This is a genomic window from Bradyrhizobium sp. I1.14.4 (assembly GCF_050435825.1).
In the GTDB taxonomy this organism is placed as follows: domain Bacteria; phylum Pseudomonadota; class Alphaproteobacteria; order Rhizobiales; family Xanthobacteraceae; genus Bradyrhizobium.
The window spans coordinates 57119-113766 of the sequence record NZ_JBNDLA010000002.1 but is presented as its reverse complement, the minus strand read 5'-3'; the positions used below and the strand labels follow the sequence as shown (position 1 = coordinate 113766).

Below are 56648 nucleotides of genomic sequence, written 5' to 3'. Positions count from 1 at the left end.
GGCAATCTCGGCGCCTACATCACCGGCGTTGCGCCCGGCCCGCTGTCGCTCAATACCGGCAAGAACCTCGCCAGCGTCTACCGTACGCCGCTGCTCGGCGTCGACATCAAGACGGTTTTGACCAACACCACGCTGATGGGCGCCTATCGCGGCGCCGGCCGGCCCGAGGCCAACTACTACATGGAACGGCTGATCGATGCCGCTGCCGACGAGATGGGCATCAACCGCTTCACCTTGCGCAAGCGCAATTTCATCAAGCCGTCGCAGCTGCCGTTTCCGGCCGCCTCCGGCGTCACCTATGACAGCGGCGACTTCGCCGGCGTGTTCCAGAAGGCGCTGGAGATCTCCGACTACGAGAACTTCGCCAAGCGCAAGAAGGAGAGCAGGAAGAGCGGCAAGCTGCGCGGCATCGCCGTCGGCTCCTATCTCGAGGTCACCGCGCCGCCGAGCGGCGAGCTCGGCAAGATCACCTTCGAGCCCGACGGCTCGGTGAAGCTCACCACCGGCACGCTGGATTACGGCCAGGGCCACGCCACGCCCTTCGCGCAGGTGCTGTCCGACCAGCTCGGCGTTCCCTTCGAGAAGATCACGCTCGAACAGGGCGACAGCGATCTGGTGCGCCTCGGCAACGGCACCGGCGGATCGCGCTCGATCACCGCGACGGGGCAAGCGATTGTCGAGGCCTCGGAACTGGTGGTCGAGAAGGGCAAGAAGGCCGCCGCGCACATGCTCGAGGCCTCCGAGGCCGACATCGAGTTCGGCCAGGGCCGCTTCACCATCGCCGGCACCGACCGCTCGATCGGCATCATGGAGCTCGCGGAGCGGATGCGCGACAGCAAGATGCCCGAGGGCACGCCGGAGACGCTCGACGTCGATCACGCCACAAAGGAGACCGCGTCGACCTTCCCGAACGGCTGCCATGTCGCCGAAGTCGAGATCGATCCCGACACCGGCGTGACGCGGATCGTGCGCTACTCGGCGGTCAACGATTTCGGCACCGTGGTCAATCCGATGATCGTCGCCGGCCAGCTGCACGGCGGCGTGGCACAGGGCATCGGCCAGGCGCTAATGGAGGAAGTCAGCTACGACGGCTCGGGCCAGCCGATCACCGGCTCGTTCATGGACTACGCGCTGCCGCGCGCCGGCGACGTGCCGTCGATGCAGGTCGGCGATCATCCCTCGCCGGCGAAATCCAATCCGCTCGGCACCAAGGGCTGCGGCGAAGCCGGCTGCGCCGGCAGCCTCGTCTGCATCGTCAATGCCGTGATCGACGCGCTGTCGGAGTACGGCATCAAGCACATCAACATGCCGCTGACGTCAGAACGCGTCTGGCGCGCGATCCAGGATGCCAAGGCGAAGGTGGCGTAAGGGCGCGCGCTATTACCGCCAACACCACTGTCATCACCCGCGAAAGCGGGTGACCCAGTACTCCAGAGACGTCAGCGATAGGACCGAGAAGCCGCGGCGTACTGGATACCCCGCATCCGCGGGGTATCCAGTTGCGGGTGTGGACGGGTTTTTTGCACCTTCCCTACGCCGCGGCCTGCTCGCGCGGCTGGGTGATCGCGATGTGCCAGCAATGCGCCAGCGGTGTGCCATTGCCGAGCACCAGCGCATCGAGCTCGACGAAACGGTGGCCCTTCTTGTCGTAACTGCCGGTCACCTTGGCGCGCGCCACGAGCTCGTCGCCGATCTTGCCGGCCGACAAGAGCTGCATGCGGGTGCCGACATGGATCCAGGGCCCGAGGATCGCATTGTCGACCAGGACCTTGTTCATCACCCGCGGCAGCAGGCCGGGATGGCCGAGACCTTCGCGCAAGTAGATCGGGTCGGTCTCCCTGATATCGGCGAGATAGTCCTTCGCGGCATCGCCGGACCAATCGCGCGGAATGGTGCCGAGCCACTTGCCCTCTTCGTAGGACGACGCGCTGACCGGCTTGCGCTCGGCAACCGCCGCGACCTGCTTGTAATCGTCGAGCATAAATTTCGGCACTGAAGCCGGCAGCGATGCGGTGCCGGTGGCGCAGAGCTCGCCGCGGCTATGCAGCTCGATCGACAGCCCGTTGCCGGTCTCCTGCCCGGTCAATTCCGCGATCTCGCCGTCATAGACCGGCTTGACGAAGCGCGCCTCGATCAGGCCACGCTCGAGGAAATCGCGGCCCCATTTCTCGACCGGCAGATGCATCATGTAGGCCATCACATCGACGCCGGGCACCAGCCCGCCGGAAAAGCCGAACTTCCGCGCCACCGCGTCGTCGTGAATCTTGTTCTCCGAGAGCTTCGAGGTGTTGTAGGCCGAGACGCGGTAGGTCAGCGAATCCATGGGGTTTTCCCTTATTTCCGTTGTTTTTCCGGTGACAATGGTAGTCGAACAAGGGGGCATGGCAAGCTTCTCGTTCTGCTCGCAATTTTCCGCATCATGGAGTACACGCAGGCCGCGCCTGCCAACCTTGGAATCGATGACTGAAACCCCCGCCCCCACCCGCATTTATGTCGACGCCGACGCCTGCCCGGTGAAGGACGAAATCTATCGCGTCGCGATCCGGCTCGGCGTGCCCGTCAGCGTGGTCGCAGGCAATTTCATCCGCGTGCCGCAAGATCCCTTGATCGAGCGCATCGCCGCCGGTTCCGGCATGGACGCGGCCGACGACTGGATCGCGGAACGCGCGCATGAGGGCGATGTCGTGATCACCGCGGACATTCCGCTGGCGAGCCGCTGCGTCAAGGCCGGCGCCGATGTGATCGCGCCGAACGGCAAGCCGTTCACGGAACAATCGATCGGCATGACGCTCGCGGTCCGCAACCTGATGACCGATCTGCGCTCGTCGGGTGAAATCACCGGTGGGCCGAAATCATACTCTCCGCGCGACCGCTCGACCTTCCTGTCGACGCTCGACCAGACCATCCGCCGCATCCAGCGCCGCCGCGCCGAGCAGGCGGCGACGAACGGGGATTAGCGCGATGGCCCCACCGCTCATCCAGCTCAAGGACATCAGCCTGACGTTCGGCGGCACGCCGCTGTTGACCGGCGTCGAACTGTCGGTCTCCGCAGGCGAACGGGTCTGCCTGATCGGCCGCAACGGCTCCGGCAAGTCGACGCTGCTGCGCATTGCGGCCGGCCTGGTCGAGCCCGACTCCGGCAGCCGTTTCGTGCAGCCCGGCGCCACCATCCGCTATCTGCCGCAGGAGCCGGATTTCGGCGACCACAAGACGACGCTGGCCTATGTCGAGGCCGGCCTTGGCCCCGGTGACGACCATTATCAGGCGCACTATCTGCTCGAACAGCTCGGCCTCACCGGCGAGGAAGATCCGGCGCATGTCTCCGGCGGCGAGGCGCGCCGCGCAGCACTGGTACGCGTGTTGGCGCCCTCGCCCGATATCCTGCTGCTGGACGAGCCGACCAACCATCTCGACCTGCCGACTATCGAATGGCTGGAGGGCGAATTGGAAAGCCGGCGCTGCGCGCTGGTCCTGATCAGCCATGACCGCCGCTTCCTCACGAACTTGTCGCGCGCCACGGCCTGGCTCGACCGCGGCCGGATCCGGCAGATCGAGCGCGGCTTCGGTGCGTTCGAGGCGTGGCGCGACGAGGTGCTGGCCGAGGAAGAGCGTGAGCAGCACAAGCTCGACCGCAAGATCGTCAACGAGGAACATTGGCTGCGCTACGGCGTCTCCGGCCGCCGCAAGCGCAATGTCAAACGGCTCGGCAATCTCTTTGCACTGCGCGACCAGCGCCGCGACTATCGCGGTGCCACCGGCAATGCCACACTCGCCGCCGCCGAGGCCGACAAATCCGGCCGCCTGGTGATCGAGGCCAAGAACATCGCGAAGGCCTTTGGCGAGCGCACGATCGTCGACGGCTTCTCGACGCGGATCCAGCGCGGCGATCGCGTCGGCATCGTCGGCCCGAACGGCGCCGGCAAGACCACGCTGGTGCATCTGCTGATCGGCAACGATCCGCCCGATTCCGGCTCGGTGCGGCTGGGCGCCAATATCGAGATGGCGACGCTCGACCAGCATCGCGAGAGCCTCGATCCGAAGCTGACGCTGGCCGAAGCCCTGACCGGCGGCCGCGGCGATCACGTCATGGTCGGCGACAAGTCGAAGCACGTCATCGGCTACATGAAGGATTTTCTGTTCGCGCAGGAGCAGCGGGGCACGCCGCTCGAAGCGCTATCCGGCGGCGAGCGTGGCCGGCTGATGCTGGCGCGCGCGCTGGCCAAGCCATCGAACCTGCTCATTCTGGACGAACCGACCAACGACCTCGATCTCGAAACCCTCGACGTGCTCGAGGACATGCTCGGCGACTACGACGGCACCGTGATCCTGATCAGCCACGACCGCGACTTCCTCGACCGCGTGGTGACGTCCGTGATCGTGCCCGAAGGCCAGGGACGCTGGATCGAATATGCCGGCGGCTATTCCGACATGCTGGCGCAGCGCGGCGCCGACGTGAAGCGCGAGACGGTGAAGGCGGACGCCGCGATCGAGGAGAAAAAGGAAGCCAGGGCCGCGGCGCCCGAAGCGGCACCCAGGCGCCGGCTGAGCTTCAACGAGAAGCACGCGCTGGAGACGCTGCCGAAGACGATCGACAGACTGCACGCCGAAATTGCCAGGCAGCAGAAGGTGCTCGACGATCCCGACCTCTACAGCAAGGATCGCAAGACATTCGACGCCGCCTCGGCCGCGATCGCAAAGGCGCAAGACGAGCTCGCCGCCGCCGAGGACCGCTGGCTTGAGCTCGAAGTGCTCCGCGAAGAGATCGAACAGGCATGATGATGATTCCTGCCGTCATTGCGGGCGAAGCGAAGCAATCCATTTCGTCGCTTGCCGAGAGATGGATTGCTTCGTCGCTGCGCTCGTCGCAATGACGACAATTGAACTGGAGTTGACCCGATGACCACGCCCCTCGCCGCCAAGATCGCCAAGGAATACGGCACGCCCTGCGCCGTGATCGACATGGACCGGGTCGAGCGCAACATCGCGCGCATCCAGAAAGCCTGCGATGAGGCCGGTGTCGCCAACCGGCCGCACATCAAGACGCACAAGAATCCGATGCTGGCGCAGCTGCAGATCAAGGCCGGCGCCAAGGGCATCACCTGCCAGAAGCTCGGCGAGGCCGAGATCTTCGCGGACGCCGGCATTGACAACATCCTGATCAGCTACAATCTGCTCGGCGACGAGAAGATGGCGCGGCTCGGCGCCCTGCAAGGGGAGGCCAACGTCACCGTCGCGGCCGACAATTCGGTCGTGGTCGGCGACCTGCCGAAGGCCGCGGCCGCCTCCGGCCGCCCGCTGTCGGTGGTGGTCGAATGCGATACCGGGCGCAAGCGCGCCGGCGTCGAGACCCCGGCTGAGGCGATCGCGCTGGCACGCGAGATCGCAGCCTCGAAGGGCCTGAGCTTCGCGGGCTTCATGCTGTACCCGACCGAGACCGGCTGGGCGGATGCGCAGAAATTCTACGACGAGGCGCTGGCCGGCGTGCGCGCCCACGGCCTCGACGCGACAATCGTCTCCACCGGCGGCACGCCGAACCTGAAGAACATCGGCAAGCTGAAGGGCGGCACCGAGCACCGCTTCGGCACCTACATCTACAACGACCGCATGCAGGTCGCGGCCGACGTCGCGACCTGGGACGATTGCGCGCTGCACATCTATTCCACCGTCGTCAGCCGCGCCGGCCCCGAGCGCGGCATCCTCGATGCCGGCTCCAAGACGCTGACCTCGGACACCGGCGGGCTCGAGGGCCACGGCCTGATCCTCGAACATCCCGAGGCCAAGATCGCGCGCTTTGCCGAGGAGCACGGTTTCCTCGACCTCTCCCGCAGCAACACGCGGCCCAATGTCGGCGACGTCGTGCGGATCGTGCCCAATCACGTCTGCGTCGTCGTCAACATGATGGACGAGGTCGTGATGGTGCGCGGCGACGAGATCATCGGTGCGTTGCCGGTCGCCGCGCGCGGGAAGCTGCGGTAGGCGAATAGCGAATAGCGAGCGGAACCATTCGGCATTCCCTATTCGCCACTCGCCGCTTAGGCGCGGATCAGCGCCTGCAGTTCGCGGTCGAGCGCTGAGCGAAACACCTCGATCGGCCGCGCCAGGCGGCCGGCGGGCGGGCGATGCACGATCCAGGCGCGCACCGCCGGATTGAAATCCGCGATCTTCACGGATTTGAGCCGGCTGCGGATCGGGCTTCGTTTCAGCGCCACGGGCGTGACGAGGCCGATGCCGAGGCCGCGCGCCACCAGCGACAGGCGCAGCTCACTGTCCAGCGCCTCGACCGCGATATTGAACGGCAGATGCGCCGCATCGAAATGGCGCTTCAGCGTCTGGCGAAAGCCGCAGCCGTCCTGGTTGATCACCCAGCCGGTCCGCGACAGCCATTCGAGATCGACGAATTTCGGCGTCTTCATGTCGCGCGCGACGACGAACACCACCGGCTGCGCGCCGAGATCGTCGGCGGCCAGATCGTCAGGCGGTGCGGTGCCGTCCGGCAGGCAGATCGCGGCGGCGTCGAGCTCGTTGCGGCTGACGCGCTCCATGTTGTTGGGCGACCAGCCCGAGACGACGCGCACCGCGAGCGCGGGAAATTCGCCGCGCACCGCATCGAGCGGACCGGTGAGGCCCGCCTCCGACAGGAATGGCGTCAGCCCGAGCCTGAACTCGCCGCGCACCACGCCGTCATTGGCGACGCCTGACTTGAGGTCGTCGAGCATGCGCAGCAGGCGGCGGCCCTGCTCATAGGCTTCGATCCCTGCGGCCGTCGGTTTCAGCGGCTTCGACAGCCGGTCGAGCAGCTGCGCGCCGAGCATCTCCTCGAGATTCTGGATCCGCCGCGTCACGCCGGGCTGGGTCAGGTTCAGCCGCGCCGACGCCGCGACGATCGATCCGGTCTCCACCACGGCGACGAACGCCACGAGGTCATGTGTGTTCATAACAATCTCGCATATACTTCATTATCTTATTTGAATTGTAGCATATTAGGCCAATCCCCTAAAGGGGGCCTTGCCACTTCATCGCGAGGTCCCATGACCATTTCCGAAGCCACCAAGCTCCCCTCATCGCGCGCCGTTTCCGTGCGGCCCCTGATCTGGATCGGCGCCGTCACGACCGGCACCGTCGTCACCAATCTGTTCGCCCCGCAGATCCTTGTTGGCCTGATCGGCCGCTCGCTCGAGATGACCGCGCTGCAGGCTGGGCTGATCTCGACGCTGACCCTGCTCGGCTACGCGCTCGGGCTGCTGCTGCTGGTGCCGCTGGTCGATCTGGTCGAAAACAAGCGGCTGATCCTGCGTACGCTGGTCTGCGCTATCGTCGCCGCGATCGGCACCGCGCTGGCGCCGACGCCGCTGATCCTGCTCGCCGCTACCTTCATTCTCGGCGCGTCCTGCGCCGCGATCCAGATGGTGGTGCCGCTGGTTGCGTCGATGGTGCCGCCGGAGCGCCGCGGCCAGGCGATCGGCGACGTCATGAGCGGCCTGATGATCGGCATCCTGCTGTCGCGGCCGATGGCGAGCCTGATCGCGGACGGCTGGAACTGGCGCGGCTACTATGTCACCTCGGCCGTCCTGATGACCGTGCTCGCCGGCGCGCTGGCGCGCTATTTGCCGACGTTGCAGCCGGCGGCGAAAGTCAGCTACGGCGCGCTGCTGCGTTCATTCCCAAGACTGCTGCGCGAGGAGCCGGTGCTGCGCGTTCGTGCCTGGACCGCGGCGTTGGTGATGGCCTCCTTCACCGCATTCTGGGCCGCGGTCGCGCTACGCCTGCCGGATGCGCCGTTCAGACTCGATGCCAAGGGGATCGCGCTGTTCGCGCTGATCGGCGTCGCGGGCGCGGCAGCGACGCCGATCGCCGGACGATGGGGCGATCGTGGCTTTGCGCGGCCGATGCTGATCGGCTCGCACCTCCTGATCATTGCTTCGCTCGCACTGTGCGCGTGGGCCGGCGTACTGGAGTCGCGGATCGCAGCGCTCGTCGTGCTGAGCTTGGGCACGATCCTGCTCGATCTCGGCATCACCACAGATCAGACGCTCGGCCGCCGCGCCGTCAACCTGCTGCGGCCGGAGGCGCGCGGCCGGATCAACGGCCTGTTCGTGGCGCTGTTCTTCATCGGCGGCGCGGTTGGCGCCGCGGCAGCCTCCGCGGCATGGAGCTTTGGTGGGTGGACAGCGGTCTGCGCAGTTGCCGCAGCCTTTGGTGTGCTTGGTTTGATCACCGACTTCGCCACGAAGACCGGTTCGGGCTGACCGGCGTCACCAGGCGCGTTGCGAGAGCCACCTCAACGCGCCCTTGCCGGCTGCGGCACCGGTTGCGAACGACGCCTGCAACAGATAGCCGCCGGTCGGCGCTTCCCAGTCGATCATCTCGCCGGCGGCGAAGACGCCGGGCAGCCGGCGCAGCATAAAATCCCCATCGAGTTCGTCGAACCTGATCCCGCCGGCAATCGAGATCGCGCGCCCGATCGGCGCCACGCCGGTGACCTTTATCGGTACGGCATTGATCAGCTCGGCCAATTCGGCCGGCGGCAACGCGCCCAGCGACCGGCCGGACGCGACTGCCGCCTCCTGTAACAGTCCGATGCCGACGGGCGCGAGCTGCACGGCCTTGCGCAGAAAATTGGAAAAGGACTGCTTGCCCTTTGGCGCCGACAGGCGTGCAGCCAGCTCGTTGCGCGCAGCGTCAGGCCGCAGCGCCACGCTGAGCATCGCCGTTCCCTTTGCGAGCACCGCCTCGCGCAACTCCGCCGACAGCGCATAGATGGCGCCGCCTTCGATCCCCGCACGCGTCACGATGGCCTCGCCGCGCACCGTATGCGGACCGATCGTCAGTGCGACGCCCTTCAGCGGCTGCCCCTCAAACCGATCGCGGAAGATATCTGACCACGCGACCGTGAAGCCGGAATTGGCTGATTTCATCGGCGCCACAGCAATCCCCTTCGCGTCGAGGATGTCCGCCCAGGCGCCATCCGAGCCGAGCCGCGGCCAGCTCGCGCCACCGAGCGCGAGCACGGTCGCATCAGCAATGACGACGCGCGGGCCGTCGGGCGTCTCGAACAGCAGCCCTCCGCTCGCATCCCATCCGGTCCAGCGATGCCGGAATGCGAACGCAACACCGGCGGCATCGAGCCGCCGCAGCCAGGCACGCAGCAGGGGCGATGCCTTGAACGCCTCCGGGAATACGCGGCCGCTGGTGCCGACAAATGTCGGCTGTCCCAGCGCCTCGCTCCAGGCGCGCAAGGCATCCGGCGGAAACGCCTCGACCGCGGCCTTCAGATGCGGCATCGCCTCGCGATAGCGCGCAAGGAAATCGGCCAGCGGTTCACTATGGGTAAGATTGAGCCCGCCGCGGCCGGCCATCAGGAATTTGCGGCCGGCCGACGGCATCGCGTCGTAGACGGTGACCCGTGTGCCGCCCTGCGCGAGCACGTCCGCCGCCATCAGGCCGGCAGGTCCGGCTCCGATGACGGCGACGTGTTGTAAGGGCGAAGACATGGCAGGAGTGTATTCCACGTTCGCCACGATAACAGTTGTCATGCCCGGGCTTGACCCGGCCATGACGAAGGAGAGATTCGCGAGGCGATTACAACTTGATCCCGGCCCGCGCGGCGGCCTGGGCGACGTATTTCTGTGTCTGCTCGAACGCGCCCTGCAGCGCCTTCGCGGTCGACATGTCGCTGATCGCGTTGAAGTGCGCGGCGACGCCGTCGGGCGTCCACTCGGACTGCGGCAGGTTGACGCCTTCGGTCTCCAGCACCTTGATGACCGCGAATGAGCCGGCACCGGCGCCCATGATGGTACGGGTCGGCGCGTCCTCGCTCAGCAGGAATTCAACCGCCGGCGTGATCGCTTCCGGCTTCATCAGCTGGAGTGCCTGCGGCGGCAACAGCTCCTCGGTCATGCGGGTCGCAGCCGTCGGCGAGATGGTGTTGACCTTGATGTTGTTCTTGCGGCCCTCTTCTGCGAGCACGTTCATCAGGCCGACCATGCCGGCCTTCGCCGCGCCGTAATTGGCCTGACCGAAATTGCCAAACAGGCCGGACGACGAGGTCGTCAGCACGATGCGGCCGTAGTTGCGCTCGCGCATGCCGGCCCATACCGCCCTGCAACAGTAGAAGGTGCCGGTGAGATGCACGTCGAGCACCTTGGCCCAGTCGGCGACCTCGAGCTTCGTGAACGACTTGTCGCGCAGGATGCCGGCATTGGCGCACAGCAGATCGACGCTGCCCCACTCCTTGGTGGCGCGATCGACCATCGCGGTGACCTGCTCGAAGTTCGAGACGTCGGCGGCGTCGGCCATCGCGGTGCCGCCCGCCTTGCGGATCTCCTCGACCACGGTCTCGGCCGGCGACAGCGAGCCGCCGGTGCCGTCGCGCGCGCCGCCGAAATCGTTGACCACGACCTTGGCGCCGCGGCTCGCGAGCCCCAGCGCATGCGCCCGCCCAAGACCATTGCCCGCGCCGGTGACGATAGCGACGCGTCCGTCAAACCTGATTGCCATATGCACGTCCTGTTTTCTTCCCTTCTCCCCTTGTCGGAGAAGGTGGCGCGCGCAGCGCGCCGGATGAGGGGTCTGTCTCCGCGAGCTCAAATGAGAGTCTTTGCGTGGAGACAGACCCCTCACCCGGCTTCGCGTGCCGCGAAGCCGCCCTCTCCCACAGGGGGAAAGGGTGGAAACGCTCGCGATTGGCAGCTTTTGAGCAGCGATGGATGGCCGGGTCAAGCCCGGCCGTGGCGGCCGCGGGGGCGCTATACTGAAGGGGTCATCGATCCGCAGGGCTTCAGGCTTTTGAGCAGATGCCCGCTCCAGCACTCGTGATGCTCTTGGGCGTAGCTGATCGAGCCAATCACAATCAAAGCGACTACGACAAGTCCGGCGACGATGTTCTGCACCATGGCTGCCACTCCGCGCGACCGCACGCCCAAACGGGAGCATGATGGACATCAGGGATCAAAGCCGTCAATGCACTACTTGCACCGGGCGGGCTCGCTCCACCGCTCCGCTTACGGAGAAAGGTGGAGCTACTCAACCATCCCTCAGCTGAAATAGATCAGGCCGAGCCAGTCGGCGACCAGCGCGGGCTTGTCCTCGCCCTCGATCTCGACCGTGACATTGGTGCGCGACAGCAGTTCCTTCGGCTTGCGCAGCGTGGCTTCCGCCAGCACGAAACGGCCGCGCACGCGTTTTCCCGAGCGTACCGGCGAGATGAAGCGCAGCTTGTCGAAGCCGTAATTGACGCCCATCGCGGTGCCCTCGAGCACCGGCATCACCTCGTAGGACATGATGCTCAAGAGCGACATCGTGAGGAAGCCGTGCGCGATCGTGGTGCCGAAGGCGGTCTCCTTCTTGGCACGCTCGGGATCGACGTGGATGAACTGGTGATCCTCGATCACGTCGGCATAGGTGTCGATGCGGCCCTGATCGAGCAGGTGCCAAGAGGACACGCCGATCTCCTTGCCGACCATGCCCTGGTAGGTTTCCAGCGACACCGGCGGCTTCTTCCAGACTTCGTTCATTGATGGCTCCTGGCGCCCCGTCTTCGAAGTTCGCAAATCGTTGCGGGGTCCCCTGCGCGAACTTCGGAAACAAGAGGGGCACTAGCAAATAAACGACTCTGGTGCCGTTTGTCGATTTGAAGTTCCTGAGACGGACTCGCGGCACCGACGCAGGAACCTCAAATCGGCGGCATTGGAGCGGTTTCGAACGAAGTGGTACCGGTTCGCGTGATCGGAACGGAAAAAGCTCTAGGTACCGGACGCCCGCACCTTCAGCAGCTCCGGAAATTCTTCCTCGCGGAACTCTAGTCCGCGCAACGCATCGCTTCTGACATCGTCATGTTCGAACCTGCGCAACTGCACCCGGCGGATTTTTCCGGAGATCGTCTTGGGCAGTTCGGTCACCAGCTCGATCTTGCGGATGCGCTTGAACGGAGCAAGCCGGGTATGCAGGTGCTGGAAGATCGACAGCGCCGTCTCCGGCGTGCGCTCGACACCGGACACCAGCAGCACATAGGCCTTGGGGACCGCGAGCCGGATCGGGTCCGGGCTCGGCACCACCGCGGCCTCGGCCACCGCATCATGCTCGAGCAGCACGCTCTCCAGCTCGAACGGCGAGATGCGATAGTCGGATGATTTGAACACGTCGTCGGTGCGGCCGACGAAGGTCAGATAGCCCTCGCCATCGGTGAACACGACATCGCCGCTGCGATAGATCTCGCCATCGGCGCCGATCAGCCTGCCGTCGTCGCCCTGATAGCCCTGCATCAGGCCCGCCGGCCGGTTGGCGCCGAGCAGGAGCGTCACCTCGCCCTCCTTCGCGGCATGGCCGTCATTGTCGGTGACCTGGACGCGATAACCCGGCAGCGGCCGGCCCATCGAGCCGACCTTCACCTTCTGCCCCGGCGAATTGCCGGCGAGCGCGGCGGTCTCGGTCTGGCCGTAGCCGTCGCGGATGGTGAGGCCCCAGGCCGATTTCACCTGGTCGATGATTTCAGGGTTGAGCGGCTCGCCGGCGCCGCAGACTTCGCGCAGCGAGACTTTGAAGCTCGCGAGCTGCTCCTGGATGAACATCCGCCACACCGTCGGCGGCGCGCACAGCGTGGTGACGCCGCAGCGGCCGATGGTGGCGAGCAATCCCTTTGCGTCGAAGCGCGGCTGGTTGACCACGAACACGGTGGCGCCGGCATTCCACGGCGCGAACAAGCAGCTCCAGGCATGCTTGGCCCAGCCGGGCGACGAGATGTTGAGATGGATGTCGCCGGACTGCAAGCCGATCCAGTACATGGTCGAGAGATGTCCGACCGGATAGCTGCGCTGGCTGTGCCGCACCAGCTTCGGCTTTGCCGTGGTGCCCGAGGTGAAATAGAGCAGCATCGGATCGTCGGCATTGGTCGGCCCATCTGGTGTGAAGGCCTCGGGCGCCTTCGCCGCATCCTCGAACGCCAGCCAACCGTCTTGCGTCTGCGCCGCCGCGCCGACCACGATGCGCGCAAGCTTGTCGCTGCCGAGGCCTGCGAACTTCGCGACCTGGTCCTGCGTGGCGACGACCGCCTTCGCTTTGCCGCGATCCAGCCGGTCGCGCAATTCTTCAGCGGTCAAGAGCGTAGTCGCGGGGATCACGACGACGCCGAGCTTCATCGCCGCCAGCATGGTCTCCCATAGCGGCACGACATTGCCGAGCAGCAGCAACAGATGATCGCCGCGCTTCAGCCCCTGCGCGCGCAGGAAATTCGCGACCTGGTTGGAGCGGCGCGACAGCTCGGCGAAGCTCAGCTTGGTCTCGTTGCCGCTGGCGGCATCGACGATCCACAGCGCCGGCCTGTCGCGGCTGTCGGGATTTTTCGCGAGCCCTGCATCGAACCAGTCGAGCGCCCAGTTGAACGGCACCGGATCCGGCCAGCGGAAATCTCTCACCGCCGTGTCGTAGTCGGTGCGGTGCTTGAGTAGAAAGGCGCGTGCGTCCTGAAATGTGGTCATCGGATATTGGTCTCACCACGTTGATCGCCGTCATCCTCAGGAGCCGCGCGGAGCGCGGCGTCTCCAAGGATGGGCCACAAGCAGCCGACCATCATCCTTCGAGGCTCGCAAGCGCTCGCACCTCAGGACGACGGTCTTATTTCGCTGCAAGTCCCCTAACGTGCTGGATAATTCCGGAAAAGTCGACCCCGCCGTGCCCCGACGCATCGAAGGTCTTATAGATCTCCTGCGCGTGCTTGCCGAGCGGCGTCACCGCGCCGGCGGCATTGGCGGCGTCCTGCGCCAGCGTCAGGTCCTTGACCATCAGGTTGGAGGCGAAACCCGGCTTGTAGCCGTTGTTGGCCGGCGAGGTCGGCACAGGACCGGGAACCGGGCAATAGGTCGTGAGCGACCAGCACTGGCCCGACGAGGTCGAGGCGACGTCGAACAGCGCCTGGTGCGACAGGCCGAGCTTTTCGGCCAGCACAAAGGCTTCGCCGACCGCGATCATGGAAATGCCCAATATCATGTTGTTGCAGATCTTGGCCGCCTGCCCTGCCCCGCCGCCGCCGCAATGCACGATCTTCTTGCCCATGTTGACCAAGACCGGTTGGGCCGCCGCAAACGCCTTGTCCTCACCGCCGCACATGAAGGTCAGTGTCGCACCCTTGGCGCCGCCGGTGCCGCCGGAGACCGGCGCATCGACCGAGGCCATGCCGTGCGTGGCCGCGAGCGCATGCGCCTGCTTGGCGCTTTCGACGTCGATGGTCGAGCAGTCGATGATTAGCGCGCCCTTGGCCATCGCCGGGAGCACCTCGTTCCAGACGCCGAGCACATGCTTGCCGGCCGGCAGCATGGTGATGACGACATCGGCGCCCTTCACCGCGCCGACACCGCTCTCGGCGATCGCAGCACCATCGCTCTTTGCCTGATCGCGGGAGGCTGCGACCAGATCGAACGCGGTGACCTTGTGGCCGGCCTTGACCAGATTGGCCGCCATCGGCCCACCCATATTGCCGAGACCGATGAATGCGATGTTTGCCATGGGAAGTCCTCCGCTTGCGACGTTTCTATTTGCTGTCAGGAAATTTCAACTCGTCGGCGCCGATCTCGGCGAAGTAAGGCGCGAGCATCTCCGACGTCACGTCCTCGACGCGAACGGGCGACCATTTCGGATTGCGGTCCTTGTCGATGACAGCGGCGCGCACGCCCTCGCGGAAATCGTCGCTGGCGAACACCTCGAGCGCGGCGCGATATTCCCGCACCAGACACTCCTCCAGCGTCTCGGTCGCCCGCGCCAGCCGCAGCAGCTTCAGCGTCACCACCATGCCGCGCGGCGACTTCTCGCCGAGCGTCTTCAGCGTGGCCTGCGCCAGCTCCGATCCGTCCGCCTCGATCGCAGCAACGATGTCCTGCATCCGTCCGCGCGCGAACCAGCCGTCGATCCTGGCCTGCATCGCGGCGACGGGACCCGACGTCTCGCCGGTGGCAAAGCCGCGGATCAGCCTGTCGATCGCGGCCGAGTTCGTGCCCGGCGCAACCTTGGTCAGCGCCTCGCGCAATGCGGGCAGCTTTGCGCTCGGCACCACGGCGTCGGCGAACTTGGCGTAGATCGCATCCGGGCCGTTCATGGTGGTGCCGGTCAAGCCAAAATAGGTGCCGATCTCGCCGGGCGAGCGCGACAGCAGGTAGGTGCCGCCGACGTCGGGGAAGAAGCCCAGGCCGACCTCGGGCATCGCGAGTTTGGTCCGCTCGGTCACCACGCGGTGGCGGCTGTGCGCCGACAGTCCGACGCCGCCGCCCATCACGATGCCGTCCATGAAGGCGATATAGGGTTTTGGGAATTTCTTGATCCGCGCGTTGAGGATGTACTCGTCCCGCCACAGGATCTTGCCGAGGTCGCCCTTGACCTTCGAGCTTTCCCAGAGCGCGCGGATATCACCGCCAGCGCACAGGCCGCGCTCGCCGGCGCCTTCCAGCACGATGACGGCGACGTCGGGATCGGCCTCGAACAGGTCGAGCGCCTTGTCGATGTCGTGGAACATCTCCAGCGTCACGGCATTGATCGCCTTCGGCCGGTTGAGCCGGATGATGCCGGCCGATCCCTCCTTGCGCGCGATCAGATCGCCCTCTGCCGCAGCCGCATCATTCATCACGCGCCCTCGATCAACTTGCGCGACACGATCAGCCGCATGATTTCATTGGTGCCTTCGAGAATCTGGTGCACTCGCAGATCGCGCACGATCTTCTCGACGCCATATTCGCTGAGGTAGCCGTAGCCACCATGCAGCTGCAGCGCCTGGTTGGCGACCTCGAAGCCCACATCGGTGCCGAACCGCTTGGCCATCGCGCACAGCATGGACGCGTCCGGGTCCTTGCGATCGAGCGCGGCGGCCGCGCGCCACAGGAAGGTGCGCGCCGCCTCCAGCTCGGTCGCCATGTCGGCGATCTTGAATTGCAGCGCCTGGAATTCGTCGAGGCGCTTGCCGAACGCCTTGCGGTCCTTCATGTAGGCTAGCGCCTTGTCGAGCGCCGTCTGCGCACCGCCGAGCGAGCACGCCGCGATGTTGAGCCGGCCGCCGTCGAGGCCGGCCATCGCGATCTTGAAACCGATGCCCTCCTCGCCGAGCCGGTTTTCGACCGGCACGCGTGCGTTCTCGAACATCACCGCGCGGGTCGGCTGGGCATTCCAGCCCATCTTGCGCTCATTGGCGCCGAACGACACGCCCGGCGTCTTGCCGTCGATCACAATCGTCGAGACGCCGCCGGGACCGTCGCCGCCGGCGCGCACCATCGTGACCAAGAGATCGGTGCTGCCGGCGCCGGAGATGAACTGCTTCTGGCCGTTGAGCACGTAATGATCGCCGTCGCGCACCGCGCGGGTGCGCAGCGCGGCGGCATCGGAGCCGGCGCCCGGCTCGGTCAGGCAGTAGCTGGCGATGAGCTCCATGGTGCAGAGCTTCGGCAGCCATTTATGGCGCTGGGTGTCGTTGCCATAGGCATCGATCATCCAGGACGCCATGTTGTGGATCGAGATGAATGCCGACGTCGTGGGACAGCCCGTCGCCAGGGCCTCGAAGATCAGCGCCGCGTCGAAGCGTGTCATCGCCGAGCCGCCGACATCGTCCTTGATATAGATGCCGCCGATGCCGAGGCTTGCCGCCTCGCGCATCACGTCGACCGGAAAATGCTTCTTCTCGTCCCATTCGAGCGCGTGCGGCGCGATCTTCTCCGCCGCAAACGCCCGCGCCATGTCGCGAACCGCGATCTGGTCCTCGTTGAGAGCGAACTGCATCATTGCCTCGCTCTAAGCGGACTTACTTCATCGTCGGGATCGAGAACTCCGCACCGTCCTTGACGCCGGACGGCCAACGCGAGGTCACCGTCTTGGTCTTGGTATAGAAGCGGACCGAATCCGGACCGTGCTGGTTGAGATCGCCGAAGCCGGACTTCTTCCAGCCGCCGAAGGTGTAGTAGGCGATCGGCACCGGGATCGGCACGTTGATGCCGACCATGCCGACATTGACCTTGGCCGCGAAGTCGCGCGCGGCGTCGCCGTCGCGGGTGAAGATCGCAACGCCGTTGCCGTAGTCGTGGTCGGACGGCAGCGCCAGCGCCTCATGATAGTCGTTGGCGCGCACCACCGAGAGCACCGGGCCAAAGATCTCTTCCTTGTAGATCCGCATGTCCTTGGTGACGTTGTCGAACAGCGAACCACCGAGATAGAAGCCGTTCTCGTAGCCCTGCATCTTGAAGCCGCGGCCGTCGACCGCGAGCGTGGCGCCTTCCTTGACGCCGATGTCGATGTAGTTCTTGACCTTCTCGACCGCCTCGCGGGTCACCAGCGGGCCGTAATCGGCCGACGGATCGACCGAGGTGCCGATCTTGAGCGACTCGACGCGCGGGATCAGCTTGTCCATCAGACGGTCAGCCGTGGTCTTGCCGACCGGCACCGCGACGGACACCGCCATGCAGCGTTCGCCGGCCGAGCCGTAGCCCGCGCCGATCAGCGCGTCGACGGTCTGGTCCATGTCGGCGTCAGGCATGATGATGGCGTGGTTCTTGGCGCCGCCGAAGCACTGGCAGCGCTTGCCGGTCTGCGCCGCGCGCTCGTAGATATATTGCGCGATCGGGGTCGAGCCGACGAAACCGATGGCCTTGACATCGGGATCGTCGAGGATAGCGTCGACCGCCTCCTTGTCGCCGTTGACGACGTTGAGGACGCCGGCCGGCAGCCCCGCTTCGATCATCAGCTGGGCAAGCGCCATCGGCACGCCGGGATCGCGCTCCGACGGCTTGAGGATGAAGGCGTTGCCGCAGGCGATCGCGGGGGCGAACTTCCACATCGGGATCATCGCCGGGAAGTTGAACGGCGTGATGCCGGCGACCACTCCCAGGGGCTGCCGCATCGAATAGATGTCGATGCCGGGACCGGCGCCCTCGGTGTACTCGCCCTTCATCAGGTGCGGGATGCCGCAGGCGAACTCGGCGACTTCGAGGCCGCGCTGGATGTCGCCCTTGGCGTCGGGAACGGTCTTGCCGTGCTCGCGCGCCAAAAGTTCGGCGAGCTTGTCGTAATCGCGCTGCACCAGCTCGACGAACTTCATCATGACGCGGGCGCGGCGCTGCGGATTGGTAGCGGCCCATTCGCCCTGTGCCGCCTTGGCGTTCTCGACCGCGGCGCGGACTTCGGCCTTCGAGGCCAGCGCGACCTTGGCCTGGACGTCGCCGGTCATCGGCTCGAAGACGTCGGCCGTACGGCCCGAGGTGCCCTTGACCTCCTTGCCACCGATGAAATGTCCGATAGAGCGCATGAATATCCTCCCTTGGAGACCTGAATCGCCGCGTCTCGCGGGCGAGATCGCTTTACAAACCGTATTGACCCTGCATTTTATAGGATTCAAGTCCGATAAATTGCACCATAGATGTGCGGAAATGCTGGATCAAGGCGGCGGCACCATCGACTGGGACGACTTCCGCTTCGTGCTTGCCATCGTGCGCGGCGGCTCGGTGTCGGCTGCCGCCAAGCAGCTCGGCGTCGATCATGCCACAGTGATCCGCCGTGTCGACCGGCTGGAGCGCCACCTCTCCGCAAAACTGTTTGATCGGCGGAAGACCGGCTATCTGCTGACCGAGGCCGGCCAGCGGGTCGCCGACAGCGCGGAGGCGATGGAATCCACCATCGTCGCCAACCAGGAGGCGGTCGGCGGCTCGCGGGCCCATCTCACCGGCACGGTACGGATCGGCGCGCCCGACGGTTTCGGCAGCCATTTCCTGGCCTCGCGGCTGGTCAAGTTCACCGAGCGGTATCCCGATCTCGATCTGCAGCTCGTCGCCACCGCACGGCTGTTCTCGCTCTCCAAGCGCGAGGCCGACATCGCGATCAGCCTGACCATGCCGAAGGAAGGCCGGATCGTCGGCCGCAAGCTGCTCGACTACACGCTCGGGCTTTATGCCGCACCCGGCTATCTCGCGCAGGCACCAAGCATTGCCGCGCGCGCCGACCTGCCGCGGCATCGCTTCGTCGGCTACATCGAGGAGCTCTTGTTCACGCCGGAGCTGGACTATCTGCCGCAAGTCTCGCCGAAGATCTCCGCCAAATTCCGCAGCGCCAATCTGATCGCGCAGCTCAACGCCACCATCGCCGGCTTCGGCATCGCCGTGCTGCCGCACTTCATGGCCACCGCCCACCCCGAATTGCAGCCGGTGCTGCCGGACGAGGTGCGGATCTCCCGCACCTTCTGGCTCCTGATGCATGCCGACAGCAAGGACCTCGCCCGTATCCGCGCCGTGGCGGACTACATCTACGAGACGGTAGAAGCCGAGCGGGCGCTGTTCGGCGGGCCGTAGGGCCCGCCGACGTCATCCGCCGGACCGGATGCCTCGCGGGTCGGCATCACGGCTCGCGGCGACGTGGTCGATCTCGCCACGGGAGATCCCGATATCGATCAGCTCCCGGTCACTTAAACTGCCGAGATCGGCGCGCAGCCGCTCCCATTTGCGCCATTCTTGGATTGCATCCCAGAAGCTCCTGAAGGCGCTGGAGACTGGCGGCGTCGATGCGGTCGTCCGGGCTGAACGCGTTGGACTGTAGGTCGTGCTCATTGCAGCGCCTCCGGGATACGTTCTTTCCATCCGGACAAGGTGCCGCGGCATGAGCGCGCGCGCTTCACAGGCGGCTTACATTTTCCTCACCGGAGGCTTATTCTTGCTGCTCCAAGCGGTGCCAAGGCGCCTCATGACGATCTCGGAGGCACACCCAAGGGATTCGCAGCTTGCGCTATCTCTTCGAGGAGTACGCACTCGACACGGACCGGCGCGAGTTGCATCGCGGGGCGGAGGTCGTTTCCGTCACCCCACAGGCATTCGACCTGCTCGACTTTCTGATCCGCAACAGGGAACGCGTCGTCAGTAAGGACGACGTCATCGACGCCATCTGGAATGGGCGCAGCGTGTCCGATGCAGCGCTGACCACACGCCTCAACGTCGCGCGCAGCGCCATCGGCGATTCCGGCGAAGAGCAGCGCCTGATCAAGACACTGCCACGCAAGGGCTTCCGCTTCATCGGCGCGGTCCGGGAAGAGCGTGCGCCGGCAAGCGCGACAACAGCTGGCGATCAACTGGAACGGCCGCAGCCAACCGTCGCGCACGCGGACAAACCCTCGATTGCCGTGCTGCCCTTCCAGAACCTGAGTGCCGACCCGGAGCAAGAGTATTTCGCCGATGGCGTGGTGGAAGATATCACGATGGCGCTGTCGCGGTTTCGCTGGCTGCTCGTGATCGCGCGCAATTCGAGTTTCACCTACAAGGGCCGGCCCGTGGACATCAAGCAGGTCGGCCGCGAACTCGCGGTGCGCTATGTCCTCGAAGGTAGCGTACGTAAGGCTGGAAATCGTGTTCGGATCGCCGGTCAGCTGATCGATGCTGAAACCGGCGCGCATCTCTGGGCTGACCGCTTTGATGGTGCGCTCGAAGATATCTTCGATCTACAGGACCAGGTGACCTCGACCGTCGTGGGCGCCATCGCGCCTATGCTGCAGCGCGAGGAAATCAGGCGAGCCCGGCGCAAGCCGACCGAGAACCTGGATGCATACGACTACTACCTGCGTGGGTTGGCGAGCGTTCGCCGGTGGACCAGGGATACGAACGTTGAGGCGCTCCAGCTCTTTAACAAGGCGATCCAGCTCGACCCTGGTCTGGCGTGCGCCTATGGCATGGCCGGGTGGTGCTACGTCCAACGCAAAGCGCGTCGCTGGATGATCAATCGTGAGCAGGAAAGTGCCGAAGCTACGCGGCTAGGCTGGAAAGCAGTGCATCTGGGAACAGATGACCCGGCAGCGATGTGTATGGGCGCATATGTGCTCGCCTTCATCGCCCATCAGTTCGATGATGCGATTGCTTTCGTGGATCGCGGACTGGCGATTAATCCGAACCTGGCGCAAGCTTGGAATCTTGGTGCCTGGGTGAGAGCTTTTAGAGGTGAGCCCGACCTCGCACTCGACTACGCTGCGCGTGCCATGCGGCTGAGCCCACTCGATCCGGCCATGTACACAATAAACGCAGCCGTCTCGTATGCTCATTTTCTCTCCGGCCGCCATGATATGGCGTTGTCATGGGCCGAGAAAGCATTGCGCGACAATCCGGATTTCCTGCTGGCAATCTGCATGTTCGCAGCCAGCAATGCGCTCACCGGACGCTTTGAACCGGCACACAAGGGCATCGCGCGTGTCCGCGAATGCAATCCCGATTTGCGCATCTCCAACCTGGAAGATCTGGCACCATTTCGCCGGGCGGAGGATCTTGCCCTTTTTGCCAAGGGTCTCCGCGAAGCTGGGCTTCCGGACTGATCTGAATCCGAGGCCCGCCCTTACGCGCTAATTCACCTTCTTCTTCGCCGGCGCCTTCGCCGCAGCGGCGCGGCCCATCACCGCCTCGCGGCCGGCGGCCAATATCTCGTCGGACATTTCGCCGCTGCCTGATATCCGCGACATCACGATGGTGCCCATCATGGTCGCGAGTGCCGCCATCGCCTGCTTGCGCGCGGCCTTGCGCGGCACGTCCTGGATCTGGTCGGCCATCATGTCGATCATCTGGTCGAGCTTGAGGGCGAATGCCTTGCGGGTCTTCGGACTCTCGCGGGCGATCTCGGCACCGAGCGCCGGGACCGCGCAGCCCTGACCGGGATCGTCACGATGGGTCGCCGAAAGATAGCCGTCGACGATAGTCGCAAGCCGCTTCTCCGGCGGCACCTCCGCCGTGACCTTGCGCCAGCGCTCGGTGGCGCGGTCCATGGCGTAGTTGAAGGCCTCGATCACCAGCGCCTCGCGCGAGTCGAAATGCGCGTAGAAGCCGCCATGGGTCAGGCCGGCGTCCTTCATCAGGTCCGCGACGCCGATGCCGTGGGCACCCTTCTCGCGCAGCCGCGTCGCGGCTTTCTTGACGATTCGCGCGTGGGTCTCCTGCTTGTGTTCTTTCGAATAGCGCATGCCGCTCTCATGGAATGTTTCTAATCATATAATAGCAGATTTGCGGCCGCGATGCTCGGATTATTTCGCCTTGTTCACTCCTTGGGGTTCCCCGCCGAGCATGGAAAACGTCGCGGTCGCGTGCACCGCAAGATTACCCCTGCGGTCGCGGACGAAGCCTTCGGCGTAACTGGTCTGGCGGCCGAGCTTGATCACCTTGCCCTCGGCCGAGATGGTTCCCGAGCGCGCCGAGAGCGGGCGCAGATAGGTCAGTTTGAGGTCCAGCGTGACCGAGGTCTGCCCCGCCGGCAGCATGGTCGAGATCGCGCAGCCCATCGCAGTATCGAGCAGCGCGGCGGCGGTCGCGCCGTGCAACAGGCCGATGGTGTTCTCGAGGCTCTCATGCGGCTCTAGTTCCATCACGATGCGCCCCTCGTCGACCACGGCCATGCGGATGCCGATCAGCTTTGCCATCGGCGGCGGCGGCAAGCGGCCGTCGCGGATCGCGCGCATCGCCTCGATGCCGGACATCGGCATCGCCGCCTTCGCCACCGGCCCGGGGGCCTGCCATTCCACGACGCGGACGCGCAGCAGGTCGGGCGAATGAAGATCTGATGTCTCGGCGGCGGTCATGACGGCTCCATAGATATGATGATCATAATTCTACATATCCGCGCCGCGCGGCGCAACCGCCGGACTGGTGCCTTGACAGCGGCCTGCTTTGTCCGGGACATGGCGCCATCAAATCCTGCGCCGGGACCATTCCATGGACATGCTCAATCCCCACTGCGGCATCGACCGCGACAACAGAGACGTCGTCCGCCTCACGATTTGCAACGCCGGCAAGCTGAACATCGTGAGTTCAGCCGTGACCAACGGCGTGCGCGAGGGCTTTGAGCATCTGGCTGCCGACCGCGGCATCCGCACGGTGATCCTGGCCGGCGAAAGCGAGCGGAGCATGATCGGCGGCGCCGACATCAAGGAGATGGCGACGCTCGACCAGGCATCCGCGGAAGCGTTCATCAGCCGCCTGCGCGATCTCTGCGAGGCCGTGCGCAAATTCCCCGCGCCGGTCATCGCCCGCCTGCCCGGCTGGTGCCTCGGTGGCGGCCTCGAAGTCGCGGCCGCCTGCGATGTGCGCATCGCGGCGCATGACGCGATGTTCGGCATGCCCGAGGTGCGCGTCGGCATCCCCTCGGTGATCCACGCAGCACTGCTGCCGCGGCTGATCGGCTGGGGCCGCGCGCGCTGGCTGATGATGACGGCGGAGAACATCGACGCCCCCACCGCGCTGGCCTGGGGCCTGGTCGACACCGTGGCAAAACCCGGCAGCCTCGACGAGGCCGTCGAGCACACCGTGAAGGCGCTGCTGGAATGCGGCCCCGAGGCGCTGCGCATCCAGAAGGACCTGCTGCGGCAATGGGAAGAATTGCCGCTGACCGAATCGGTCAACCTCAGCGTCGGCGTGTTCGGCAAATCCTTCCAGACCGGCGAGCCGCAACGGCTGCTGCAGGGATTTCTGGATCGGAAGCGCTAGATCCCGCACGAGCGCAGCGACATGCGGGATTGGCAGTCCCGGATATCGCTGCGTTCATCCGGGCTGCGTCGGGCGACGCATCGTAGCCCCTCACCGCGCATTCGCCGGCGCGTGGGTCGGCCACAGATCGGCGCGCCAGTGCAGCGCGATTGCGAGCATCGCGATGAAGCCGGCGGCGGCGAGCAGCGTGCCGGTTGCGGTGTAGCCGATCAGGTCGATCAGGCCGCCGGCCGCGAGCAGGCCGAGCGGCAGGCCGTAGATCACCATCATGCGCACGCCCATCACGCGGCCGCGCAGATGCGCGCTGGCGTTGCGCATCAGCATCACGGCGGCCGAGATCATCGACATGCTTTGCGCGATGCCGGCCAGCAGCAGGCAGGCCATCGCCACCGGCATGGTCCTGAGCTCGACGAATACCAACAGCATCGCGTACCAGGCGAGCGTCGCGCCGATCAGGAGCCGCGCGATACGGACGCCGCCGGCCATGCTGAGTGTGATCGAGCCGATCAGCGAGCCGACCGCAAAGCTCGCGGAGAGATAGCCGAGGCCGGTCTGGTCGGTATGGAAGATGTCGCGCGCGACATAGGGCAATAGACCGTTGGTCAGCGGAAACGCGGTGAGATTGGCGAGGAACGCGACGCAGAGCGCCGCGCGCATGCCCGGGCCGCTCCACGCATAGACGATGCCCTCCTTGAGGTCGCGCAGCAGTTTCGAGCCGGGCACATCGATGTCCGATTGACCGGCTGCGCTGTGCGACTTCGGACGGCTCATGCAGAGCATCAGGATGGCGGCGACGAAATAGAAGCCGGCGATCCCGATATAGACGTAGCCGATGCCGAGCGCCGCGAACAATCCGGCTCCGGTCAGCGCGCCTGCGATGCGCGCCGAGTCCTGCGTGGTGCGTGCCAGGCTGATGGCGCCGACCAGCTGCTCCGGCGGCATGATGTCGGCGAGCAGCGCGCCGCGCACGCCGAGGTCCGACGGGCGGATCACGCCCATGATCGCGACGATGATCATGACATTCAGCGGGGCGAGGTGCCCGGTCAGCGCCAGCGTCATGATGGTCCCGGCGAGCGCCGTATAGGCAAAGCGCATCACGGCCAAGAGATCGCGATGCCCCATGCGATCGCCGATCATGCCGACAACAGGCGCGACCAGCGTGCCGACATATTGCAGCGAGGCGAGCACGGTCAGCAGCAGCACCGAGCCGGTCTCGACCATGATGTACCAGCCGAGCACCAGCGTCTCGACCTCGAACGCCCAGGAGGTGAGCAGGTCGGACGGCCATTGAAAGCGATAGCTGCGGATGCGAAATGGCGCGAGCGCGGAGGTCCGCGTGGTCCCACTCAAGACGCGATGACGCGTGTCACGGCGTGTCCTGCCCTTTTCTTGGTTTTTCTGGGTCGTGCTTCCGGGTCTTGATCCGGATCTTGGTCCCGGTGTCTGATTCTCTTGGGAAAATCCCTGCTCCGGCAAGCCTAGCGCCGAGCCTGTCGGTGTCAATCGAAGCCGCCGCATGCCGCCATGCACGACGGCATCAGCGGCGGCGTACTGCACCGCCGTCGCGGTTTCGTCGCGGCCGGATCGGCAACCTGCTCCGCTCCGCAAGATGATCGTGCTAGCGTGCCTGCTCCGAAACCGCGGAGGACGACATGACGGCCTTCGAAGTTTTCGCGATCTACGTCACGCCCTTTGTGATCATCGGGATCGCCATCAAGCTATTGATGAAGCGTTACGCCGTCGACCTGCCCGATGTGCAGAAGCAGGCAGGCGCCGCGCCGAAGCGACGGTTCTTGCTCGGGGCCTGGCGGACGGACTAGATGACGTTGCAGGCAACCTCGGAAATTCTCAATCACTGATTTGCCCGACGGCGCAAGCCCCCGCAGCAAAAATATTTCGGTTTATCGGAACGGCAACTCAGTATATGGTTTGGCCGTCTCACCCGATCGAGGGGCGTATCGCGATCGTCACGAACGCGGCGTGGGATGCGGTGGACGCCGGGCGTGCAACTGACGAGTGCGTGCAAGGCGGACGGCGAAGTCGTGTGGTCCTGACGCCCTAGGTGGTGTGGACTCTAGGGATTCCCTTTTAGGAGCAAATCAGATTCAAGGCTGCTTTTGGGAGGCAGTCTTGGGTGTGATGGACCGTTTGGTGTTGAGCGACGCGGCCTGGGAACGGATGGCGCCGCTGATCATAGGTCGCCCCGACCAGAAGGGCTCCACCGGGCGCGACAACCGGATGTTTGTAGAGGGCGTGCTGTGGATTGTACGTACGGGCTCGCCCTGGCGCGATCTCCCGGAGGTCTTTGGCGATTGGAACAGCGTGTTTCGGCGCTTCAGCCGATGGAGCATCAAGGGTGTCTGGTTGCGGATCTTCGAGGCGATGTCCGATGATCCGGACTTCGAATATCTGATCGTTGATTCCACCATCGTCCGGGCGCATCAGCACGCCGCCGGGGCCAAAAAAGGGGGTCTGAAGATCAGGCGATTGGCCGTTCGCGCGGCGGCCTGAGCACCAAGATACATATGGCCGTTCGCGGCCTGGGATGTCCGGTACGGTTCACGCTCACCGCAGGCCAGAAGGGCGATGCACCGCAAGCCGCCGAACTGATCGAGGGATTGCCTGCCGAGGTCGTCATGGCCGATACAGCCTATGACGCCGATCATTTGCGCCAAGCCATCGCCGCCAAGGGCGCGCTCGCCGTCATCCCCAACAACCCGTCACGGGCGCTCAAATACCCGCTGGACAAGCATCTCTATGCCCAGCGTCATCTGGTCGAATGCTGCTTCTCAAAGCTCAAGCAGTTCCGCCGCGTCGCAACCCGCTTCGAAAAGACCGCCCGAAATTATCTTGCCGTCGTCACTCTCGCAGCCATCGTCTTATGGCTGCGATAAGTGTCCACACCACCTAGTGGTAGGTGTCTTTTCGCATTGCGCGATGCGCGTTGTGAAGACGGTGACAAGCAAGCCCAGTCTCGCCGGGGAGAGCACGAAGTAAGCCGTAGCCCATCGCGCAGGGAAAGCCGGATTGCTCCGGTTACACCTGTGGTCCTACCCCCCGAGCTTTCTACCCTTTGCTCGGGGCCCACGGGTGCGATCGGCACCCGGCTTTCCCTGCGCCCTCTGCTCAAGAGAGGGCGAAACGAAATGCAAAACTCGGGCAATTCATGTCGCGAGAATGTCAAACTGTATCCCAAATCACACTGTCATCGCCCGGCTTGCCGCCTTCGCTAAAGCTCCGGCGTGCCAGGGATTCGTGGCCTCGTCGAAGCCTTGGCGTAGACGGGATCGGGCGACCCAGCACGCCGAGGCCTATCAGATTGAACTCGAGCGTCTCTGGAATACGGGATCACCCGTATGCGCGGGTGATGACACCGAACAAGCTATTCGACAGCTTGAACCGAGAACCATCCTCATCGTCGTCCTGGCAAAAGCCAGGACCCATAGCCACCGGCTTTGGTTGTCGGAAGGATCATTGCCCCGGCGTCGCGCAACAATTCGCACTTGGGGTAATGGGTCCTGGCCTTCGCCAGGACGGCGGGTGGTGATTGCGGAGCTATCCCGGCCTCTCATTCATGCGAACACGACATTTTGTCATAGCACGCAGAGTTGCATTTTTTGCATCGCATCATATGATGAGAATAATTCAATCAAATCCCGGTATTGAAGGGAATCCTGTCATGTCATCCAGCGCCGATCCCGTCGTCATCCTCTCCGCCGCCCGTACCCCGCTCGGCCGCTTCATGGGCGAACTCACGCCGCTCCCGGCTCACAAGCTCGGCTCGCATGTGATCGGCGCGGTGCACGAACGCGCCAGGCTCGCGCCGGAACGGATCGACGAGGTGTTCATGGGCAACGTGCTGCCCGCCGGCCAGGGCCAGGCCCCTGCCCGCCAGGCCGCGCGCGGCGCCAAGCTGCCGGATGCCGTCGGCGCCACCACCGTCAACAAGGTCTGCGGTTCCGGCATGAAGGCGACCATGCTGGCCCACGACATCATCAAGGCCGGCTCGGCCGAGATCGTGCTGTCCGGCGGTATGGAGAGCATGAGCAACGCGCCCTATCTGCTGCAGAAGGCGCGTGGCGGCTATCGCGCCGGCCATGACCGCATCATCGACCACATGATGATGGACGGGCTCGAGGACGATGAGACCGGCCGCTCGATGGGCGATTTCGGCGAGGCGACCGCGGAGGCCTATCAGTTCACCCGCGCCGACCAGGACACCTATGCGATGGAGACGCTGAGCCGTGCCCGCAGGGCGGTCGAGGGCGGCGCCTTCAAGGCCGAGATCGCGCCGATCACGCTCGCCGAGAAGGCCGGTCCGCGCATCATCGCCAATGACGAGCACCCGCTGAAGGTCGATCCGGCAAAGATCCCCGGCCTGAAGCCGGCGTTCCGCGCGGGCGGCACCATCACGCCGGCCGCCTCCTCGGCCAATGCCGACGGCGCCGCGGCACTGATCCTGGCGAAGCGTTCGCTTGCCGATCGCGACGGACTGCCTGTTCTGGCCGAGATCAAGGGCCACGCCACCCACAGCCAGGAGCCGCAGTGGTTCACCACAGCGCCGATCCCGGCAATCCGCAAGCTGCTGGACAAGGTCGGCTGGAGCGTCGGCGATGTCGACCTGTTCGAGATCAACGAGGCGTTCGCGGTGGTCGCGATGGCGGCGCAGCGTGATCTCGGAATTCCGCGCGACCGGCTCAACATCAACGGCGGCGCCTGCGCGCTCGGCCATCCGATCGGCGCCACCGGCGCGCGGCTGATCGTGACGCTGCTGCACGCGCTGGAGGCGCAGAATCTGAAGCGCGGCGTCGCCGCCCTGTGCATCGGCGGCGGCGAAGCCACCGCCATCGCGGTCGAGCGCATCACGCAGTAACCGGCTATCTCACCCTCATGGTGAGGAGCGCGAAGCGCGTCTCGAACCATGAGGCCCGCCTGTGGCGTACATCCTTCGAGACGCCCGCTATTCGCGGGCTCCTCCAGGATGAGGGTCAAGACAGGACGCTGGACGCTAAAAGGCCAGAGTACGGCATGAGTCCGAAAACGAGGGAACTATGTCATTTTAGACATGGCTCCCTCGTGCCATATTGCGCATCGCGCAAAACTTTCACCGCAACTCATCTGGACCCAATGATCTCGAACTGGCTTGCTTCCGCCCTCGCCCGCCGCAACATCCACTACGGCTGGGCGATGGTCGCCGTCACCTTCCTTGCCGCACTGATCTCGGCCGGCACCGTCGGCGCGCCCGGCGTCTTCATCGTGCCCCTGCAGAAGGAGTTCGGCTGGTCCACCGCCGAGATTTCCTCGGCGCTGTCGATCCGCTTCATCCTGTTCGGGCTGATGGCGCCGTTCGCCGCCGCGCTGATGAACCGCTACGGCCTGCGCAACGTGACGCTGGCGGCGCAATTGATCGTGGTTTCCGGACTATTGGCCTCGCTCGCGATGACGCAGGTCTGGCAGCTGGTTCTGCTGTGGGGCGTTGTGATCGGGATCGGCACCGGCATGACCGCGCTGGTGCTTGGCGCGACCATTGCCACGCGCTGGTTCGTGGCGCGGCGCGGCCTCGTGATCGGCATGCTCACCGCGAGCGTCGCAACCGGGCAGCTTGCCTTCCTGCCGCTGCTTGCAACCCTCACCGAGCGTTACGGCTGGCGCGTCGCGCTTGGACTGGTCTGTGTGATGCTCGGCGTCGCGGCCTTTGCCGTTCTGATGGTGATGCGCGACCGGCCGAGCGACGTCGGCCTGCGTCCGTTCGGCGACGAGGGCACCGCGCCGCTTCCCGCGCCACCGCCGGCCAATGCGCCGATCATGGCGGCCGCGCTCGGCACGCTGCGCGACTCCTCGAAATCGTCGGTATTCTGGATCCTGTTCGCGACCTTCTTCGTCTGCGGCGCCTCGACCAACGGCCTCGTCCAGGTCCACCTGATTCCGATGTGCCTCGACTACGGCATCCCGCAGGTGCAGGCCGCGAGCCTGCTCGCCGCGATGGGCATCTTCGACTTTTTCGGCACCATCATTTCGGGCTGGCTGTCCGACCGTTACGACAACCGCTATCTGCTGTTCTGGTATTACGGCCTGCGCGGCCTGTCGCTGCTGTTCCTGCCGTTCTCCGACTTCACCTTCTACGGGCTGTCGCTGTTTGCGATGTTCTATGGGCTCGACTGGATCGCGACCGTGCCGCCGACGGTGCGCCTCACCGCACAGCGCTTCGGCGCCGAACGCGCCAATCTGGTGTTCGGCTGGATCTTTGCCGGCCATCAGCTCGGCGCCGGCACCGCCGCGTTCGGCGCCGGCCTTTCGCGCACCATCTATCAGAGCTATCTGCCGGCGTTCTTCATTGCCGGCGCGCTCTGCGTCTTCGCCGCGCTGATCACGCTCGCAATCACGCGGCCGCAGCCGAAGCCGGTGGCGGAGCCGAAACCTGCCGCGGCTTGAGGCGGGTCAGTACGAGAGGATCGTGCGCATGCCGAACACGATACTGTCCTTGATTCGATGCGTCTGCGTCGGATCATTGGGATCGACGGCGCCGCCGGCTGGATGGGCGATGTATTGAAACATCGGCTGCAGCGTGAAATTGGGGTTCACCACGTGCTGGTAGGTGATCTCGAGGATCGCCTCATAGTCGCGGATCGGATACGGCATGCCCGTGAAGATCTGGGTGTCACGGTCGAGCGCGCGCGCGGCGTCGGAAATCCTGGCATAGATCGCTGCGATGCCGAGCCGGTCATCCGGATATTTGTCGCTGAAGCCGGTGAACAGGAAGCCACCGTCGACATAGGTGCTGATGAGATTGCGGTCCGACGGACTGACGGAGGCGCGCATGAAGAATGCGACGCCCTTGTCGGCGTCCGGCGCGACGCGCGCAAGTAGCTGCTCATAGACCATGAAGATGCCGTTGTCCCGCCGCAGCCACCGCGTGTCGCCGGAGCTGTTGGGATCGGCAAACGACAGGCCGTCGGCCGAGAAGCGCTGATCGGCGAACGAGCCCAGGTGGTACCAGGCGCCGCCGGTGATGGTCGCCGGCAGTTTGCTCTCGCCGATCTCGAGCTTGTATTTGAGCTGACCGATCCACCATGGCGGATCGTTGACGCGGAACTGAATCCCGTGGGCGTTCAATATCTGCGGGTCGTCCGTCCCCTGCGGCGGCGAGGCCGAGCCGTCGAACAGTGCCAGATAGGCGGTGATGCGGTCGGACAGATTGGCCTTGATCCGGATGCCGGGCACGGCAAGCGGCGGCGACGGTCCGCCGGCCGGCAGAATTGTGCCGACAATGCCGGGCCAGCCCAGCGCGGAATTGATGAAGATGTCGTCGTACTGGCTGTCGATGAACTCGACGTCCGAGCCCTGCTGGCCGACGCGGATCGCGAGCTTGCCGCCGAGCAGCTTCTGCTCGATCCAGAATTCATAGAGCCGCGTCGCCGGCAGCGACTCGACACCGGACACCAGGAACAGGTTGCCGACATAGCTCCGCGACAGTCCGTCGCCGTGGATCTGGTACATGTTGGCGTGGAAGGTCGCGCCGGTCCAGCCCATCACCTTCTCGAGGTCGATGGTGGTGCCGAGATCGAGACGGCCGGTATAGGCCGCGCCGTTGCTCACGCCGCCCGAGACGTTGGCAAAGCTCTCGCCGATATAGATCAGGCTGAACTGGTAGCCGGCATCTTCCAGCGCAGCGCGTGTGTCGGCGATCCGGTCCGCGACCGGCTTGTCTTCCGCGCGCGCTGGCGGCGCCGACGTGCAGAGCGCGAGAGCCGCGGCCACCAACGTCGCGCGGGAAAGACCTCTGCCCATGGGAAATGCCGCGGTGCGAGCGCGCTATTTGACGATGCCGAGCCGCCGCATCAGCAGATAGGCCAGCAGCGCCGATCCGATCAGCAGGCCCGCCGCGACCAGAAACCCGCTGTCGACGTCGGTCAGCGGCAATCCCTTGGTGTTCATGCCGAAGATGCCGCTGACGAGCGTCGGCGGCAGCAGCATCATGGTGACGACGGAAAGCGCGTGGAGATGCTTGTTGCTCTCCTCTTCCAGCTTGAAACGCAGCTCTTCCTCGAGCAGGCGGCTGCGCTCACGCAGCTCGACGATGTCGTGGTCGAGGCCGTCAAGACGCTGCGCCAGCTTGCCGGCCTGCAGCCGCAACGCCGGACTGAGATTGTCCATGTTCTTGAGCTCAAGCCGGTGGAACAGCACGCGCAGGCCCGCAAGCTGGCGATGCAGCCGCACGCAGGTGCGGCGCAGCTGGCCAAGTCGGCCGCGCATTTCGGAACCGGTTTCGCCGGCAACCACCCGATCCTCGATCGCATCGATCTCGGTGCCGATCTTGTCGGCCATGCGATCCATGGTGTCGGCGACCTCGTGAATGATCTTCTCCAGCAGTGCCGCAACGGTCTCGACGCGATAACCGCTCTCGAGCACGCGACGCGTCGCATCGACTGCGCAGAGCGCCTGATGGCGGCCGCTGATCAACAGACGCTCGGTCATCGCGAAACGAAGGAAGTCGGTTTCCTCGGTGGGAGCGTCGATGCTGCGCACCAGATCGGAGAACACGCCATAGACGCAATTGTCGATGGTGTGGATCTGCTGGAATTTGTCGTTCGACAGCAACAGATCCCGCGCGAGCTGCGGGATGTGGATGGCGGCAAGCCATGCCCGGGTGCGCACGTCGCTCAGGTTGAGGTGCAGCCAGAGCCGGCCGTCGCGGCTCGGCTCGATCGGCGTATCGATGGGAAGCGGCTCGGCGCTGCCGTCCTGGTGCAGGCGGAACGCCCAGACCAGTCCGGGAATGGTTTCCGGACGCAGCACCGCGCCGGCAACACCTGCAGGAGGCGGATCAGCCAGCATGGTCCTCCTCCAAGGCAACCGCGGGAAATGACATGCTCGAACCCTCGCCCACGCGACAAGCGCGTCCTCCGTCACAACATTGGAGGACGCGCCTGTTACAGTTTTATGTCAGCGACCGCCCTACTCGGCGGCGAGGCCGGTCGGCGCGGCCACCTCCGCGGCTTCTTTGTTGTAGTCGTGCACGATGCGGCCGAACGGCAGCGTCAGATCAGCGATGTAATGATGCGCGCCGACGACGCGCTTGACCGGGAAATCGGCGACCGGTGCATTGACATGCGGCACCAGATGCAGCCGGCCCGGCCCGATCCACGATCCCTTGACGACGATGTCGGTCAGGTTGATCGCGACCAGCTGGCAGATCTCGAGATGGCCGTCGACGCCGGGGATCATCTTCAGATTGATCTGCGTCTTCGACAGTGTCGCGCGGGTGATATCGCCATTGCCCGCCATGCTTTCGTGCTTGTAGCCCATCGTGCCCATCGCAACGAGCTGGCCGGCATATTCCAGCGTGCCGGTCAGCGTGTCCTTGACGATCTCGAGCTTGGGATGGGCGTACTTCTTCGGGAAGCCCCAGATCTCGCGGCCGGCGGCGATCGGCGGATCATCGTCGAGATACATCTGGCAGACGAAGTTGACCTCTTCGCCATGCAGGCACGCCGGAATCACCAGGCCGGACTCGGTGTAGCTGCCGAAGCCGGAGCTGTCGGGCATCTTGATCCATTCATAATGCACGATCGCCTGCTCGATCGGCTCCAGCGGCTCAGGCAGGCCGGCGCGGATCAGTTCCGGATCGGTCTCATAGGTGATGACGAGGAATTCGCGATCGATGAAGCGGTACGGACCGGCGGGATAGCTCGGGCCGGCAGCCGGCATGGACGGAAGCTTGAGCAGATCTTCCCTGCGCATCGCAATAACCCCCTATTTGAAAAATGTCGCGCGGAAGCTAACGGCCGAGATTGACAGCGATGTGAGGGATTTCCGTCAGGTGCGTGACCTACGTTTCGCAGTGGAGGCCAATGCTAACCATGCAAGCCGGCATGCCGGATGCGCCGTGCGCGGGGGCGGCACTTGTCATCACGGCGTCATCGGCGCCCTGAATTCTCGCCGCGAATTTTGGAGTGTCTGATATGGATGCGCGAGCCCCTCATTTCGACGATGTCGATCACACGACGCCCGGCTGGCGCCCCGAGGGATGCGATCGCGTCGCCCTGGTTCTGCAGGGCGGCGGCGCGCTCGGCGCCTATCAGGCCGGTGTCTATCAGGCGCTGCACGAATCCAATATCGAACCCGACTGGGTCTGCGGCGTCTCGATCGGCGCGATCAACTCCGCGATCATCGCCGGTAATCCGCCTTCGAGGCGGCTGGAGCGGCTGCACACGTTCTGGGATCGCATCACCGGCCGCAAGATCTGGCACTACACGCCGGACGGCGACATCTTCCGCAAGGCGCGCAATTTCACCAGCTCATGGCTCACGACGACGCTGGGGCAACCCGGCTTCTTCGCCCCGCATCAGGCCAATCCGTGGTTCAGTCCGGCCGGTGCGCGCACCGCCACCAGCTACTACGACACCACGCCGCTGCGTGACTCGCTGCTCGAACTGGTCGATTTCGACCGCATCAATTCCAAGACGATGCGCTTCGCGGTCGGCGCGGTGAACGTGCTCTCCGGCAACTTCATCTATTTCGACAATGCCCATGACGAGATCATCCCCGAGCACATCATGGCGAGCGGCGCTTTGCCGCCGGCGCTGCCGATGGTGAAGGTCGGCACCGATCATTTCTGGGACGGCGGCATCGTCTCCAACACGCCGCTGCAGCACCTGCTCGACCAGGAAGACAACATAAACTCGCTGGTATTCCAGGTCGATCTGTTCTCGGCGCGCGGCGCGCTGCCGCGCGACATCCAGGACGTGATGGCCCGGCACAAGGACATCATGTATTCGTCGCGCACCCGCTACAACACCGACGTCTACCGCAAGACCTACAATCTGCGCACCGCGCTGCATAACGCGCTGGGAAAAATCCCCGACGACCAGCTCTCGGACGAGGAGCGCCAGCTCAAGAAGGCGAACGCCCGGTTGCCGGGTATCACGCTGCTGCAGCTGATCTATCAGCAGAAGGCCTATGAGGGCGACGCCAAGGACCACGAATTTTCCGGCACCTCGATGCGCGAACACTGGGCGAGCGGACACGAGGACACCAAGCGTTCGCTGAAGCGGCGCGAATGGATCAAGATGCCTGAGAACGGCATGGGCATCGTGATCCACGACGTGCATCGCGAGGCCGAGTAGCAGTTTCTGTCATTGCCGGGCTTGACCCGGCAATCCATACCTCTTCGCGTGAGCTGCCCGTCCGCTGCCGCGGACGATGAATACGCGGGTCAAGCCCGCATATGACGTGTTGGCTTTGCGGCCGCCCCTACGGCCGCGTCGACATATTGCTCGGCGGTCCGGCCTTGCGGATCGGCTCGGCCAGACACGCGAATTCGCAGAGCAGCGAGCGCGTCTTGCGCGGATCGATCACCTCCTCGACCCAGAACTTCTCGGCCGAGCGGAACGGCGAGCGCAGCTTGTTGAGGCGATCCTCGATCTCGCGCAGCTTGGTGGCGGGATCACTGGCCGCATCGATCTCGGCGCGATAGGCCGCCTCGATGCCGCCCTCGAGCGGCAGCGAGCCCCAATAGGCCGACGGCCAAGCGTAGCGCATCGAGAAACGATTGGCCGGCTGATGTACCACGCCGGCGACGCCGAAGGCGTTGCGGATGATGACGGTGCACCACGGCACCGTCGTCTGGTTGACCGCCGCCATCGCCCGCACGCCATGCCGGATGGTCGCCGACTTCTCCGCCTCGAGCCCGATCATGAAGCCGGGGCAATCCATCAGATAGACCACCGGCAGATGGAAGGTCTCGGCGAAGTCGACCCAGCGCACCACCTTCTGGCAGGCATCCGAGGTCCACGAGCCGCCATAGTGGAACGGATCGCTGGCGAGCAGCAGCACCGCCCTGCCCTCGATCCGCGCCAGTCCGGTGATGACCGGGCGGCCGAAATTGGCGGCGACCTCGAAGAACGAGCCCTTGTCGACGACGGCCTCGATGATCGGCCGCATCTTGTAGACTTGGCGCCGGTTGCGCGGCACGGCCGTGAGCAGCGATTCCTCGGCCCGTTCCGGGTCGTCGGTACAGGGAATGGTCGGCGGCAGATCGTAGACCGACGCCGGCAGATAGGACAGGAAGCGCCGCGCGTAATCGAACGCCTCCTCTTCCGTCTCGACGGCCTGATCGATCGCGCCGGCGCGGGTCTGGATCTCGGCGCCGCCGAGCTCCTGCTTGGTCAGATCCTGACCGAGCCGCTTCACCACCGGCGGACCGGCGACGAACATCGCGGAGCTCTTGGTCATGACCGAGTAATGTGTGGCCGCCAGCCGCGCCGCGCCGAGGCCCGCGACCGAGCCGAGGCCCAAGCCGACCACCGGCACGCGCGCCAGATTGGCGGTCGTGTACCAGTACCAGCGCGTGCCGCCGACGCCGCCGGGCAGATTGGCCGCGCCCCTGGTCTCGATCGTCTTCACCGAGCCGCCGCCGCCGGAGCCTTCGATCACGCGAACGATCGGCAGGCGAAAGTCATGCGCCATCTCCTCCGCCATCAGCGGCTTGGCGGAAATCGATGCATCCGCCGAGCCGCCGCGCACGGTGAAATCGTCGCCGACCACGACGACGGTGCGGCCGTCGACCCTGGCACGGCCGAACACGCAGTTCGCCGGCGTCAGATGCTTGAGTTCGTTGCTCTCGTCGTATTCGGCGATGCCGGAGATGGCACCGATCTCGTGGAAGCTGTTCTGGTCAACGAGCTTGTCGATACGCTCACGAACCGTGAGCCGGCCCTGGTCGCGTTGCCGCTTGACCTTGTCAACGCCTCCCATCTCCCGCGCGAACGCTTCGCGCCGGGCGAGGTCGTCGAGTTCCGGCTTCCAGTTCATTCATTGCCTCCGTCTTGATGATTTTGTTGTTGTTATGGGCGGTCACCGGAAGCGACTTGCGTTCGATCCGATTGCTGAAGATATCGCCGTCGGCGCCTTCGAGCAGGCTGCCGAGTGCGGCTGCGAGTTCGACCATCTGCGGGGCGACCTCGCGGTGCAGCCGCTGCTCGTCATACATCGCCGAGAGCAGGCCGATCGTGGTGACCACATAGGTCTGATACTGCGGCGACCACAGCGGCACCGCGACGCCGTTGATGTGCGGGCTCCACAGGCCGCAGGCGACGACGTAGCCGTGCTCCTGCAGGTGACGGCGGTTGGCCTCGATGCGCGGCGTCAGCATCTTGGCACCGTCAGGCAACTCGCCTTCCATCTCTGATATCAGCACGTCGCCGATCGCGGGATCGAGGGCGGCGGTGTAGGCATGTCCGGCGGCAGTGGTCGCCATCGAAATGCGGCTGCCGGTGGCTTCATGCAGGCCGAGCGCGTTCGCCGCGCGGGCGAACTCGAGATAGACCAGATGAAAGCGGTCGGGGATGACGAAGCCCACGGTGCCGGGCAACTGATCGGCGACATCCTGCAGGCGCAGCCGGATCAGATTGCGAAGCTGCAAGCCCTTCATCATCGACGTGCTCATCGCGACCGCGCTCGGGCCGATCCGGTATTTCTGATCGCGCGGCAGATAGACGAGCTGTCCCATCCGCGTCAGCGTGTGCGTCAAGCGCGACACCGTCGAACGCGGCAGGCCGCAGCGGTTCGAGATTTCGAGATTGCCGAGCCGGGCTTCGTGTCCCTCGAAGCACCGCAACACGTCGAAGGCGCGCGACACCACCTGAATGACACCGCCATCGCCTGTCTCGCTGGCGAGCATTCCCTGCCTGCTAAGCCGTTCCGAGCGCCGTCCCATTTGTTTTGGCTCCATTCCGTCTTGCGGAATAAAATTCCACTTGCAGATGACGCTACCTCAGGCAATCTGCCGCCACAACAAAAAGCCGTTCGCCGGATGAAATTTCCGCAAGACGGTATCGGAGAGTGGAATGCCAGAGATCAAGGTCGTAACCGAAGTTGCCGGGCGCGTTTGCGCGCTTCCTGTTGAGGCCGGCAACAGCATCGGCAATGGCGACGAGATTGCGTTCGTCGAGGCGATGAAGATGGAGATACCGGTCACATCGACGACAGCAGGCAAAATCAAGTCGATTCTGGTCAGGATTGACGATGTCATCGCTGAAGGCCAGGCCGTCGCGATCGTCGAGACCTGAGATTCCGCTCCTCGGGGTCAGCCGCGACGATCTGTCCGGTGATGCAGTGGCCGAAATCGCCGGCTTCCGGCTGAGGTAGCGTTGCCATCGCCGGATCGCGATGCGATCATCCCGCCGGAAAAGTTTCGCACAGCGAAACAAAGGGAGGAATTATGATCCATCGGCTGATGGCGCTCGCGCCTGCCGCTCTTGCCGGCTTTTCACTCGTCGTTGCCCTGCCCGCCTCGGCCGAGGACATCAAGCTGCCGCCGACCATGGCGGTGACCGCCTATGACACCGGCACCGCCGGCTTCAACATCGCGGTCGGCGTCGGCAAGATGATGAAGGACAAATACGGCACCGACGTCCGCGTGCTGCCGGCCGGCAACGATGTTGCGCGTCTCGCACCCTTGCGCGCCAAGCGCGCGATCTCCTCGGCGATGGGATCGGGCACCTATTTCGCCCAGGAAGGCGTGTTCGAATTCGGTGCCAAGGAATGGGGCCCGCAGCCGCTGCAACTGCTTTTGTCGTCAGTCGACTGCAATTGCGGCGCGCTCGGCGTGGCGGCCGACGCCGGGGTCAAGGACATCAAGGATCTGCGCGGCAAGCGCGTCGGCTTCGTGGTCGGCTCGCCGGCGCTGAACCAGAACTCGCTCGCGATGCTCGCCTTCGGCGGGCTCACCCAGAAGGACGTCAAGATCGTCGAGTTCGCAAGCTACGGCGCGATGTGGAAAGGCCTGATCAACAACGACACCGATGCCGCCTTCGGCACCACGATCACCGGTCCCGCCAAGGAGGCCGAGACCTCGCCGCGCGGCCTGATGTGGCCGCCGCTGCCCGTCGCCGACAAGGAAGGCTGGGCACGGGTGAAAAAGGTCGGCTCGTTCTTCTTCCCGCAAACCGCAACCTGCGGCGCCGGCATCTCGCCGGACAAGCCGATCCAGCTCGGCAATTACCCGTACCCGATCTTCGTCGCCTACGCCGCGCAACCGGCCGACCAGATCTATGCGATCACCAAGGCGATGATCGTCAACTACGACGCCTACAAGGATTCCGCGCCCGGTGCCGCCGGCCTCGGCGCCGACCGGCAGACCAAGAACTGGGTCGTTCCCGTGCATCCCGGCGCGGTGAAGGCGCTGAAGGAAGCCGGCCACTGGAGCGACGATCAGGAAGCCCACAACAACGCGCTCTACAAGCGCCAGGAAGTGCTGGCCGCCGCCTGGACGGACTACGGCAAATCCGGCCCGTCTTCCGATGAGAAAGCCTACCTCGACGGCTGGATGAAGGCACGCGCCACGGCGCTTGCGAAAGCCAACATGCCTGATGGCTTCGAGTGAGACCTGCCGGAGACTGCGGCCAAAACCAACAGCACTGGGGGGATGCGTGATGCCGGATAACGTCGCGGCTGCGCCTGCGAAAAGAATCGAGTTTGAGGATCCGCATGCCGGTCTCGACAATTTGCAGGAAGCCGAGGTTACGCGCGTGCGGACCCTGCGCGGGCTTTGGCGCTGGGCGCTGGTGGTTGCGACCGCCGCAACCATCCTGCTCTGCATCAACCAACAATTCTCGCTGCGCTTCTTCATCGACTACACCCAGCTCAACACCGAATATTTCTATCTCCTGATCGCGCTGATGCTGCCGTTCACGTTCCTGATCTTCCCGGGAACGGGGCACGCGCCGCTGAACCGCATTCCCTGGTATGACCTCGCGCTCGCTGTGGCGACCTTCGCTGCCTCGATCTGGCTGATGCTGAACGTACGCAAAGCGGCGCAGTATGGATGGGAATCCGACGGCGCGCCGCGGAACGTCATCATCGCCGGCCTCGTGATGTGGGCGATGCTGATGGAGGCGCTGCGTCGAACCGGCGGCTGGAGCCTGCTGCTCAGCGTGCTCCCTTTCACGGTCTATCCGCTGTTCGCCGAGGCCAGCTGGCTCGGCCCCTTCCGAGGCTCGCAACTCACGCTTGATCAGACCACGGCCTATCACGTGCTGTCGGGCGAGAGCCTGCTCGGCATTCCGATCCAGGCCTTTGCCGACACCGTGATCGGATTCCTGGTGTTCGGCACCGCGCTGATGATGACCGGGGCAGGAAAGTTCTTCATCAACCTCGCGTTTGCGCTGTGCGGTACGTTCCGTGGCGGCGCAGCCAAGGTCTGCATCTTCGCCTCCGGCCTGCTCGGCATGATGTCGGGCTCGATCGTCTCGAACGTGCTGACCGCCGGCACCATGACGATCCCGGTCATGAAGAAGAGCGGCTTCCGCGCCTCCTATGCCGGTGCGATCGAGGCCTGCGCCTCGACCGGCGCCGTGCTGGCGCCGCCGGTAATGGGCGCCACCGCGTTCGTGATCGCGCAGTTCCTCAATGTCAGCTACGCCGAGGTCGCCGTCGCCGCGATCGTCCCGGCTGCGCTGTATTATGTTGGCCTGTTCATGCAGGTCGACTCCTACGCCGCACGGCACGGGCTGAAGGGCATCCCGCGCGCCGAGTTGCCGCGGGTGATGGATACGATCAAGAACGGCTGGTACTACGTTTTCGTCATCGCGCTGCTGATCGTGATGCTGCTCTATTTCAAGCGCGAAAGCCATGCGCCGTTCTACGCGACCGCCCTGCTGCTGGTGCTGAACCAGGTCTTCTCCAAGGACACCCGCTGGACGCCTGCGACCATCGCGAAATTCCTCGAGGTCAACGGCCGCACCTTCGTCGAGCTGGTCGGCATCCTCGCCGGCTGCGGCCTCCTGATCGGCGCGTTCTCGATGACCGGCGTGGTCTCGAGCCTTGCGAACGACCTGCTGACGATCGCCGGCGACAATGCGTTCCTGCTGCTCGTGATGTGCGCCTTCACGAGCCTGATCCTCGGCCTCGGGCTGACCACGACCGCCTGCTACATCTTCCTCGCCATCCTGGTCGCGCCGGCGCTGGAAAAGCTCGGGCTCAACCGGATGGCGGTGCACATGTTCATCTTCTACTGGGGCATGCTGTCGTCGATCACGCCACCGGTCGCAATCGCCTCCTTCGCAGCGGCCGGCATCGCCGGCTCGCCCGCGATGAAGACCGGATGGGAATCGATGTGGGTCGGCAGCATCATCTATTTCATCCCGTTCTTCTTCGTGTTGAACCCGGCGCTGGTGATGCAGGGGCCGAGCCCCTATCTCGCCGGCCTCGGCCTGATGGCGCTGGCGGCTTGCGGCACGCTGTTCATCTGCGGCGGCATCCAGGGTTATCAGGCCTTCGTCGGCGATCTCCGCGGCGCCGGCGCCCTGGAATGGCCGTTGCGGGTGCTGCTGGTGATCGGCGGCTTCGTGCTCGCGACGCCCGGCGGCGGCATCAACCCGCTGTCGCAGCTGCAGGTGACCATGCTGGGGCTTGCGATCCTCGCCCCGACGATCCTGATCGCGCTGGTGCTGGTCCGCCGCCAGGCGCTGATTCCGAACCAGTTGCGCGCGCCCTGATTGCGTTGCACAACAGGAGGCGATGAAACTATCGCCACCTCCCGTCACTGCCACCACCACGGCCTGGTCCAGCTCGAAGCCGCCGCTGCTGCGGTTTCTGCACACTTGTTACGCAGACTTCCTCTCGGAGGCCGGCGGCGCGGTGGCCGACTACATCCCCGAACTCGGCAAGGCGGACCCTGCCCATTTTGGCATCAGCCTCGCGACGCTCGACGGCCATGTCTACGAGGTCGGCGACACCAGGGTGCCCTTCACCATCCAGTCGATGTCAAAGCCGTTCGTGTTCGCGCTGGCGCTGGACACGCTGGGCGCCGAGCAGGTGGAAAGCGTGATCGGCGTCGAGCCGTCCGGCGACCCCTTCAATTCGATCCGGCTCAACGCCGAGAACCACCCGTTCAATGCAATGGTGAATGCCGGCGCGATCGCCTGCTCCGGCCTGCTCCATGCCGACAAGGGCGACGGCGCGTTCGACTTCATCCGGCAGGCGCTCGGCCGCTTCGCCGGCCGCGAGCTCGGCGTCGACGAGGCGGTCTACGCCTCCGAGAGCGCCACCGGCGACCGCAACCGGGCGATCGGCTATTTGCTGCGCACCAACAGCGTGATCACCGAGAACGTGCCTGATGTGCTCGACGTCTATTTCCGGCAATGCGCCATCCTCGTCACCGCGCGCGACACCGCCGTGATGGCGGCGACCTTGGCCAACCGCGGCATCAATCCCTTGACCGGCGAGCAAGTGGTGACGCCCTACGCAATCGCGCGCACGCTGTCGGTGATGACCTCGTCGGGCATGTACGACTACGCCGGCGAATGGATTTACCGTGTCGGCATCCCGGCCAAGAGCGGCGTCGGCGGCGGCATTTTGGCAGCGCTACCGGCACGGCTCGGGCTCGGCAGCTACTCGCCAAAGCTCGACAAGCACGGCAACAGCGTGCGCGGCATCAAGGTGTGCGAGGCGTTGTCGGCACATTACGACCTGCACATGCTGAACCGCAGCGACGACGCCCGCCACAGCATCATCGCCGACTACAATATCGGCAAGAACCCGTCACGACGGGTGCGCCGGCCGCAGGAACAGGAGATCCTGGCAAGACACTTCCAGGAGGTACGTGTGATCGAGCTGGTCGGCACGCTGTCGCTTTCCAATGTCGACTACGTCTCGCGCCGCCTCGCCGGCAGTCCGCGGCCGGAATTCGTGATCTTCGACCTGCGCCGCGTCACCGCGACGACCCGCGCCGGCGCCCGGCTCGTGGCGGAAGCCTTCCAGGAACTTGCCGAGCTCGGGGTTACGGTGATCCTGTCCGGCATCAAGCGGACCTCGCGCGAATGGACCACGATCAGCGAGTGGACCAACCGGCTCGGCAACATCAGGGATTTCTATCTGCTCGACACCGCGATCGAGTGGGCCGAGGACCAGATCGTCTACCGCTATGGCGGCTCGATCGACTTCCTCGAGACGACAGAGCTTTCCGAGCAGCCGCTGCTCGCCGGATTGAGCGAAGCTGAGATCGCCGACCTCACCTCGCTCAGCACGGTCAGGATCTACCAGCCGAATGAGAAGATCATCGCCGCGGGCAGTGAAGCAACCTCGCTGTTCTTCCTGCGCAGCGGCGTGGTCCACGTCACCCTGCCCGACGGCATCCGGCTCGCGACGCTGACCGCCGGCATGGCGTTCGGCGAGATGGCGCTATTGGAGCCGAACCGCTCGGCCGACGTGCTCGCCGACATGTCGGCCACCGCCTATGAGGTGACGATCAGGGATTTCGAGCGCTTCCGCGAGCAGCACCCGCGCGCCGGCGAGCGGATCATGCGCAATCTCGCGCAGATCCTCGCCGAGCGGCTGATCGTGGCGAATGCGAAGGTCGATCTGCTGACCTCGGGGTAGCTATTGTTTGGGCCTCTCCGCGCCCTTCGCGGCCGGCCATCGCGCACGGCCCAAAATATCGAAAACAACCCCATGCAAAGCAGCCAACGGCTTCCGGCATTCGACACGGCAACTTGACACGTCGGGCAAATCAGCGATATTTTTCCATTATTCCGAAACTGTGCAAGCACCCCTCGCTCCAGGCACGGCACATGGCATTTGCACAAGTTGCAACCGACGTTTCGACGATAGCCATATGCGATAGCCCCGCCCTTCGCGGGGCGAGGCAAAAGAGCGGCGCGCGCGTTCGCTCTCAGCTCACCACTTCCGTCACCGGCTGCATGTCGATCTCGAACGTCTCGAGAAACTTCGACGTCATGATGTAGAAGCCGACCGAAAGCTGCAATTCGATTAGCGCGGCCGGCGTCAGCTTTGCCGCGATCGCCTTGAAGGTCGCATCGGTCGGCTTCTTCAGCTTGACGATCTCGTCGGTGAAGGCGAGCGCCGCGCGCTGCACCTCGTCGAAGCAGGTCGCGGACTGCCAGTTCTCCAGCGCCGCGTTCTGCTCGTCGGTGACGCCGACATTCTTGCCGATGCGCTTGTGCGCGACGATCTCGTACGGCGCCTCACAGAGAATGCCGGTGCGCGTGATCGCCAGCTCGCGCACGACGGGATCGAGCTCGCCCTTGTGGCGGATCGCGCCGCCGAGCCGGCAGTACTGTTCGAAGTAGCTCGGCGAGTGCGCCATCATGCGAAAGATATTGGCGTTACGGTTCTTGTCGAGGATCTCGCGCGTGCGCGGGCTTGCCTTAGCGGGATCGGAGTAGTCGATACGGGCCATTTCCTAACCTTGATCTTGCTGTCGTTTCTGTCGGGTTCCGAAAGAGTATCCGTCGGCTGTCGCGGGAGCAACACGCGCAAGTCAAATTGCCGCCGCATTCCCATACAACCCTGACACAGTCGATATTCGCTGAGTGGGGACTCATCAAAAGCGAATGCTCGACGCGGGGTGTTCCGAGTATAAAACCTGGCCGTCTTGCGCGCAATCAGCGCAACGATGAGTCATGCCCGGGTCTAGGGAGAACGCATGAAGGAAGCCACAAGGAGGGCGGCCTCGGAGGCGCTTGCGCAAGTGCTGGCGGTGACGGCAATGCTCGTCATCGCCAGCGTGATTTTCTATTGGCGATAGTATCCGCAACTAGAGGGGCGAGAGCGAACCAATTCAGCTTGGTTTCGCGTTCTGACTGGATCGTTCAGCCCCTCATTTCGCCTTTGCGAAGTACGGAACCAGGCGTCCCGCAAATTGCGTGAAGCGCGCCGACACCGTGTCGCCGATGGCCAAATCGTTGTCGCCATGGGCCATCATGCGAAAGCCCTCGTCGGCATCGACCAGCACGATGTTGTAGGGCACATGCGCCCGCGTCTCCGGCGTTGCGGCACGGCAGACCAGCGACGTCGCATACACCGTCCCTGCCCCGCTCGCGCGATGCTCGGCGAGCTCGGAGGAGCCGCAGGCGGCGCAGAAGCTGCGGCGGAAATATTGCCTCGCGCCGCAAGCGTTGCAGGTCTGATAGACAATGGCCTCAGCGCCCTTGGTCCAGTCAGCGATCGGTCCGCTCATCGCACGCGCTCCAGGAACATGCTGACATGCGACGACAGCACCCCGCCGTCGCCGTGCAGCAGCGCCACCGAGGCGTCGCGCACCTGACGGCTTCCCGCGTGGCCGGTCATCTGCAGATGGGTCTCGACCAGATGCGCCATCGCGCCGCCGACGCCGCAATGGCCATAGCTGAGTAGGCCGCCATGGGTATTGAGCGGCATCTCGCCATCCTGATTGAAATAGCCGGCCCGCACCCGCGCCGCGGCCTCGCCGCGCTTGGCGAGCCCGAGATCTTCCAGCAGCATCGCGAGCGTGATCGTGAAGCTGTCGTAGACCGCGGCGTAGCGCACGTCTGATATCGCGACGCCCGACGCTTCTTTCGCCTTCGCGATCGAAATCTCCGCGCCGAGCTCGCTCAGCGCAGGCGCCGCGGTGACGTGCTGATGGGTGTGCGCCTGGGCGCAGCCGCGGACGCGGACCCGCCGGTCGCCTGTCGGCTCGTGGCTGATCACGCACGCCGCACCGCCGTCCGATACGGGGCAACAGTCGAGCAGCTTGAGCGGCACCGCCACCGGCTTCGAGGCCATCACGTCGGCCACCGTGATCGGCTCGTGGAATTGCGCGCCGGGATGCGTCAGCGCGTGCTTGCGCATCAGCACGGCGAACTCGGCAAGATCTTCCTGCGTGAGGCCGTATTCATGCATGTAACGCGTCGCGACCAGCCCGTAATAGGCCGGGATCGTCGGGCCCAGCGTCACTTCGTAGTCGGGATGGCCGACCTGGGCCAGCGCCTGGATCGAGGCGTCGCGGCTCTGCCCGGTCAGCCGGTTCTCGCCGCCGACCACCAGCACGTGCTTTGCCACACCGGCATCGACGAGGTGATGTGCCAGCATGGTCATCGCAAGGCCCGTGGCGCCGCCGACCTGCACGGCATGGGCGTAGGACGGGCGAATGCCGAAATGCTCGGCGAACACGGTCGCCAGCATGATGTGCGGCGAGACCGTGGAATAGCCGCAGAGGATGCCGTCGATGTCGGAGCGCTTCAGCCCGGCATCGGAGATCGCAAGCTCGGCCGCCTTGCTCATCAGGTCGAGCGAGGACAAGCCTTCGTGCTTGCCGTAGGATGTGAGGCCGACGCCGGTGACGAAGCTCATCTTGTCTCCACCCTCTCCGCCGTCATTCCGGAGCGACGCGAAGCGGCGGTCCCGGAATCCATAACCACCATCGTGAGTATGGATTTCGGGCCTGCGCCATGCGGCGCATCCCGGAATGACAAGCTGAGATATCCCTTGCCCATCATCAATACGACTTCGGAAGGCCGAGCACCTTCTCGCCGATGAAGCTGAGGATGAGCTGCGGGCTGATCGGCGCGATGCGCGGGATCAGCGATTCCCTGAAATAGCGCTCGACATGGTACTCCTTGGCATAGCCGAAGCCGCCATGCGTCATCACCGCCTGCTCGCAGGCGTGGAAGCCGGCTTCCGCCGCGAGATATTTCGCCGCGTTCGCGGCGGGGCCGCAGGGCAGGTTCTGGTCGTATTGCCAGCCGGCGCGCAACACCATCAGCCAGGCGGCCTCGAGTTCCATCCAGCACTTCGCCAGCGGATGCTGGATCCCCTGGTTCATGCCGATCGGACGGTTGAACACGATGCGGCCTTTGGCGTATTCCGACGCCCGCTTCAGCGCGATCTGGCCGAGACCGACGGCTTCGGCCGCGATCAGGATGCGCTCGGGGTTCATGCCATGCAGGATGTATTCGAAGCCGCGGCCCTCCTCGCCGATGCGGTCCTCGACCGGAATCTCGAAATTCTCGAAGAACAATTCGTTGGAGTCGACGGGCTTGCGGCCCATCTTCTCGATCTCGTGCACGGTGACGCGCTTGCGGTCGAAATCAGTGTAGAACAGGCTCAGGCCGTGGGTCGGGCTGCGCACCTCCTCCAGCGGCGTGGTGCGCGCGAGCAGCAGGATCTTGTTGGCGACCTGCGCGGTCGAGATCCACACCTTCTGGCCATTGACGATGTATTTATCGCCCTGCCGCACCGCGCGGGTCTTGAGCTGTGTGGTGTTGAGGCCGGTATTGGGCTCGGTTACCGCGAAGCAGGATTTGTCGCGGCCGTCGATGATCGGCGGCAGCATGCGCTGGCACTGCTCCCTGGTGCCGAACACGACAACGGGATTGAGCCCGAACACGTTCATGTGCACCGCGGATGCCCCGGACATTCCGGCACCTGACTCCGCGATCGTGCGCATCATGATCGCAGCGTCCGTGATGCCGAGCCCGGAGCCGCCATATTCCTCGGGGATGCAGATGCCGAGCCAGCCGGCATCGGCCAGCGCGCGATGGAAGTCAGCCGGATAGCCGCCCTCCTTGTCCTTCTTCAGCCAATAGGCCTCGTCAAAGCGCGTGCAGATTTTTCCGACGGCATCCCGGATCGATTCCTGGTTGGCGGAGAGTGCGAAATCCATCTGTCGTGCTCCTATGCCTTCACCGCTTTGGCAGCGCCGTCGCGTACCATCGCCGCGATCTCGTCGGCGGAGAAACCCGCCTCGCGCAGGATCTCTTCGCTGTGCTCGCCGAGCCGCGGCGCCAGACGGCTCGGCTCGACCTTGGTCTCCGACCAGCGTGCCGACGGCGTCATGCTGCGGATACGGCCCTCGGTCGGATGATCGATCACGGGGAAGACGCCGGTCGCGACCATATGCGGGTCCTGCAGCAGGCTCTCGAGATCGTGCATCGGCATCACGGGGACGTCGGCCTTCTCGAGAATCTCGTTCCACTCCGCGGTGGTCCTGGTCTGCAGGATGCGCGCGAGCTCGGCGTAGACGACATCGATATTAGTGGCGCGGCCGGCGAAGGTCGCGAACTTCGGATCGCTGCGCAGATCGTCGCGGCCGGTCGCCTTGAAGAAATTCTCCCACTGCTTGTCGTTGTAGACGATCACGCAGATATAGCCGTCCTGCGTCTTGTACGGCCGGCGGTCCGGCGACAGATGGCGCGCGTAGCCGCCCTTGTCGAGCGGCGGATCGTAGGTCAACCCGCCCATGTGGTCGCCCATGACGAAGCCGGCCATGGTCTCGAACATCGGAATGTCGACCCGCTGGCCCTGCCCGGTCCGGTCGCGATGCACGAGGCTCGCGCAGATCGCACCGACCGCGGTGAGGCCGACGATGCGATCGACCAGTGCATTGGGTACATAGCGCGGCACGCCGTCCGAGGTCTGCGCTATCAGCGCCGGCAGCGCGGTCGCGCCCTGGATCAGATCGTCATAGGCGGGCTTTGCGGCATACGGCCCCTCCTGGCCGAAGCCGAACACACCGGCATAGATCAGCCGCGGATTGACCCTGGCGACGACATCGTAACCGAGTTGCAGCCGCGCCATCGCCTGAGGGCGCACATTGTAGACCAGCACGTCGGCCTTCGCGATCAGCCGCAGCACAGCCTCGCGCCCCGCCGGATTCTTCAGATCGAGGCAGATCGAGCGCTTGCTTCTGTTGGTGTTGAGGAACACCGGCCCCATGCCGGGGTGCCGGGTCGGACCGATCTGCCGCGTCACATCGCCGTCAGGCGATTCCACCTTGATGACGTCGGCGCCATAGTCGCCAAGCATCTGCGTGGCATAGGGTCCCATCAGCACGGTCGTCATGTCCACGACCTTGATACCCTGCAGTGGTCCCATCGTCCTGTTCGCTCCCGGATGCTCTGATTACGAAGCTAGTAACGGGAGGTTTTTGCCGAGATCAAGCTGCGCCGAGCGTATGGGCGTATGCGTGGCGGCGACCGGATCGTTTCCGCGCGGCGGAACGCAGGGCAGCAAAACGACGCGTTCCCACCGCCGACCCTGTGCTGGTTACTGCCCCGTCATCGTGTCACGCACCTTCAGGAGCTTCTCCAGTTCCGCATTCTGCTGCTCGAGCCGCTCCGCAATGCGTTCCTCGACTTCGGCGCCGGCGGCACCTGCGGCCTGCTCGATCAGCTGCCTGATATTGTCCCGGAGGATCGCGATACGATCGTTCAGTTCCGACAGCGACAGAGACGTCTCGATTCCCATGGTCCGTTCTCCCGGTGACAGGCGCAGGCAGCTTAGCGCGACGGGAGGCCGCGGCCTATCCCTAAGCCGATCCCTTGGCTCATCCCTTGGCCTATCCCTTGGCCTGTCCCTTGGCCATCATCTCCCGCAGCGCGGTCTTCAGCACCTTGCCGTAATTGTTCTTCGGCAGGGCATCGAGATAGACGTAGCGCTTCGGCCGCTTGAAGCGGGCGATCGAGGCCAGGCAGTGCGCGTCGAGCCTGCCGTCGTCGGCCGTCGCCCCGTCCTCCAGCACGACGCAGGCGACGACGATCTCGCCCCATTCGGCATCCGGCACGCCAATGGCCGAGACCTCGCGGACGTCGGGATGGGTCAGCAGGGCTTCCTCGACCTCGCGCGGATAGATGTTGGTGCCGCCGGAGATGATTACGTCCTTGGAGCGGTCCGACAGCGTCAGGAAGCCGCCTGCATCGAGCCGGCCGACATCGCCGGTGCGCAGCCAGCCGTCCTTTAACGTCTCGGCATTGGCCTTCGGATTATTCCAGTAGCCAAGCATCACGGTCGCACCCTTGACCTCGATCTCGCCGGTCTCGCCTGCAGGCAGCGGCTTGCCGTCCTTGCCGGTGATGCGCACGGTAACGACGCTCTGCGCCGTGCCGACCGAGGCCAGCCGTTCGAGATAGCGCGGATGATCGCTCGAGCGGTGGCAGTCGCGCGACAGCGCAGTGATCGTCATCGGCGACTCGCCCTGACCGTAGATCTGCACGAAGCGCTGGCCCATGGTCGCCATCGCATCGGTGATGTCGGCCGTGTACATCGGCCCGCCGCCATAGATGATGGTGCGCAGCCCCTCGCCGTTCTCGCCGCGCTGCTTCGCGGCATCGACCAGGCGGCGCACCATGGTCGGCGCCGCGAACATCACGACGTTGTCGAGCTGCCGGCCGAGGTTGAGCACCTCGTCCGGATCGAAGCCGCCGGACTCCGGAACGACGTGGCGGCCGCCCATGCGGACATGCGGGAAATTGTAGAGGCCGGCGCCATGCGAGATCGGCGCGGCATAGAGCGAGGCATCCTGCGGCGTCGCCGGGTCGACGTCGGCGAGGTAGCACAGCGACATCGCAACCAGATTGCCGTGGCTCAGCATTACGCCCTTGGGACGGCCGGTGGTTCCGGACGTATAGAACAGCCAGGCGAGATCGTTGGTCTCGCGCGGCAGCGGCGCGGGCGCACCCCCGCCGTTCCGCAGCGCCTTGTACGCGTCGCTGTCGACCGACAGCATGGTCATGCCGGCGGGACAATCATCCTTCGCCTCGCTCAATGCACCGATCGTGTCATCGGACACGAACGCCAGTCTGGCGCCGCCATTGCCGCAGATCCACGCCGCCTCGCGGCCGTGCAGCTTGGCGTTGATCGGGATCGCGGCGGCGCCGATCCACCAGATGCCGTAGAGGCATTCGAGATATTGCGTGCAGTTCGTCGCAAACAGCGCAATGCGGTCGCCGGCGGCGACGCCGTGATCACGCGCCAGTGCCGCCCCGATCGAGGCGGCGCGGCGGGCAAAGGTTGCGTAGTCGGCGTCGAGGTCGAAGCCGGTCAGCAGCGCCGGCGCATCGGGACGCGCCCGCGCCGTCGCCGCCAACCATTCGGCAATGTTCATCGCAGTAGCCCCAATCAAACTGTCATGCCCGGGCTTAGCCGTCCGAAGGACGGCGTTGCTTCCGCTTGCCTATGCCCCGGCATCCACGTCTTTGGCGCCACATAAGAAGGAAGACGTGGATGGCCGGGTCAAGCCCGGCCATGACGAATGGAGAGAAGGTCGCTTACTTCGCCGGCTCGAGGATCGAGACGTAGTTGGCGACCGCGGCGCCGCCCATGTTGAAGATGCCGCCGATCTGCGGGTTCTTGAGCTGCATGCCCTCGGGCGCTTGCCCTGTGAGCTGCATCGCGCTCATCACGTGCATGGAGACGCCGGTGGCGCCGATCGGATGCCCCTTGGCCTTGAGGCCGCCGGACGGATTGACCGGCAGCTTGCCGTCCTTCTGGGTCCAGCCTTCCATGATCGCGCGCGCGCCCTGCCCCTTCGGCGTCAGGCCCATCGCTTCATATTCGATCAACTCGGCGACGGTGAAGCAGTCGTGCGTCTCGACGAAGGAGAGGTCGGAGAGCTGCAGGCCGGCCTTCTGCAGCGCGCGCTGCCAGGCGGTGGTGCAGCCTTCGAACTGCAGGATGTCACGCTTGGACATCGGCAGGAAATCCTGCGCATGCGCCGTGGCGCGGATGTTCACCGCCTTGCCCATGGTCTTGGCGGTCTCGGCGTCGGTCAGCACCAGCGCGGCGGCGCCGTCTGACACCAGCGAACAATCGGTGCGCTTCAAGGGGCCGGCGACGAACGGGTTCTTGTCGCTCTCGGCGCGGCAGAACTCGAAGCCGAAATCCTTGCGCATCTGCGCATATGGATTGGCCACGCCGTTCTTGTGGTTCTTGGCTGCGATCATCGCCAGTGCGTCGGACTGGTCGCCATACTTCTGGAAATAGGCCTGCGCGATCTTGCCGAACACACCCGCGAAGCCGCCGACCGTGTCGCCGTCCTCGGGCAGATACGACGCCTTCAGCAGGTTCTTGCCGATCTCCGGACCCGGCGTCTTCGTCATCTGCTCGACGCCGACCACCAGCACGATCTTCGCGGCTCCGGCCTCGATGGCGCGAATGCCCTGGTGCACAGCGGCCGATCCGGTGGCGCAGGCGTTCTCGACACGGGTGGTCGGCTTGAAGCGCAGCGCGGGATTGGCCTGCAGCACCAGCGAGGCCGTAAAGTCCTGCGGCGAGAAGCCCGCGTTGAAATGACCGAGCATGATCTCGTCGACGTCGGACGCGGCGACGCCGGCATCGGCGAGCGCCTCGTTGGCGACCTTGACCACGAGGCCCTCGACGGTCTCCGCGTCGAACTTTCCGAATGGCGTGTGCGCCCAACCCACGATGCTGGCTGTCATGGCCGTATCTCCCTGTTCCTGTTCGGAGTTATGTAGCGTATCTTCAGGCGGCTTTCAGCGTTTTCATCGCCTTCGCACACATGGCGGTTATGCCCGCCCAGTTGCCGGCACGTATGTCCGAGGGCGGGCACAGCCAGGAACCGCCGACCGCCAGCACATTGGGCTCGGCGAGCCAGGTCGCCGCATTAGCCTCGCCGATCCCGCCGGTCGGGCAGACCCTGACATGCGGAAATGGACCGGCCAGAGCCCGCAGTGCCTTGATACCGCCGGCCTGCTCGGCCGGGAAGAATTTGACGACGTCGAAGCCGTGCGCCAGCGCCTGCATCAGCTCGGACGCGGTCGCGATTCCCGGCGCGAAGGGCAGCCGGCTAGCAGCGACCGCCTTCAGCAGCTCGGGCGTGGCGCCCGGGCTGATGCCGAACCTGGCGCCCAGCGCCTCGGCGCGCGCCAGATCGTCGCCGTTGAGGATCGTGCCGATCCCGACCACCGCATCGGGCACCTCGGCAATGATGGCCTTTGCCGCGTCGACCGCGACCGGCGTGCGCAGCGTCACCTCGAGCGTCCGCACGCCGCCGGCGACCAATGCCTTGGCGAGCGGCACCGCGTCCTCGAGCCGCTCGATGGTCAGCACCGGGATCACGGTAGCCTGGCGGATCAGCTCGACAATCTGGTCCTGCTTTGATGTCGTTGTCATTGCGAGGCCTTGCGGGATGGTGGAGGACGGGGAGCCTTCTTCGGCGGCATGGCGTAACGCGGAATGATCGCGCCGGGATAGCACACGACGACACCGGCCAGCCGATGGCCCGCCCGCGCCGCCTCATCGGGCTCGGCGCCGCCGAGCCGCGCGGCAAGATAGGCCGCGGCAAAACTGTCGCCGGCTGCCGTGGTATCGACCACCGGCTTCGGCAGCGGCTCCGCCCTCACCTCGCGCGTTCCCCCGGCCGACCGCACGATGCAGGTCGGCTCGGCAAGCTTCAGCACCACCTCGGGGCTCGAGATTCCGGCGAGCAGCGCCGTGTTGCTCTCGCCGGGATAGAGCGGCGCCAGATCCTCGGTCGAGGCAAGCACGATATCGGCCGCCTCGAACGCGCTGCTGAAGGCCTTTCGCGCGATCGTCAGGTCCGGCCAGCCGCGGGCACGGAAATTGGTGTCGAACGCAAACCGTGTCCCCAGCAGCCGCGCGCGTTTCAGCGCCGACAGCAGCCGCTCCCGCCCGTCCTCGCCGAGGATTGAGAGGGTGATCGCCGAGAGATAGACGACGTCATACGTCGCGAGCGAGTTGAGGATGTCGTCCGTCTCGGGCAGATTCATCAGCTCGCGCGCGGCGGCGCCGTCGCGCCAGTGGAAGAAGCGCCGCTCGCCCTTGTCGTCGGTCTGGATCAGATAGAGCCCGGGCAGCTTGCCCGCCAATCGCGCGACATGCTTGGTGCCGATGCCTTCGCTCGCCCAGCCCGCGATCATCTCATCGCTCAGCGCATCATCGCCGAGCGCCGTGATGTAGTCGATGTGGACGCCGAGCCGCGACAGGTAGACCGCGGTGTTGAGCGTGTCGCCGCCATAGGAGCGCGAATACAGTCCGCCGGCCTGGCCGACGCTTTGGCCGCCTTGGGCCTGGCGCAGCTCAATCATGCATTCGCCGATGCTGGCAACCCTGGTCATCTCAAGACCCGCGTGCCTGAGCGACGCTAGGCGGCGAACTTGCCGCCGAGTTCGTCCTCGATATGGATGCGGATAATGTCGTCGAACGTCTTCTCGGCCGTGGTGAAGCCGAGCTTCAGCGCGCGGTCGGTGGCGAAATCGCGCGGCCAGCCCGAGACGATGCTGATGATGGTTGGATCGGGCACCCGCTTGATCCGCGCGGTGACATTCTTTCCGGCAACACGCTCCAGCGACGCGATCTGCTCGCCGACGGTGGCAGACAGCCCGGGCATGCTGAGATTGCGCCGCGGCCCCATCGCGTTGAGGTCCATGGTACCGGCGTGGACCAGGAAGCCGACCGCCGATTTCGGCGAGGCGTGCCAGTGCCGCACATCCTCAGACACCGGCAGGACGGCCTCCTCGCCGGCCAGCGGCTCGCGGATGATATTGGAGAAAAAGCCCGACGCCGCCTTGTTCGGCTTGCCCGGACGGACGCAAATCGTCGGCAGGCGGATCGATATCCCGTCGAGCAGCCCCTTGCGGGTGTAGTCGTTGATCAAGAGCTCGCAGATCGACTTCTGCGTGCCGTAGCTCGTCAGCGGCGTGTGGAAGAACTCGTCGCCGATCTTCTCGGGGAACGGCGCTCCGAACACCGCGATCGAGGACGTGAACACCAGCCGCGGCTTGTAGCCGCCGCCGGCGGCACGGATCGCCTCGATCAGATAGCGGGTGCCGTCGAGGTTGATCCGGTAGCCCTTGTCGAACTCGGCCTCTGCCTCGCCCGAAACGATCGCCGCGAGATGGAAGATCACGTCCGGGCGCTCGGCGATCAGGGGCGCCGCCGCGCCGGCATCGGCGAAATCGGACGCAACGACATGGACAGGGATCGAGGCGCTCGCGGGCTTCTGCGGCGAAACCACGTCCTGCAAGGTCATCCTGGTGATGTCCTGCTTGCCGAGACGGCCCTCGCGCAGCAGACGCTCGGTCAGCTTGCGGCCGACCATGCCGGCGGCGCCCAGAATCAGAATGTGCACGACCCTGCTCCTTTTCTTCTCTTGTTCTTCGAATTCGGATGCGGGCCTAGCGCGCTCATTCCTTCACGGCGCCCGTCATCGCCGAGACATAATGCTCAACGAAGAAGGCGTAAAGAATAACCAGCGGCAGCGAGCCGCATAGCGCCCCTGCCATCAGGGAACCCCAGCGATAGATGTCGCCGTCAACGAATTCGTTGACGATGGCAACCGGCACCGTCTTGTTCGGTGTCGATTGCAGGAACGTCAGCGCATAGATGAACTCGTTCCAGCACAGCGTAAAGCAGAAGATGAAGGCCGAGATCAGGCCGGGGATCGCGAGCGGCAGCACGATCTTGATCAGGATCTGCCAGCGGCTGGCGCCATCGATCAGTGCGCATTCCTCCAGTTCGAACGGGATGGTCTTGAAATAGCCCATCAACAGCCAGGTCGAGAACGGGATCAGGATCGTCGGATAGGTCAGGATCAGCGCCATCGGCGAATCGAACAGGCCGTACTGGAACACGACGGTGGCGAGCGGAATGAACAGGATCGATGGCGGCACCAGATAGGCAAGGAAGATCAAGCCGCCGACGACGGACGCACCTTTGTAGCGCAGGCGCACGATCGCATAGGCCGCGAGCACGCTCGCGATGATCGACAGCACGGTGGCGCCAACAGCCACATACATCGTGTTCCAGAGCCAGTGCGGATAGTAGCTCTCGAACAGCAGCTTGTGGATGTGCTTGAAGGTCGGATTCCAGGTCCAGAACGGATTGTACTTGTCGAGGTCGAGCAGCTGGTCGTCCGGCTTGATGGCCGTCAGCCCCATCCAATAGAACGGGAACAGCAGGATGATGACGATGATCGACAGCGGGATGTAGAGCGTCACGATCCGCCGCGGCACCGACTGCAGGTAGCTCATGCCCTCGCTGTGATCGGCCGTTGGCGTCGAGCCCGACAGTACAGCCTTGAGATTGATGGATCTGGTGGGCAGGTCAGTCATTGTTCTCTCCCTGCTGCCACTTCCTGCAGCGCGCGCGGGGCTTGCCCCGTTCGCGCAAAATAAAACAAGCGAGCGCGGAGATCAGTCATTGTTCTCTCCTTGCTGCCACTTCCTGCGCTGCAGGCCGAACCAGGACACCATGATCGCAGCGAGCAGGAACGGGATCATCGCGCTCGAGATCGCAGCACCCTCGCCCAGTTGCCCCGCGATGATCGCGCGCTGGTAGGACAGCGTCGCCATCAAATGGGTGGCGTTGACGGGGCCGCCGCGGGTCATCGCCCAGATCAGCTGGAAGTCGGTGAAGGTGAACAGCACCGAGAAGGTCATGACGACCGCGATGATCGGCGTCAGCAAGGGATAGGTGATGAAGCGGAACATCTGCCAGCGCGACGCGCCGTCGAGCGTTGCCGCCTCGTAGAGCGAGGGCTGCACGGTCTGCAGGCCCGCCAGCAGGGTGATCGCGACGAACGGCACGCCGCGCCAGATGTTTGCGAAGATCACGCAGATGCGGGCCCAGGTGGTGTCGCCGAGGAAATTGATGTTCTGGGTGATCAGGCCGAGATGCTTCAGCGACCAGGAGATGATCGAGAACTGGGAGTCGAAGATCCACCAGAATGCCAGCGCCGACAGCACGGTCGGCACGATGAAGGGAATCAGCACGGCGGCGCGCAGCAGCGCCTTGAACGGCATCCGCTCATTGAGCAGCAGCGCCAGATACAGCCCGACCGCGAATTTAATGGCGCTCGCGATGAAGGTGTAGATCAGGGTGTTGAACACCGACAGCCAGAAGATGGAGTCGTCCCATAGCCATTCATAATTCTCGGTGCCGATGAAATGACCGACGCGGCCGATGCGGGTGTCGGTGAAGGACAGCCAGATGCCGAGCCCCAGCGGATAGGCCAGAAAGAAGACCAGGAAAGCCATCGCCGGCAACATGAACCAGAAGCCGAGCCAGTTCTTGTTGTGGCGCAGCTGATCCCAGGCGGTCGCTTCGCGGATTTCGGTCTTCGCACGTCGCGGCGCAAGGGCGATGTCAGCCATAGGCGATGTCCCGATTGCTCAAAGGATTGAGCATGACTAGGCAATATTCCAATGATGGCATTCCAATGATGGCGCGAGCGGCGGCTCTCCGCCGCCCGCGCCGATCACATCAGCGATAGATGCGCTTCAACTGGCGCTCGGCTTCCGCCATCGCGGTCTTGCCGTCCTTGGCGCCGGTGCAGTAGTTCGCGAACATGTCGACCACGATGAAGTCGGCGATCGCGGTCGCCGCCTTCTCGCCGGGCGTACCGATGCCGGAGGCCGGCAGCGCGCGCTTGGAGGCTTGGCCGAACACCGCATTCTTCGGATCGGCGGTCCACACCGGCGCGGTGTCGTAGGCATTGAGCGTGTGGGTGAGATAGCCCCGCGCGCCGGTCAGCCACTTGTCGTAATTCTCCTTCTCCAGCATGAAGGCGACGAAGGCTTTTGCCGCGTTCGGATACTTCGTAAAGTTGAACGCGAGAATCGGGACCGCGAGCTGCAACTCGGTCGGCTTGCCGATCGGGCCGACCGGCCACAGCGC

General features: G+C 64.9%; 51 protein-coding genes (2 of these 51 running past the window's edge). 17 read left to right on the top strand and 34 right to left on the bottom strand.

Annotated features, from left to right (window positions below; genetic code table 11):
* Window positions 1-1368 carry the 3' portion of a xanthine dehydrogenase family protein molybdopterin-binding subunit gene (locus ABIB78_RS04145; RefSeq protein ID WP_429021784.1) on the top strand. 1005 nt of this gene lie to the left of the window's left edge, so the window shows 1368 of its 2373 coding nt (coding positions 1006-2373); the start codon falls outside the window, past its left edge; it ends in the stop codon at window positions 1366-1368.
* A 163-nt stretch (window positions 1369-1531) separates the two neighbouring features.
* On the opposite strand, the gene ABIB78_RS04140 is transcribed toward ABIB78_RS04145, so the two are convergent.
* A complete protein-coding gene (locus ABIB78_RS04140) occupies window positions 1532-2323 on the bottom strand; it encodes a hypothetical protein (protein WP_429021782.1) in 792 nt (263 codons plus the stop codon).
* Window positions 2324-2459: 136 nt separating this feature from the next.
* On the opposite strand from ABIB78_RS04140, the gene ABIB78_RS04135 reads away from it, so the two are divergent.
* The 3 genes from ABIB78_RS04135 to ABIB78_RS04125 all read left to right on the top strand — a co-directional run bounded on the left by ABIB78_RS04135 (window position 2460) and on the right by ABIB78_RS04125 (window position 5976).
* Window positions 2460-2957, top strand: coding sequence for a YaiI/YqxD family protein (locus ABIB78_RS04135; protein ID WP_429021779.1), 498 nt, complete (start codon window positions 2460-2462; stop codon window positions 2955-2957).
* A gap of 4 nt (window positions 2958-2961) precedes the next feature.
* On the top strand, window positions 2962-4776 hold the full coding sequence (locus tag ABIB78_RS04130) for an ABC-F family ATP-binding cassette domain-containing protein (protein WP_429021777.1): 1815 nt from the start codon (window positions 2962-2964) through the stop codon (window positions 4774-4776).
* 120 nt (window positions 4777-4896) lie between these two features.
* Window positions 4897-5976, top strand: coding sequence for a D-TA family PLP-dependent enzyme (locus tag ABIB78_RS04125; RefSeq protein ID WP_429021775.1), 1080 nt, complete (start codon window positions 4897-4899; stop codon window positions 5974-5976).
* 56 nt (window positions 5977-6032) lie between these two features.
* Here ABIB78_RS04125 and ABIB78_RS04120 read toward each other — a convergent pair whose 3' ends face one another.
* On the bottom strand, window positions 6033-6935 hold the full coding sequence (locus tag ABIB78_RS04120; RefSeq protein ID WP_429021773.1) for a LysR family transcriptional regulator: 903 nt from the start codon (window positions 6933-6935) through the stop codon (window positions 6033-6035).
* 93 nt (window positions 6936-7028) lie between these two features.
* On the opposite strand from ABIB78_RS04120, the gene ABIB78_RS04115 reads away from it, so the two are divergent.
* Entirely contained in the window at window positions 7029-8246 is a 1218-nt protein-coding gene (locus ABIB78_RS04115; RefSeq protein ID WP_429021772.1) for an MFS transporter, read from the top strand.
* 6 nt (window positions 8247-8252) lie between these two features.
* Here ABIB78_RS04115 and ABIB78_RS04110 read toward each other — a convergent pair whose 3' ends face one another.
* From ABIB78_RS04110 to ABIB78_RS04070, 9 genes are all read right to left on the bottom strand, one after another.
* Window positions 8253-9491: a TIGR03862 family flavoprotein gene (locus ABIB78_RS04110; RefSeq protein WP_429021770.1), complete on the bottom strand. Its 1239-nt coding sequence runs from the start codon at window positions 9489-9491 to the stop codon at window positions 8253-8255.
* Window positions 9492-9579: 88 nt separating this feature from the next.
* Window positions 9580-10497 carry an SDR family NAD(P)-dependent oxidoreductase gene (locus ABIB78_RS04105; protein WP_429021767.1) on the bottom strand — a complete coding sequence of 306 codons (918 nt, stop codon included), beginning with the start codon at window positions 10495-10497 and terminating at the stop codon, window positions 9580-9582.
* Between the two features lie 248 nt (window positions 10498-10745).
* Window positions 10746-10892 carry a hypothetical protein gene (locus tag ABIB78_RS04100; protein WP_429021766.1) on the bottom strand — a complete coding sequence of 49 codons (147 nt, stop codon included), beginning with the start codon at window positions 10890-10892 and terminating at the stop codon, window positions 10746-10748.
* A 141-nt stretch (window positions 10893-11033) separates the two neighbouring features.
* Window positions 11034-11513, bottom strand: coding sequence for a MaoC family dehydratase (locus ABIB78_RS04095; protein ID WP_050418862.1), 480 nt, complete (start codon window positions 11511-11513; stop codon window positions 11034-11036).
* A 228-nt stretch (window positions 11514-11741) separates the two neighbouring features.
* On the bottom strand, window positions 11742-13472 hold the full coding sequence (locus ABIB78_RS04090) for an AMP-binding protein (RefSeq protein WP_429021763.1): 1731 nt from the start codon (window positions 13470-13472) through the stop codon (window positions 11742-11744).
* 136 nt (window positions 13473-13608) lie between these two features.
* Window positions 13609-14496, bottom strand: a complete 888-nt coding sequence (gene mmsB, locus ABIB78_RS04085; RefSeq protein WP_429021761.1) for a 3-hydroxyisobutyrate dehydrogenase — start codon at window positions 14494-14496, stop codon at window positions 13609-13611.
* Between the two features lie 25 nt (window positions 14497-14521).
* A complete protein-coding gene (locus tag ABIB78_RS04080; RefSeq protein ID WP_429021759.1) occupies window positions 14522-15604 on the bottom strand; it encodes an enoyl-CoA hydratase/isomerase family protein in 1083 nt (360 codons plus the stop codon).
* Complete coding sequence (locus tag ABIB78_RS04075) at window positions 15604-16746, bottom strand: isobutyryl-CoA dehydrogenase (RefSeq protein ID WP_429022985.1); 1143 nt, start codon at window positions 16744-16746, stop codon at window positions 15604-15606. Before ABIB78_RS04075 ends, ABIB78_RS04080 begins: the two co-directional genes overlap by 1 nt.
* 22 nt (window positions 16747-16768) lie before the next feature.
* Window positions 16769-18265: a CoA-acylating methylmalonate-semialdehyde dehydrogenase gene (locus ABIB78_RS04070; protein ID WP_429021756.1), complete on the bottom strand. Its 1497-nt coding sequence runs from the start codon at window positions 18263-18265 to the stop codon at window positions 16769-16771.
* Between the two features lie 121 nt (window positions 18266-18386).
* Between ABIB78_RS04070 and ABIB78_RS04065 the strand changes: the two genes are divergently transcribed.
* Window positions 18387-19301, top strand: a complete 915-nt coding sequence (locus ABIB78_RS04065) for a LysR family transcriptional regulator (RefSeq protein ID WP_429021754.1) — start codon at window positions 18387-18389, stop codon at window positions 19299-19301.
* A 12-nt stretch (window positions 19302-19313) separates the two neighbouring features.
* On the opposite strand, the gene ABIB78_RS04060 is transcribed toward ABIB78_RS04065, so the two are convergent.
* Window positions 19314-19556, bottom strand: coding sequence for a DUF1127 domain-containing protein (locus ABIB78_RS04060; RefSeq protein ID WP_429021752.1), 243 nt, complete (start codon window positions 19554-19556; stop codon window positions 19314-19316).
* A 170-nt stretch (window positions 19557-19726) separates the two neighbouring features.
* Between ABIB78_RS04060 and ABIB78_RS04055 the strand changes: the two genes are divergently transcribed.
* Complete coding sequence (locus ABIB78_RS04055; RefSeq protein ID WP_429021749.1) at window positions 19727-21298, top strand: winged helix-turn-helix domain-containing tetratricopeptide repeat protein; 1572 nt, start codon at window positions 19727-19729, stop codon at window positions 21296-21298.
* Window positions 21299-21325: 27 nt separating this feature from the next.
* Here ABIB78_RS04055 and ABIB78_RS04050 read toward each other — a convergent pair whose 3' ends face one another.
* Together ABIB78_RS04050 and ABIB78_RS04045 are read right to left on the bottom strand one after the other, a co-directional pair.
* On the bottom strand, window positions 21326-21937 hold the full coding sequence (locus ABIB78_RS04050; RefSeq protein WP_429021747.1) for a TetR/AcrR family transcriptional regulator: 612 nt from the start codon (window positions 21935-21937) through the stop codon (window positions 21326-21328).
* A gap of 60 nt (window positions 21938-21997) precedes the next feature.
* A complete protein-coding gene (locus ABIB78_RS04045; protein WP_429021744.1) occupies window positions 21998-22549 on the bottom strand; it encodes a PaaI family thioesterase in 552 nt (183 codons plus the stop codon).
* A gap of 133 nt (window positions 22550-22682) precedes the next feature.
* On the opposite strand from ABIB78_RS04045, the gene ABIB78_RS04040 reads away from it, so the two are divergent.
* Entirely contained in the window at window positions 22683-23453 is a 771-nt protein-coding gene (locus ABIB78_RS04040) for an enoyl-CoA hydratase (RefSeq protein ID WP_429021742.1), read from the top strand.
* 90 nt (window positions 23454-23543) lie between these two features.
* Here ABIB78_RS04040 and ABIB78_RS04035 read toward each other — a convergent pair whose 3' ends face one another.
* Window positions 23544-24803, bottom strand: a complete 1260-nt coding sequence (locus ABIB78_RS04035; protein WP_429021739.1) for an MFS transporter — start codon at window positions 24801-24803, stop codon at window positions 23544-23546.
* 302 nt (window positions 24804-25105) lie between these two features.
* On the opposite strand from ABIB78_RS04035, the gene ABIB78_RS04030 reads away from it, so the two are divergent.
* The 4 genes from ABIB78_RS04030 (at window position 25106) to ABIB78_RS04015 (ending at window position 29885) form a co-directional block, all read left to right on the top strand.
* Window positions 25106-25273, top strand: coding sequence for a hypothetical protein (locus ABIB78_RS04030; protein ID WP_429021736.1), 168 nt, complete (start codon window positions 25106-25108; stop codon window positions 25271-25273).
* Between the two features lie 310 nt (window positions 25274-25583).
* Window positions 25584-26347, top strand: a protein-coding gene (locus tag ABIB78_RS04025; RefSeq protein WP_429021734.1) for an IS5 family transposase whose coding sequence is annotated in 2 segments (ribosomal slippage) — window positions 25584-25919 and window positions 25922-26347 — 762 coding nt in all. Because the reading frame shifts where the segments join, the coding sequence is not laid out codon by codon here.
* A 785-nt stretch (window positions 26348-27132) separates the two neighbouring features.
* Window positions 27133-28326 (top strand): thiolase family protein, encoded by a 1194-nt coding sequence (locus ABIB78_RS04020; protein WP_429021731.1) that lies wholly within the window; start codon window positions 27133-27135, stop codon window positions 28324-28326.
* 254 nt (window positions 28327-28580) lie between these two features.
* On the top strand, window positions 28581-29885 hold the full coding sequence (locus tag ABIB78_RS04015) for an MFS transporter (RefSeq protein WP_429021728.1): 1305 nt from the start codon (window positions 28581-28583) through the stop codon (window positions 29883-29885).
* Window positions 29886-29891: 6 nt separating this feature from the next.
* On the opposite strand, the gene ABIB78_RS04010 is transcribed toward ABIB78_RS04015, so the two are convergent.
* The 3 genes from ABIB78_RS04010 to ABIB78_RS04000 form a co-directional block, all read right to left on the bottom strand.
* Window positions 29892-31241 (bottom strand): carbohydrate porin, encoded by a 1350-nt coding sequence (locus tag ABIB78_RS04010; protein WP_429021726.1) that lies wholly within the window; start codon window positions 31239-31241, stop codon window positions 29892-29894.
* Between the two features lie 24 nt (window positions 31242-31265).
* Window positions 31266-32288, bottom strand: coding sequence for a transporter (locus ABIB78_RS04005; RefSeq protein WP_429021723.1), 1023 nt, complete (start codon window positions 32286-32288; stop codon window positions 31266-31268).
* A 120-nt stretch (window positions 32289-32408) separates the two neighbouring features.
* Window positions 32409-33194 (bottom strand): acetoacetate decarboxylase, encoded by a 786-nt coding sequence (locus tag ABIB78_RS04000; protein ID WP_429021721.1) that lies wholly within the window; start codon window positions 33192-33194, stop codon window positions 32409-32411.
* 221 nt (window positions 33195-33415) lie between these two features.
* On the opposite strand from ABIB78_RS04000, the gene ABIB78_RS03995 reads away from it, so the two are divergent.
* On the top strand, window positions 33416-34579 hold the full coding sequence (locus ABIB78_RS03995; protein ID WP_429021719.1) for a patatin-like phospholipase family protein: 1164 nt from the start codon (window positions 33416-33418) through the stop codon (window positions 34577-34579).
* Between the two features lie 127 nt (window positions 34580-34706).
* Here ABIB78_RS03995 and ABIB78_RS03990 read toward each other — a convergent pair whose 3' ends face one another.
* A complete protein-coding gene (locus tag ABIB78_RS03990; protein WP_429021718.1) occupies window positions 34707-36266 on the bottom strand; it encodes an acyl-CoA carboxylase subunit beta in 1560 nt (519 codons plus the stop codon).
* Window positions 36196-37170 carry an IclR family transcriptional regulator gene (locus ABIB78_RS03985; RefSeq protein ID WP_429021716.1) on the bottom strand — a complete coding sequence of 325 codons (975 nt, stop codon included), beginning with the start codon at window positions 37168-37170 and terminating at the stop codon, window positions 36196-36198. The genes ABIB78_RS03990 and ABIB78_RS03985 overlap by 71 nt, the downstream gene beginning before the upstream one ends.
* Window positions 37171-37300: 130 nt before the next feature.
* On the opposite strand from ABIB78_RS03985, the gene ABIB78_RS03980 reads away from it, so the two are divergent.
* From ABIB78_RS03980 to glsA, 4 genes are all read left to right on the top strand, one after another.
* On the top strand, window positions 37301-37522 hold the full coding sequence (locus ABIB78_RS03980; protein ID WP_429021713.1) for an acetyl-CoA carboxylase biotin carboxyl carrier protein subunit: 222 nt from the start codon (window positions 37301-37303) through the stop codon (window positions 37520-37522).
* Between the two features lie 152 nt (window positions 37523-37674).
* Entirely contained in the window at window positions 37675-38838 is a 1164-nt protein-coding gene (locus tag ABIB78_RS03975; RefSeq protein ID WP_429021710.1) for a TAXI family TRAP transporter solute-binding subunit, read from the top strand.
* Between the two features lie 49 nt (window positions 38839-38887).
* Complete coding sequence (locus ABIB78_RS03970) at window positions 38888-40951, top strand: TRAP transporter permease (protein WP_429021707.1); 2064 nt, start codon at window positions 38888-38890, stop codon at window positions 40949-40951.
* Window positions 40952-40973: 22 nt separating this feature from the next.
* Window positions 40974-42833 (top strand): glutaminase A, encoded by a 1860-nt coding sequence (gene glsA / locus ABIB78_RS03965; RefSeq protein ID WP_429021704.1) that lies wholly within the window; start codon window positions 40974-40976, stop codon window positions 42831-42833.
* A 292-nt stretch (window positions 42834-43125) separates the two neighbouring features.
* On the opposite strand, the gene ABIB78_RS03960 is transcribed toward glsA, so the two are convergent.
* The 14 genes from ABIB78_RS03960 to ABIB78_RS03895 all read right to left on the bottom strand — a co-directional run.
* Complete coding sequence (locus ABIB78_RS03960) at window positions 43126-43653, bottom strand: carboxymuconolactone decarboxylase family protein (protein WP_429021703.1); 528 nt, start codon at window positions 43651-43653, stop codon at window positions 43126-43128.
* Between the two features lie 420 nt (window positions 43654-44073).
* Window positions 44074-44433 (bottom strand): Zn-ribbon domain-containing OB-fold protein, encoded by a 360-nt coding sequence (locus tag ABIB78_RS03955; RefSeq protein WP_429021701.1) that lies wholly within the window; start codon window positions 44431-44433, stop codon window positions 44074-44076.
* The gene (locus tag ABIB78_RS03950; RefSeq protein WP_429021699.1) at window positions 44430-45566 is read right to left on the bottom strand and encodes a thiolase family protein; all 1137 of its coding nucleotides are present in this window, start codon (window positions 45564-45566) and stop codon (window positions 44430-44432) included. Before ABIB78_RS03950 ends, ABIB78_RS03955 begins: the two co-directional genes overlap by 4 nt.
* Window positions 45567-45711: 145 nt before the next feature.
* A complete protein-coding gene (locus ABIB78_RS03945) occupies window positions 45712-46878 on the bottom strand; it encodes an acyl-CoA dehydrogenase family protein (RefSeq protein WP_429021696.1) in 1167 nt (388 codons plus the stop codon).
* An 11-nt stretch (window positions 46879-46889) separates the two neighbouring features.
* On the bottom strand, window positions 46890-48089 hold the full coding sequence (locus ABIB78_RS03940; protein ID WP_429021693.1) for a CaiB/BaiF CoA transferase family protein: 1200 nt from the start codon (window positions 48087-48089) through the stop codon (window positions 46890-46892).
* Window positions 48090-48260: 171 nt separating this feature from the next.
* Window positions 48261-48461 (bottom strand): hypothetical protein, encoded by a 201-nt coding sequence (locus tag ABIB78_RS03935; protein WP_429021691.1) that lies wholly within the window; start codon window positions 48459-48461, stop codon window positions 48261-48263.
* 91 nt (window positions 48462-48552) lie between these two features.
* Window positions 48553-50097 (bottom strand): class I adenylate-forming enzyme family protein, encoded by a 1545-nt coding sequence (locus tag ABIB78_RS03930; protein WP_429021689.1) that lies wholly within the window; start codon window positions 50095-50097, stop codon window positions 48553-48555.
* A 163-nt stretch (window positions 50098-50260) separates the two neighbouring features.
* Entirely contained in the window at window positions 50261-51430 is a 1170-nt protein-coding gene (locus ABIB78_RS03925; RefSeq protein WP_429021687.1) for an acetyl-CoA acetyltransferase, read from the bottom strand.
* A gap of 43 nt (window positions 51431-51473) precedes the next feature.
* Window positions 51474-52124, bottom strand: a complete 651-nt coding sequence (gene eda / locus ABIB78_RS03920) for a bifunctional 4-hydroxy-2-oxoglutarate aldolase/2-dehydro-3-deoxy-phosphogluconate aldolase (protein ID WP_429021685.1) — start codon at window positions 52122-52124, stop codon at window positions 51474-51476.
* Complete coding sequence (locus ABIB78_RS03915) at window positions 52121-53089, bottom strand: sugar kinase (RefSeq protein ID WP_429021683.1); 969 nt, start codon at window positions 53087-53089, stop codon at window positions 52121-52123. The genes eda and ABIB78_RS03915 overlap by 4 nt, the downstream gene beginning before the upstream one ends.
* Before the next feature lie 26 nt (window positions 53090-53115).
* Complete coding sequence (gene denD, locus ABIB78_RS03910) at window positions 53116-54102, bottom strand: D-erythronate dehydrogenase (protein WP_429021682.1); 987 nt, start codon at window positions 54100-54102, stop codon at window positions 53116-53118.
* Window positions 54103-54157: 55 nt separating this feature from the next.
* Window positions 54158-55084 (bottom strand): carbohydrate ABC transporter permease, encoded by a 927-nt coding sequence (locus tag ABIB78_RS03905; protein WP_429021680.1) that lies wholly within the window; start codon window positions 55082-55084, stop codon window positions 54158-54160.
* A gap of 81 nt (window positions 55085-55165) precedes the next feature.
* The gene (locus tag ABIB78_RS03900; protein WP_429021678.1) at window positions 55166-56125 is read right to left on the bottom strand and encodes a carbohydrate ABC transporter permease; all 960 of its coding nucleotides are present in this window, start codon (window positions 56123-56125) and stop codon (window positions 55166-55168) included.
* A gap of 109 nt (window positions 56126-56234) precedes the next feature.
* Window positions 56235-56648: the 3' end of an ABC transporter substrate-binding protein gene (locus ABIB78_RS03895; RefSeq protein ID WP_429021675.1), read on the bottom strand. It continues 906 nt past the right edge of the window; only the last 414 of its 1320 coding nucleotides appear in the window; its start codon lies beyond the right edge, outside the window — the gene reads right to left on this strand; the stop codon is at window positions 56235-56237.

Excerpts from the sequence above, each read along its gene's own strand:
- ABIB78_RS03940 (WP_429021693.1), bottom strand. The coding sequence starts at position 48,089 with ATGGGACCACTGCAGGGTATCAAGGTCGTGGACATGACGACCGTGCTG.
- ABIB78_RS04095 (WP_050418862.1), bottom strand. The coding sequence starts at position 11,513 with ATGAACGAAGTCTGGAAGAAGCCGCCGGTGTCGCTGGAAACCTACCAG.
- ABIB78_RS03975 (WP_429021710.1), top strand. The coding sequence starts at position 37,675 with ATGATCCATCGGCTGATGGCGCTCGCGCCTGCCGCTCTTGCCGGCTTT.
- ABIB78_RS04040 (WP_429021742.1), top strand. The coding sequence starts at position 22,683 with ATGGACATGCTCAATCCCCACTGCGGCATCGACCGCGACAACAGAGAC.
- ABIB78_RS04020 (WP_429021731.1), top strand. The coding sequence starts at position 27,133 with ATGTCATCCAGCGCCGATCCCGTCGTCATCCTCTCCGCCGCCCGTACC.
- ABIB78_RS03935 (WP_429021691.1), bottom strand. The coding sequence starts at position 48,461 with ATGGGAATCGAGACGTCTCTGTCGCTGTCGGAACTGAACGATCGTATC.
- mmsB (WP_429021761.1), bottom strand. The coding sequence starts at position 14,496 with ATGGCAAACATCGCATTCATCGGTCTCGGCAATATGGGTGGGCCGATG.
- ABIB78_RS04060 (WP_429021752.1), bottom strand. The coding sequence starts at position 19,556 with ATGAGCACGACCTACAGTCCAACGCGTTCAGCCCGGACGACCGCATCG.
- ABIB78_RS04110 (WP_429021770.1), bottom strand. The coding sequence starts at position 9,491 with ATGTCTTCGCCCTTACAACACGTCGCCGTCATCGGAGCCGGACCTGCC.
- ABIB78_RS03985 (WP_429021716.1), bottom strand. The coding sequence starts at position 37,170 with ATGGGACGGCGCTCGGAACGGCTTAGCAGGCAGGGAATGCTCGCCAGC.
- ABIB78_RS04100 (WP_429021766.1), bottom strand. The coding sequence starts at position 10,892 with ATGGTGCAGAACATCGTCGCCGGACTTGTCGTAGTCGCTTTGATTGTG.
- ABIB78_RS03995 (WP_429021719.1), top strand. The coding sequence starts at position 33,416 with ATGGATGCGCGAGCCCCTCATTTCGACGATGTCGATCACACGACGCCC.
- ABIB78_RS04135 (WP_429021779.1), top strand. The coding sequence starts at position 2,460 with ATGACTGAAACCCCCGCCCCCACCCGCATTTATGTCGACGCCGACGCC.
- ABIB78_RS03945 (WP_429021696.1), bottom strand. The coding sequence starts at position 46,878 with ATGGATTTCGCACTCTCCGCCAACCAGGAATCGATCCGGGATGCCGTC.
- ABIB78_RS04050 (WP_429021747.1), bottom strand. The coding sequence starts at position 21,937 with ATGCGCTATTCGAAAGAACACAAGCAGGAGACCCACGCGCGAATCGTC.
- ABIB78_RS04065 (WP_429021754.1), top strand. The coding sequence starts at position 18,387 with ATGCTGGATCAAGGCGGCGGCACCATCGACTGGGACGACTTCCGCTTC.
- ABIB78_RS04140 (WP_429021782.1), bottom strand. The coding sequence starts at position 2,323 with ATGGATTCGCTGACCTACCGCGTCTCGGCCTACAACACCTCGAAGCTC.
- ABIB78_RS03960 (WP_429021703.1), bottom strand. The coding sequence starts at position 43,653 with ATGGCCCGTATCGACTACTCCGATCCCGCTAAGGCAAGCCCGCGCACG.
- ABIB78_RS04115 (WP_429021772.1), top strand. The coding sequence starts at position 7,029 with ATGACCATTTCCGAAGCCACCAAGCTCCCCTCATCGCGCGCCGTTTCC.
- ABIB78_RS04070 (WP_429021756.1), bottom strand. The coding sequence starts at position 18,265 with ATGCGCTCTATCGGACATTTCATCGGTGGCAAGGAGGTCAAGGGCACC.
- ABIB78_RS04130 (WP_429021777.1), top strand. The coding sequence starts at position 2,962 with ATGGCCCCACCGCTCATCCAGCTCAAGGACATCAGCCTGACGTTCGGC.
- ABIB78_RS03980 (WP_429021713.1), top strand. The coding sequence starts at position 37,301 with ATGCCAGAGATCAAGGTCGTAACCGAAGTTGCCGGGCGCGTTTGCGCG.
- ABIB78_RS03990 (WP_429021718.1), bottom strand. The coding sequence starts at position 36,266 with ATGAACTGGAAGCCGGAACTCGACGACCTCGCCCGGCGCGAAGCGTTC.
- ABIB78_RS04030 (WP_429021736.1), top strand. The coding sequence starts at position 25,106 with ATGACGGCCTTCGAAGTTTTCGCGATCTACGTCACGCCCTTTGTGATC.
- ABIB78_RS04010 (WP_429021726.1), bottom strand. The coding sequence starts at position 31,241 with ATGGGCAGAGGTCTTTCCCGCGCGACGTTGGTGGCCGCGGCTCTCGCG.
- ABIB78_RS03970 (WP_429021707.1), top strand. The coding sequence starts at position 38,888 with ATGCCGGATAACGTCGCGGCTGCGCCTGCGAAAAGAATCGAGTTTGAG.
- ABIB78_RS03900 (WP_429021678.1), bottom strand. The coding sequence starts at position 56,125 with ATGGCTGACATCGCCCTTGCGCCGCGACGTGCGAAGACCGAAATCCGC.
- ABIB78_RS03915 (WP_429021683.1), bottom strand. The coding sequence starts at position 53,089 with ATGACCAGGGTTGCCAGCATCGGCGAATGCATGATTGAGCTGCGCCAG.
- ABIB78_RS04090 (WP_429021763.1), bottom strand. The coding sequence starts at position 13,472 with ATGACCACATTTCAGGACGCACGCGCCTTTCTACTCAAGCACCGCACC.
- ABIB78_RS04080 (WP_429021759.1), bottom strand. The coding sequence starts at position 15,604 with ATGAATGATGCGGCTGCGGCAGAGGGCGATCTGATCGCGCGCAAGGAG.
- ABIB78_RS04120 (WP_429021773.1), bottom strand. The coding sequence starts at position 6,935 with ATGAACACACATGACCTCGTGGCGTTCGTCGCCGTGGTGGAGACCGGA.
- ABIB78_RS03950 (WP_429021699.1), bottom strand. The coding sequence starts at position 45,566 with ATGAGCTTCGTCACCGGCGTCGGCCTCACATCCTACGGCAAGCACGAA.
- ABIB78_RS04045 (WP_429021744.1), bottom strand. The coding sequence starts at position 22,549 with ATGACCGCCGCCGAGACATCAGATCTTCATTCGCCCGACCTGCTGCGC.
- eda (WP_429021685.1), bottom strand. The coding sequence starts at position 52,124 with ATGACAACGACATCAAAGCAGGACCAGATTGTCGAGCTGATCCGCCAG.
- ABIB78_RS03905 (WP_429021680.1), bottom strand. The coding sequence starts at position 55,084 with ATGACTGACCTGCCCACCAGATCCATCAATCTCAAGGCTGTACTGTCG.
- glsA (WP_429021704.1), top strand. The coding sequence starts at position 40,974 with ATGAAACTATCGCCACCTCCCGTCACTGCCACCACCACGGCCTGGTCC.
- ABIB78_RS04005 (WP_429021723.1), bottom strand. The coding sequence starts at position 32,288 with ATGCTGGCTGATCCGCCTCCTGCAGGTGTTGCCGGCGCGGTGCTGCGT.
- ABIB78_RS04105 (WP_429021767.1), bottom strand. The coding sequence starts at position 10,497 with ATGGCAATCAGGTTTGACGGACGCGTCGCTATCGTCACCGGCGCGGGC.
- ABIB78_RS04075 (WP_429022985.1), bottom strand. The coding sequence starts at position 16,746 with ATGCAGTTCGCTCTCAACGAGGACCAGATCGCGGTTCGCGACATGGCG.
- ABIB78_RS03955 (WP_429021701.1), bottom strand. The coding sequence starts at position 44,433 with ATGAGCGGACCGATCGCTGACTGGACCAAGGGCGCTGAGGCCATTGTC.
- ABIB78_RS04000 (WP_429021721.1), bottom strand. The coding sequence starts at position 33,194 with ATGCGCAGGGAAGATCTGCTCAAGCTTCCGTCCATGCCGGCTGCCGGC.
- ABIB78_RS04125 (WP_429021775.1), top strand. The coding sequence starts at position 4,897 with ATGACCACGCCCCTCGCCGCCAAGATCGCCAAGGAATACGGCACGCCC.
- ABIB78_RS03925 (WP_429021687.1), bottom strand. The coding sequence starts at position 51,430 with ATGACAGCCAGCATCGTGGGTTGGGCGCACACGCCATTCGGAAAGTTC.
- ABIB78_RS03930 (WP_429021689.1), bottom strand. The coding sequence starts at position 50,097 with ATGAACATTGCCGAATGGTTGGCGGCGACGGCGCGGGCGCGTCCCGAT.
- ABIB78_RS04015 (WP_429021728.1), top strand. The coding sequence starts at position 28,581 with ATGATCTCGAACTGGCTTGCTTCCGCCCTCGCCCGCCGCAACATCCAC.